Consider the following 57,671-nt stretch of genomic DNA (forward strand, 5'->3'; position numbering starts at 1 on the left):
TAGGCCGGATTTGCTTAGTTCGCTATTTTCATCCATGGTCAGCTTTCTCGCGATGCTGCTTCGCAGCTTCTCTTAATGCGGGTATGATCGGCGTTTACGTTGTCCCAGCCAAGATAGTGGAAGTCGCCCAACGATGCAAAACAAAAAGCTCATGCTAACCAGTTTCACCTTTGTGGGACTGCTCGCACTCGCCGGTTGTTCATTCCCCGGGGTTTACAAAATCGACATCCAGCAGGGCAATGTCGTCACGCAGGATATGATAGACCAGTTACGCCCGGGAATGACCCGGCCGCAAGTACGGTTTATCATGGGTAACCCCCTGCTGACCGACACGTTCCATGCCGATCGCTGGGATTATCTGTACAGCCTGCAACCGGGTGGCGGTGAACGCCAACAGGAACGCGTCAGCGTTATTTTCAACTCAAACGACCAGCTTGTCAGCCTGTCCGGTGACTTTATGCCCGGCGTCAGCCGTGACGAAGCCATTCTCGGCAAGGACAGCGGCACTTCTGTGACCGCTCCTGCTGAAAACGCCGAGAAGCCAGAACCGGAAAAACCGGTCAAGCCAGGTTCCTTGCTGGATCAGATCCAGAAGGACGTCGATGGTGTGGAAACCGTTCCGGTTCCAACGCCAGAGCCCCTGGACACCTCGCCGCAATAATTTGCGACGCAATAAAAAACCCGGAAACTCCGGGTTTTTTATTGTCTGCGATTTGGCTTTTTACGCGTTTCGAGCCTTGGCTTCGGCAGCCTTGGCCGCTCGCAAGCGTCGAACCTCTTTAGGATCGGCGAGCAATGGGCGATAAATCTCGATGCGATCTCCCGCCTGAATCACCCGCGAATCCGGGTCAGCAACTACTTTTCCAAAGATGCCCAGCGGGCACTCCGCCAGATTCAGCTCAGGAAATTCGCTATCAATACCCGATGCAAACACCGCAGCCCGCACCGTCGCGCCTTCTTTTACGCTGACAGCGCGTAAAACCTGACGATCCACAGCCGCGTATACCACCTCTATATCGATCACTGACTCAACCATGCATCTGCTTGGCGCGCTGACAGAACGCGTCCACCAGCGTATTCGCGGCCTGATTGAACAGCGGCCCCAACGTCGCGCGCACCAGCGGCCCGGCATAGTCGAACGACAGATCCAGGCTGATCTTGCAGGCCTTCTCGTTCAACACCTTGAACACCCAGACGCCGTGCAGTTGATTGAACGGCCCTTCTTCCAGGTTCATTTCGATCGACTGCCCCGGCACCAGCGTATTGCGCGTCACAAAATGTTGACTGAGACCGCCCTTGGCCACGCCAACACTGGCGCGCATATGCTCCGGCGAGCTTTCCAGCACCTCAGCCGAAGAGCACCACGGCAGAAATTCCGGGTAACGCGCCACGTCGTTGACCAGGTCATAGAGGAATTGCGCCGGGTACGGCAGCAGCGCTGATCGTTGAATATGTGTCGTCATGTAAGCGTTACTTCCAGAGCTGAGCGGCAAACACTACAAGAATGCCGATGGGCGCCACGTAGCGCATCAAGAACAAAGACAGGGCAAACAGCGCCGGGTTACGGATCGACAGTTCGTCGCGTACCGCTTCACGCCCCATCACCCATCCGGCAAACAGCACAAAACACAGGCCACCGAGCGGCAACATGATCCGCGAGGTGAAGAAATCGATCACGCCAAAGAAGTCCAGACCACCCTGCGCACCCCATTGGTAGAGGTGGAACATCCCGCCTTCGTTCACGAAAAATTTGGCTTCCTTCCAGATATTGAAGGAGAACACCGTGCCCAGACCGACGAACCAGCAGATGAACGCCAGCCAGAAAGTCACCCATGCGCGACTGATTTTCGTGCGCTCAACCAGATAGGCAACCATCGGCTCGAGCAACGAAATCGCCGAACTCCATGCCGCAATCGCCACCAGCACAAAGAACACCACGCCCATCAACTGACCGAAAGCCACATTACCAAAGGCAAATGGCAGACTGACGAACATCAGGCCAGGCCCTTCGCTAGGATTCAGGCCTCCGGCAAACACAATCGGGAATAAGGCCAGACCGGCGACCAGCGACACAAAGGTGTCCAGCAGTGCTACACCGACAACCGTGCCCGACAACGACGAACTCTTCGGCATGTAAGCGCCGTAGATCATGATCGAGCCGACACCAACGCTCAGCGAGAAGAACGCGTGCCCCATCGCTGGCAACAGGCCGTCGAGAACTTTTTCCGGGTGGAAGTCGAACATGAAATGCACGCCCTCCATGAAATGCCCGGTGGTCATGCTGTAACCCAGCAGCACCAGGATCATCACGAACAGCAGCGGCATCATGATGCGCAGGCTGCGCTCAAGCCCGGCGACCACGCCTTTGGCGATGACGAAGGCCGACAACAGCATGAAAATCGTATGCCAAAGTGTCAGGCGCCATGGGTTGGAGATGACATTGCCGAAATAAGCGCCGACCTGATCGGCCGTCGCGCCCTGGAAATCTCCGCGGCCCATGTCGACGATGTAGTCCAGCGACCAACCGCCAACCACGCTATAGAAAGACAGGATCAGCAACGCCGTGATCATCCCGGCAAACGCTCCCCACGACCATTTGCCCGAGTGCCCGGCTTCCAGCGCCAGCACCTTCAAGGCGTTCGCCGGACTTTGCCGGGCGCGCCGGCCGATCAGGGTTTCAGCGAGCATGACCGGGATGCCGATCAGTGCGATGCACGCCAGAAACATCAGTACAAACGCACCGCCGCCGTAGACCCCGACCATGTAGGGGAACTTCCAGATACTACCCAGTCCCACGGCCGAACCGGTCGCGGCGAGTATGAATACCCAGCGGCTAGCCCAACTGCCGTGGACAGAAACCTTGTCTGTCGACATCGTTTATCACGCCCAAGCGTTAGAAAAAGAGGCCGCATTGTCCGGGATTCACTCAACCTGCTCAAGCACGCAGCATCACCGTAGCCGACAGCCTTTTATCTCCATATATTGCCGCCCCTATGGCTAAACAGAAGAAACACCCAACAGGGACCATCGCGCAGAACAAAAAGGCGCGACACGATTACTTCATCGAGCACAAGTTCGAGGCTGGTCTGGTCCTGGCCGGCTGGGAAGTAAAAAGTCTGCGGGCAAGCAAGCTACAGCTGGTTGACAGCTATGTCCTGCTCAAGGATGGCGAAGCGTGGCTGCTGGGTAGCCACATCACGCCTCTGATGACCGCAAGCACCCACGTCATCGCCGACCCGGTGCGCACACGCAAACTGCTGCTCAACCGCCGCGAGCTGGAAAAGCTTGCAGCGATGGTGCAGCAGAAGGGTTACGCCTGCGTCTGCCTGTCCTGGTACTGGAGCAAGCACATGGTCAAGTGCGAGATTGCTCTGGGCAAGGGCAAAAAGGAATACGACAAGCGTGATACCGAACGCGAGCGCGATGCCGGTCGTGAACTGCAGCGTGCCGTGCGCAACAAGGGCAAGGAAGATTAATTTCTTCTGCCTTTAGAGCGTATTCGCGAGCAGGCTCGCTCCCACCTTGGAATGCATTCCAATTGTGGGAGCGAGCCTGCTCGCGAAAGCTATTGCATCATCAACACAGAAATAACTGATCACATCCCCTTGCGCCGCTCCGCTCGAGCCATGCGCTGAACTTCCTGCCGCACCTCTTCCAGCACTTCCTGCACATACAAAATATGTCGGCTGGAGACTTCTCTAGCCTGCTCCGCACGACCTTCAATAATCGCCAGATACAATTCCCGATGCTGGGTAATCAGCATGTCGCGGGTTTCCGTGCGCTGCTTGTACATGCCGCCGATGTTGGTCACCACGTTGCGCTTGAGCAGATCGAACAAGCCACGAATGGTGTGCAGCAGCACTGCGTTATGGCTGGCTTCAGCAATCGCCAGGTGAAACTTCGCATCTGCCGCCCCCTCTTCTGCCCGACTGACTTCGTCGTGACGCGAGTAGCAATCCTGCAATTCTTCAAACGCCGCCGTCAGCCGCTCGCGATCAACATCAGTCGCACGCAATGCTGCGTAATAGGCGCACGATGCCTCCAGGGTGTGGCGAAACTCGAGCAAATCACGCTGCGCCTCGGGGTTGCTTTCGAGCAATTGCAGCAGCGGATCGCTGAACGTTGAGCCCAGACTCTCGACCACGTAATTGCCGCCGCCCTGCCGGCTGACCAGCAGGCCTTTCGCCGCCAGTTTCTGGATCGCTTCACGCAGCGACGGCCGTGATACGCCAAATTGTTCGGCCAGCGTGCGCTCCGCCGGAAGCCGTTCACCGGACTTCAGCGTGCCCTCAAGGATCATCCCCTCAAGCCGCTCAACAATATCGTCAGACAAACGGCGCTGCCGAATCTGATCAAACCCCATAACTCATTTCTCCACGATCCCGACCGCTCGCCGGGCTCTCTATTCTGGCCTATCGGCGCCTTGCCGACACCTACCAGACGCCACTTGCCGAAACCGGATCAGATGCGCTCTGCACCGCTTGTTCGACAAAAGTTTCAGCGCGGCAAATTGACACACCGACATCAAGGCTTTTACCCTAGCCAACAGCGATTGTAAATTGGTCTTACCAATTATCCAAGAACGCTGACAGTGCCTGACCAACAACAATTAGGGGCCACCCCATATGCAAACCTGGCAACAGCTCTACAGCCCGCTCGGCAGTCTCGGCGTGTCCGCACTCGCGGCCGTCATTCCCATCGTGTTCTTTTTCCTCGCGCTGGCGGTGTTCCGCCTCAAAGGCCATGTGGCCGGCAGCATTACCCTCGCCCTGTCGATTGCCGTGGCGATCTTCGCGTTTCAGATGCCGGTCGACATGGCTTTCGCCGCCGCCGGTTATGGCTTCGCCTACGGTCTGTGGCCGATTGCCTGGATCATTGTCGCGGCGGTATTCCTCTACAAACTGACGGTGAAAAGTGGTCAGTTCGAGGTCATTCGCAGTTCGGTGTTATCGATTACTGACGACCAGCGCCTGCAAGTGCTGCTGATCGGTTTCTGCTTCGGTGCGTTCCTGGAAGGTGCCGCCGGTTTCGGCGCTCCGGTGGCGATTACTGCCGCACTTCTTGTCGGGCTGGGCTTCAATCCGTTGTACGCCGCCGGCCTGTGCCTGATCGCCAACACCGCACCGGTTGCGTTCGGCGCACTGGGAATTCCGATCATTGTTGCCGGCCAAGTCACCGGTATCGACGCGTTCAAGATCGGCGCCATGACCGGTCGCCAACTGCCGCTGCTGTCGCTGTTCGTGCCGTTCTGGCTGGTGTTCATGATGGATGGTCTGCGTGGCGTGCGCGAAACCTGGCCCGCGGCACTGGTGGCCGGCCTGAGCTTCGCCATCACTCAATACTTCACCTCGAACTTCATCGGCCCAGAGCTGCCGGACATCACTTCGGCGCTAGCGAGCCTGATCTCCCTGACCCTGTTCCTGAAAGTCTGGCAGCCGAAACGCACAGCAGGTGCGCAGATCGCTGGCGCCACATCCAGTGCTGCAATCACCGCCAGCGTCGGTGGCTTCGGCCAGAAGCGTACGACCGTGGCGTCGCCTTACTGCCTCGGGGAAATTTTCAAGGCCTGGTCGCCGTTCCTGATCCTCACCGTGCTGGTAACGATCTGGACGCTGAAACCTTTCAAAGCGATGTTCGCCGCTGGCGGTTCGATGTACAGCTGGGTGTTCAACTTCGCGATTCCGCACCTTGATCAACTGGTGATCAAAACCGCACCGATCGTGGCCGCTCCAACAGCAATTCCGGCGGTGTTCAAACTTGATCCGATTTCCGCGACCGGCACCGCTATTTTCTTCTCTGCGCTGATCTCGATGTTGGTGCTGAAGATCAATTTCAAAACTGGTCTTACCACTTTCAAAGAGACCTTCTACGAACTGCGCTGGCCAATCCTGTCGATCGGCATGGTGCTGGCGTTTGCCTTCGTCACCAACTACTCCGGCATGTCTTCGACCATGGCCCTGGTATTGGCCGGCACGGGCGCGGCGTTCCCGTTCTTCTCGCCATTCCTTGGTTGGTTGGGCGTGTTCCTCACCGGTTCGGATACCTCTTCGAACGCCCTGTTCAGTTCGTTGCAGGCGACCACTGCGCATCAAATCGGCGTCAACGACACCTTGCTGGTAGCGGCGAACACCAGCGGCGGCGTGACCGGCAAGATGATCTCACCACAATCGATCGCCGTGGCCTGCGCAGCGACCGGCCTGGTGGGCAAGGAATCGGATCTGTTCCGCTTCACCCTCAAGCACAGCCTATTCTTTGCAACGATTGTCGGCCTGATCACCCTGGCTCAGGCCTACTGGTTCACCGGCATGCTGGTGCACTAAACCTGCAAGACGCCTACAAGAAGCATGGAAATAACCGACGCCGGTTGGTGATGCCGGCGTCAGCAACTCACAACCCGGTCTGTAAGGCTGCTGAAAGCATTGCTCTCTATATTCAGCAGCCGCAACAGACGGATAACCGGGCCCACCCGGAGACACGCCTGATGAGCGAGCTTTTTTACAACGCCGTGCCAAACGCGACCCGCGTGGCACCGCCACTGCCCGAACCTCGGCAATACCCCAGCGAGAAACCGCCACGGGTCTACCTGTTCGGCACATGCGTAGTCGACCTGTTCTACCCCGAAGCCGGGATGGACGCGATCCACTTGCTGGAGCGCGAAGGCATTCGGGTCGAGTATCCGCAAGGGCAGAGTTGCTGCGGCCAACCGGCCTACACCTCGGGTTATACCGAGCAGGCGCGGACGGTAGCGCGCTCGCAACTGGCGCTGTTTGCCGGGGATTATCCGGTGGTGGTGCCGTCGGGTTCCTGCGCCGGCATGCTGCGCGAGCATTACGCCGACTTGTTCAAGGACGAGCCGGAAACGCTGAAACAGGTTCAGGCCCTCGCAGCCCGTACCTATGAACTGGCCGAGTTTCTGCTGTTCGTCTGCAAGGTGCAGCTCAAGGACAGCGGCGAACCGGTCAAAGTCGCGCTGCACACTTCGTGTTCGGCACGCCGCGAAATGAACACCCACCTGCACGGCCGCGAGTTGTTGGCGCAGTTGAGCAACGTGGAACGGGTCAATCATGACCATGAAAGCGAATGCTGTGGCTTCGGCGGAACATTCAGCGTCCGTATGCCAGACATTTCCGGCGCGATGGTGGCTGACAAGACCAAAGCGCTGAAGGATTCCGGCGCGCACAAGGTATTGAGCGCCGACTGTGGCTGTTTGATGAACATCAACGGCGCATTGGAGAAACAAAAAGAAACGCTACGCGGGCAACATCTCGCCAGCTTCTTGTGGCAACGAAGCGGAGGTGCGCAATGAGCACTTCCGCGATTATTCCTACGGTCGCCGTAGAAGAAGATTTCCGCACCCGGGCACACAATGCCTTGGGCGATCAGCAGTTGCGGAACAACTTCCGCACTGCCATGGATTCACTGATGGTCAAGCGGGCAGCCGCTTTCAGTGATCCCCATGAAAGAGAACATTTGCGCGCACTGGGCAATTCGATCAAAGCCCGCGCGCTGTCCAAGTTGCCCGAACTGCTCGAGCAACTGGAACAGAACCTGACCCGCAACGGTGTGACAGTGCACTGGGCGGAAACGGTGGACGAGGCCAATGGCATCGTCTTATCGATCATCCGCGCTCACGAGGCGCGGCAAGTGATCAAGGGAAAATCGATGGTCAGCGAAGAGATGGAGATGAACCATTTCCTCGAGGCTCGGGACATTGAATGTCTGGAGTCCGATATGGGGGAATACATCGTCCAGCTCGACCACGAGAAGCCTTCACACATCATTATGCCGGCGATCCACAAGAATGCCGGTCAGGTCGCGTCCTTGTTCCACGACAAACTTGGCGTGGAATACACCAAGGACGTTGACCACCTCATTCAGATCGGTCGCAGAGTCCTGCGGCAGAAATTCTTCGAAGCGGACATCGGCGTCTCCGGTGTCAACTTCGCCGTCGCCGAAACCGGCACCCTGCTGCTGGTGGAAAACGAAGGCAACGGCCGCATGACCACCACCGTGCAGCCGGTGCACATCGCCGTCACCGGCATCGAAAAAGTCGTGGAAAACCTGCGTGACGTGGTGCCGCTGCTGTCACTGCTGACCCGCTCGGCGCTGGGCATTCCGATCACCACTTACGTCAACATGATCTCCGGCCCGCGCAAGGCGCACGAACTCGACGGCCCGCAGGAAGTGCATCTGGTCCTGCTCGACAACGGTCGCAGCCAGGCTTTCGCCGACAGCGAATTGCGCCAGACCCTGAACTGCATCCGCTGCGGCGCCTGCATGAACCATTGCCCGGTCTACACCCGCGTCGGTGGCCACACCTATGGCGAGGTTTACCCTGGGCCGATCGGCAAAATCATCACCCCACACATGGTCGGTCTGGCCAAGGTTCCGGATCACCCGAGTGCTTCGTCGCTGTGCGGCGCCTGCGGTGAAGTGTGCCCGGTAAAAATTCCGATTCCGGCGATCCTGCGGCGCCTGCGCGAAGAGAACGTCAAAGCCCCTGACAGCCCGAATCAAGTGATGCGCGGTCAGGGCAGCAAGTATTCGCGCAAGGAACGCTTTATCTGGAACGCCTGGGCGAGACTCAACAGCTCGCCAACCTTGTATCGACTGTTCGGTTTCTTCGCCACGCGCCTGCGTGCGCTGACTCCGAATAACGTCGGCCCGTGGACGCAAAATCACAGCGCACCGAAACCCGCCGCGCGCTCACTGCACGACATGGCCCGTGAGCATCTGGCCAAACAGGGAGACCGTTGATGAGCGCCAAGCAAAATATCCTCGGCAAACTGCGGAAAAGTCTGACGGGTACCACGCCGATTGCCGACGACTTCGATGTCGATCTGGTGACGCAGCCTTACACCTACAGCGCCGAACAGCGCATCCCGCAACTGCGCAAACTGATGGAAGCGGTGCACACCGAAATCCACCTGACCTCGGGCGAAAAGTGGCCAGCGCTGCTTGCGCAATTGCTCCGCGACCGTCAGTTGCCGAGCCTGTTGATTGCACCGACTACCGCCCACGGGCAGAAAATCACACAGCACTGGGCGAACAATCCCGAGCTGCCGACGCTGAAATCCTACGACCGACCAATGGAAGAGTGGAAAGCCGAACTGTTCAACGATACGCCGGCAAGTATCACCGGAACCCTCGGCGCCATCGCCGCAACCGGCAGCCTGATTCTGTGGCCAACCCGCGAAGAACCGCGTTTGATGAGCCTGGTGCCACCGGTGCATTTCGCTTTGCTCAAGGCCAGTGAAATCCGCGACAACTTCTATCAGGTGCAACAGCAATTCGAATGGGCGCAAGGCATGCCGACCAACGCGTTGCTGGTGTCCGGCCCGTCGAAAACTGCAGACATCGAGCAAGTACTGGCTTACGGCGCCCACGGTCCGAAAGATCTGGTGGTACTGATTCTGGAGGACCAATGACGCTCCCAGTGAGTTTCCTGCGTGATGCGCAGCAATTGATTCCGGCCCAGCGCCGCTTTGATGATCCGTTATCGACACTGGCTTTCGGCACCGACGCGAGTTTTTATCGGCTGATTCCGCAACTGGTGATTCGCGTCGAATCTGAAGATGAAGTGGTGGCACTGCTGAAACTGGCTCAGCGCGATCATGTTCCGGTGACGTTCCGCGCCGCCGGCACCAGCCTGTCCGGTCAGGCGATCAGCGATTCCGTGCTGATTGTGCTTGGGGATAACTGGAACGCTCGCGAAATTCGCGGCCAAGGCACGCAGATTCGCCTGCAACCGGGGGTGATCGGCGCACAGGCCAACGCGTGGCTCGCACCGTTCGGGCGCAAGATCGGCCCCGACCCGGCATCGATCAACGCCTGCAAAATCGGCGGCATCGTCGCCAACAACGCCAGCGGCATGTGCTGTGGCACCGCGCAAAATACCTATCACACGCTGGCTGGCATTCGCCTGGTGCTGGCCGATGGCTCGCGCCTGGATACCGAAGATGCCGCCAGTGTTGCGGCGTTTCGCAGCAGTCACGGCGATCTGCTCGAACGCCTGACGACGTTGGGCCGCGAAACCCGCGCCAACGCCGAACTGGCTGCACGAATCCGCCACAAATACCGCCTGAAAAATACCACCGGCTTGTCACTCAACGCCTTGGTGGACTTCGATGAGCCTGTGGATATCTTGAGCCACTTGCTGGTCGGCTCCGAAGGCACGCTCGGCTTCATCAGCGCGGTAACTTACGACACCGTGATCGATCACCCGAACAAGGCGTCGGCGCTGATTGTGTTTCCCGATGTGGAAACCTGCTGCAACGCAGTCACCGTGCTGAAAAGCCAAGCGGTTTCCGCCGTAGAGTTACTGGACCGGCGCAGTCTTCGCTCGGTGCAGGACAAACCCGGCATGCCCGCTTTCGTACAACAGCTGTCGAATAAAGCCTGCGCGCTGCTGATTGAATCCCGCGCTGCATCTTCTTCTTTGCTACAGGAACAACTGGCGCAGATCATGGCGTCGCTCGGTGGTTTCCCGGTGGAGAAACAGGTCGACTTCACCGAAGACCCTGCCGAGAACGCCAAGCTATGGGCGATCCGCAAGGACACCTTCCCCGCCGTCGGCGCCGTGCGAAAAACCGGCACCACGGTGATCATCGAAGACGTGACCTTCCCGGTCGAACAACTGGCCATCGGCGTAAATCGCTTGATCGAGCTGTTCGACAAACATTCCTACGATGAAGCGATCCTTTTCGGACACGCACTGGAAGGCAATCTGCACTTCGTCTTCACTCAAGGCTTCAACAACCCGGAAGAAGTCGCCCGCTATCAAGCGTTCATGGACGACGTCGCGCAATTGGTGGCAGTGGAATTCGGTGGTTCGCTGAAAGCCGAACACGGCACCGGACGCAACATGGCGCCGTTCGTGGAACTGGAATGGGGCAGCGACGCCTATCAACTGATGTGGCAGCTCAAACGTCTGCTCGATCCGAACGGCATTCTCAACCCGGACGTGGTGCTCAGCGAAGATCCGCAGATCCACCTCAAACATCTGAAACCGCTGCCGGCGGCCGACGAGATTGTGGATAAGTGCATCGAGTGTGGCTTTTGCGAACCGGTCTGCCCGTCGAAAGGCCTGACCCTGAGTCCACGCCAGCGCATCGTGATCTGGCGCGATATACAAGCGAAGAAACGTGCCGGCGTCGACACCACCGAACTGGAAAAAGCCTACGAGTACCAAGGCATCGACACCTGCGCCGCGACGGGTCTGTGTGCACAGCGTTGCCCTGTAGGCATCAATACCGGCGAGCTGGTGAAAAAGCTCCGTGGCCGACACGCGAAGCATCAGAAAACCGCTGACTGGATCGAAGGAAACTTCGCCAAGACTTTGCAAGGCGCACGCTTCACCCTGCATGTGGCCAACGGTGCACGGATGATGCTCGGCGCACCGCGCCTGGCGAAACTTTCGGCGACGATTACGCGCCTGTCCAAGGGCCAGGTGCCACTGTGGACGAATGCGATGCCACAACCGGAGAAAGCCATTCGCTTTAGTCCGAGCATGTCGGACGAACGCCCGCGCGTGGTGTATCTGGCCGCGTGTGTGTCGCGGGTCATGGGCCCGGCGGCGGGTGATAAAGAGCAGATGTCGCTCTACGACAAAACCCGTGGCCTGTTGGAAAAGGCCGGTTACCAAGTGGTCTTCCCGGACAACCAGGACAACCTCTGCTGCGGTCAGCCTTTCGCCTCCAAAGGCTATGCCGAGCAAGCCGAACACAAACGCCAGGAGCTGATCAGCGCACTGCTGCATGCCAGTCGCGGCGGGCTCGACCCGATCTACTGCGACACCAGCCCATGCACGTTGCGGCTGGTGCAGGACGTAGGAGAAACCCGTCTGGATCTGTACGACCCGGTGCGTTTCATCCGTACGCATCTTCTCGAACGACTGGATTTCACCCCGCAAGACGCACCGATTGCCGTGCACGTGACCTGCAGCACGCAACATCTGGGCGAAAGCCAGACGTTGATCGATCTGGCGCGCAAGTGCAGCAAGACCGTGGTGATCCCAGAGGGCATTCATTGTTGCGGATTTGCCGGTGACAAGGGCTTTACCACGCCAGAGTTGAACAGCCACTCACTGCGCACGCTCAAGGAGGCCGTGCAGCATTGCAGCGAGGGAATTTCCACCAGCCGAACCTGTGAGATCGGCCTGACACAACATGGCGGAATCGACTATCACGGGCTGGTCTATCTGGTGGATCGAGTGACCCGGGCAAAGGCCTGCTGAAGAAAAATAGAACCCTTGAGTTCGACTGTAGTCCACAGATTAACCCCGACTGATCGGGGTTTTTCATCCATTCGGTTGCCCGTCCTGACGGCCAGCGAAGTCTGGACCCACTCGGTTCAAGGAGATACACATGAAACGTTCTGTACTGTTAGGTCTGTTCGTTACTGCATCGATGATGGCGTCCACTTCGTTTGCCGCGGACAAACCTGCGGACCTGTGCGATGCCAATATCCAGACCATTCAAAGTGGCAAGGCGCAGTTGTCTGCGAATCCAGAGCTGAGCCAGCGCGCTGAAGCCAGTGTGACCAGAGCTCAGTCGCTCAAGGCCGAGGGCAAGATCGATGACTGTGTAGCGGAAACCTCGCAAACCATTGTCGAACTGCGTAAAGCCACCGGCACCAACAACTGATCAGCGTCCCGGCCAACCTTCGGGTTGGCCTTGTGGGGCTGATTGGCGTACACTGCGCAGGCTTGTTGCTCAAACAGATGTACTGAGCAATGAGTTCGGGGCCGTTTAGGATTCGACGCCGGTTGCGAAACTCTAGGTGCATGCCGACTTGGTAACAGAAGTCGTAAATCCACTGTTGCAACTACTTATAGTTGCCAATGACGACCAATACGGTGTTGCTCTCGCTGCTTAATTGCAGCTGACAATGCTCCTGGTACCTTCGGGTCCAGCAATCATCAGGGGATGTCTGTAAACCCAAAATGATTGTCATATAGAACAGAATCGCCGTGCAGTACGTTGTGGACGAAGCGGCTAAAACTTACACAACTCGCCCAAAGCACCCTGCCCTTCGGGTCGCTGAGGGTTAACTTAATAGAAACGGCTACGCATGTAGTACCGACAGCGGAGTACTGGCGGACGGGGGTTCAAATCCCCCCGGCTCCACCAACTCTCAACGACAAAGCCCGCCAAGTGCGGGCTTTGTCGCATCTGAAGTTCGGGATTTTCCGGATCAGCGCGATTGGACTGGCGTGCTGCGCCGGAACTATGCTTTGAGCCATCGGCAATGACCCAAGGACTTTCATGAACGTTTGGCTGCGCGTCCTATTGGCTACCCTCGTTTCACTGTCTGCGCACGCCGCGACCACCGACATCCCACCAAGAGTCCAGCAGGTCGTCTACAAGAGTGGCCACGGCAGCGTGCAATTCAAGCAGTCGATCAAGGGCTATAAAACTGCGGAGTACACGCTCAGCGGCAAAGCCGGGCAGATGCTGACGGTGGGCTTTAAATGTGCCAACCTTTCCGCCGCCTTCAACCTCGCCACCAAAGGTGCTGATTACGCGCTGTTCAACGGTTCGGTCATGGGCAATCATTTCCTCGGCTCGTTGCCGGCCGATGGCGATTACACGGTGCAGGTCTATCTCATGCGCAGTGCTGCCCGACGCGATGAAGTGGCCAACTACGAGATTTCCCTCACTCTCGCCAACGGCGACGCAGTGGATAACCAGCGACCTTTCGATCAACACGTGGCGTTGCAGGGCATCGATTTTCATGTGAAAGCGGATCTGCTCGATGGCAAACCCACATTGCGTATCGACCCCCAAGGCCTGGAGATCGACAACTCAGTGATCACCCGCCCACTCAACGGCGATATCATCCGCGCCGAGGTCGGCGACCTGAATAATGACGGCTCGCCTGAGCTCTACGTCTTCACTCGTTCGCCCGGTCGCGGGATGCCCGGTGAACTGATCGCCTACTCGGCGAATAACAAAAAATCCCTGAGCGAAATCTATCTGCCGCCCATCAGCGACAACCCGAAAACCGCCGAGGGTTATCAGGGTGAGGACTCATTTGCTGTCGTGGAGAACACGCTCATTCAGCGCTTCCCTGTGTATGGCAGCGCGGACGCCGGAACCGGTCGCACGGGGAAGATGCGCCAGGTTCAGTACAAGTTGGTGCCCGGAGAGGCGGGATGGGTTTTACGTGCAGGCAAAGTGGCGGAGTATTGACATGATCATGGCCGCCAGTCACCGGGATGCCGCAAGGAGTGGGTGCGGGCACGTGCGCAAGCAGATGCCGCTACCGATCACATGCCCTGAACCCTGCTCTTCTCTACCACGATAACGCTTTCGCAACGTGCTCCGCTTCAGTCCTGGATCGACCACTGTCTGTAATCGGTGCCCGCAACATCGACCGTTGCTCTTTGCGATCGACGATCCAGAACGCCATCTTCGTCGGCGTCTTGCGCGAGGCGCCCGTCTCAGGATCTGCGCTGGAGGAACCTTGTCCATCCGGCGACTGCGTCACCTCGAACTCCCATTTATGGCCGATTGCCGGGATGTCTTCATGGGCTACCGATTTGGCTGAAAACCCTGTTTTGCTCAGACCCGCAGCTTGCAAGCCGAGATTATTCGCCATGAAGGAGCGCAGCATGGACTCCAGCTCCTGATCAGAAGAGGCTGGCATGCCCACGGTCAGGCCGAGCTGGGCCCCGCTCTGCAGGTTTTCGTAGTAAAAGCGCCCATGGGTGTTCGGTCGCAGACGGTAATCGCCCACGCGCAGCGGCAAATGCACGCCTTGGCGTTCATTGACCAAGGCGTTTTCATCCTTCGGTATATGCCAGCCCAGTGTCGCATCGCTCATCTGCCATTCGATGAATCTGCGGTTCAGCGCCACGGCGTCCTCGTTTCGGCCTTGCCGATAATCGATGTCCGCGGCGAAGTCCAACGCGCTGCGAAAAAGCAGTTCATCGACGACCCGTTCGTCCCAGGCTGACACCGCCAAACCCAGTGCACGACGTGCGGCCTCGAGATCTGCGCGCCGATATTGATCGATGCCGATGTAAGTCTGCATCCGCGCAATCTCGTCCGGGAAGTGCGCGTCGGGCAGCGCCTTTTCCGCCAGTGCCGCAGCCTTGGCTACGCCGTCCGGCAGTGAAGCGGCCACCTCGATATCCCGCACCTGCTGAGCCAGTGGCCGTTCACGAAACAGCGGCGGTGCGCTGCGCCATTTCAGCGCGGCGAACAATTGGCGCACTTGCTGCGCGACTTGGGCCTCGTCTTGCAATCCGAAATTGACATCGATATCCATCCGCCAGTCGCCGCGGAAGATAAGCCAATGAGCATTGATGCACTGCTTGTCCTCACATTCACTCTGATCTGCGCGCTTGAAAGCGGTCAGGCCGTCGTAGGCGAGATCGGGCATGGTCATTTCCAGCGCACTTGGCTTGTGCCGCGCCTGATAGGACTGCAGCGATGCCTGCCGTTCGGCAGCGCTGATCTTGCGTTGATGCTCGTCATAGGACACGGCAATCTCGGCAGTCAGGCGACCGCCCGGGAGCGCCTGCGTGTAAAGAACAAGAGTGTTGAAGTCGCGTTGTTCGGCCGGCTGGAACCTGGTCAATGTCCACGCCCCCACCGTGAGGGGCATCGAAAAGTCAGCGAGGTCGTATCGCAAGCGGGGCTCGTCCGGCGACAAACGCCATGAAGCGGGATCGGGGCTGGTCACCGCGAACAGCTTTTCTTGCAGGCGGGCGACCTCTGTCCTTTCACCCGCCATCATGCTCGCTTCGATTGCCCGCTCCAGCATGCCCGTGCTCCGAGCGTCGCGCTTGCCCGATGCACCGTTGTCGGCGGCTTGCTTTTCCCAATACGCAATCTGCTCTTCAGCGGCACGGCGGGCCTCGTCATATCGGGCCTGTTTGTGCAGCAGATCAACGAGCAAGGCGCCCGCGTCGAGTTCGATAAAATCGAGGGCGCTGCCTTTTCGGCCAGCAACCATGGCCGCCCGGGCAGCGACCGTGGCATCCGCCAGCAAGCCATCGCGGCTCAGACGTTGAGCTTCGTGCATCAACCCTCTAGCGTCGGGTGCCCGAGTCTGTGCCTGAACCGCCGCCGCGCTGCAGACCGCCATGGCGGTTGACAGCAGCAGCGCGGCAAAAAGGCGCCAGCGCCGGCTTTGCCTTGAACGCCGGGGCTGAACCACCGTCCCGGTGCTACACGCTGTTGCCAGGACCTGGGGATACGCGCCATGCATCATTTTTACTACTCCTTGTAGAGCCATCCTCCGGGTTTGCGACGGCTGATCCTGTTTGGCAGAGACACCTGTCATGACGTTCGCGGGTTTTGATGACCACCCACAAAGCGTCGCGACATTAGTGCCCTCGACAAACATTATCAAATGAGATTTCAGCTGATTTTTGCACCCTGTCAGGGGTCGATCGCAGGACTGATCAGGGAACTCGCTTTTCAAGGTCGTTATTGCTGGGTGAAACGTGCGCAGGTCGACTGGCTGCCGGTCTGCCTTTTTATGCCGGTGCATCAGCGTCGAGACCGCACATCGATATGAATTTTTCTTCACTGCAGCTACGCGGCCCAACCTTGTAAAGTCCACCCGCTCATTCAAGAAACTACGGTTCGCCCGCGGCTCTCCCGCGGGCTTTTTTTTGCCTGAAATTCAACACGACTTGCCGTCACCAGGACAATTGCGCGACGCTGCCGGTAGATCCTTCGCCCAGGAGCACCCGATGCCGCTGCTGTCCCTGCCCTGCCAACGCCTGACGCTGGCGATTCTCGCTCCGGATCAGGCCGGCCTCGAAAGTGCGTTCTACCAACGCAACCTGCGCCACCTCGCCCCTTGGTCGCCGATCCGCACCACTGAATATTTTTCCACCGAGCAGATTCGCCGCCGCCTGGAGATTCAGGCCAGCGCCTTTGAGGCCGGGCTGGCGATGCATTTCGCGCTGTTGACTCCGGATGGCGAGCAGATGATCGGCGCGTGCAATTTCAGTGGCATCATTCGCGGCGCGTTTCAGGCCTGTTACCTCGGTTACCACATCGACGAAGCCCATCAGGGCCAGGGTTTGATGCGTGAAGCGCTGGAGGCCGGGATTGGCTACATGTTCGACACGCAGAACCTGCACCGGATCATGGCCAACTACATTCCCGGCAACGAACGCAGCGCGCGGCTGCTGGAGAAGCTGGGGTTTGAGCGGGAGGGTTATGCCAAGGCCTACCTGAACATTGCCGGGCGCTGGCAGGATCATGTGCTGACGTCATTGGTCAATCCCGCATTCGAAACGCCGGAAAAGCGCTGGTCACGCCCCATGGTGTGAGCTTCACGATTTGTTCAGCAATGGCGACGTATGCTCGAGCTCCCGCCCCCTTCGGTAGCCTGAAACCATGTCGCGTGCCGCCCCTTCGCTGTTTCTGCTTGCCGCCTTGTTGTTTTTCTTCGCGCTGGGCGGTCATCAGTTGCAAGGCTCCACCGAGGCCCGCGTCGCCGGGATCGCCATGGAAATGCACCTGGACAATGACTGGGTAACGCCGCGCCTGTTCGGCGAACCATTTCTGGAAAAACCACCGCTGAGTCTGTGGCTCGACGCTGGCGCCATGCGCGTGTTCGGCGTATCGCCGTGGTCGGTGCGGCTGGCGTCGGCGGTGGCCGGAATGCTCAGCGTGATGGTGCTCTACGGCATGTTGCGCGGTTTCGAGCGGCCGAAGCGAATCGCGTGGACGGCGGGGATTTTGCTGGCGACCATGGCCAGTTATTGGAGCAACGTGCGCGGCGTCGGCGAAGACGCGCTGCTGGCCCTCGGCGTGACGATGGCATTGCTGGCGTTTTTTCAGGCGCAACGTGCATCGACCGCCGGCAACTCGCTGCTGTTTGTCATCGGGATCGCCATTGCCACATTGAGCAAGGGTGTCCTGGGGCTGGCGATGCCGGGGGTGGTGATTTTTGCTTATCTGTTGGCCGATACCTTGATCGATAAACGCCTGAAGATCGCTGATTGGTTGCGACCGGGATTGTTGACCTTGATCGGGCTGATTCCGCTATTGATCTGGCTGGTTGTGCTTTATCAGCATGACGGTGCGCAAGCGGTCAGAGAAGTGTTGCTGACCAACAGCGTCGGACGCTTCAGCGGGTCGTTCGTCGAGGCCGGGCATTACGAGCCGTTCCATTACTACCTCGCCAAGTTGCCGCAAGCGTTTTTGCCGTGGAACATTCTGGTGTATCTGGGGCTGTGGCATTTCCGCAAACAGCTCAAGGCCAATCGTTATCTGCTGTTTTTCAGCCTGTGGGTCGTTGCGCAATTCGTCATGCTGACGTTGGCTTCGAGCAAACGCATGGTGTACCTGATGTCGATGACACCGGCCGCCGCAGTGATCGCAGCGGAGTATGCCTGCGTGCTGTTCGAGCGATTGAAGCAGTACGAATCCGGTAATCGATTGGTAGGCCGAATCGCCCGGCACCGTCAGACACTGGCAGTCGGCGTACTCACGCTGGTGATCGGCAGTTATCTCGCGGCTGCGCAATGGGCGCTGCCCCACGCCGACAAAAAGTTATCGTTCCTGCCGTTGAACGAACACATTCAAATGCTGCAAGCCGAAGGTCGACAAGTTGCGTTGTTTCAAGCCAATGAACGCGTCGGCGGCGCCAGCGTTTTTTACACCCGACAGGTGCTGAAAGGTCTGGATACCGACGCGCAACTGAAAGACTTCCTCGCAGCCTCGCCATCCCACGTCGCCGTCATGGCGGCAGACCGCGAACCTGTCGCACCGTTGAAAGTGCTCAAGACCCTGAGGGTCGGGCGGCAGGCTTATTACTTCGTCGGTTATTGAGGTAGACGCTACACGATCATCTCGTGCAGGCACGCCCCTGAACCCTCAATGAAAAAGAGCCTCAGCGGGGCTGTTACAAATTCTGTCGGACAAAAACCTTTCAGCTCTCGGATTTGCGGCCGATACAGACCTGCTAACACCCTTGCTGGCTCAAAAAAACAACAATCTTCCAGCCTAACCGACGACAAGAAACCCAACGTTTCTGGAGGATTTTTGATGAATAGCTGGTTCGGCAACATCAGCGTGAACATGAAACTGGGCCTGGGCTTCGGCCTGGTGCTGGCCCTGACCTGCGTGCTGGCCCTGACAGGCTGGACCAGCCTCGGTGGCCTGATCGACCGCAGCAACTGGATGAGCGATATCACCCAGCTCAATGCCGGTCTGACCAAACTGCGCGTGGTGCGCCTGCAGTACATGCTGACCAATGGCGATGAAACCGCCGCACAGAATGTGCAGACCACCCTCGAAAGCTTTGCCGCGCAGCAGCAGAAGCTCATCAACAGTTTCAAGAGCCCGGAAAACGTCAAACTGCTCAAGGAGCAGGCAGCGACCATCGCTGAATACCAGACGTCGCTGAACAAAATGCGCAACGCCTATCGCACCGGCAACAGCGCCCGCGACAGCATGAGCGTGAGTGCCGAGACCGCGTACAACCAGATCGAGTCGATCAGCAAACGCGTGCAGCAGATGGACATGAGCGAACAGCGTTTCGAACAGTTCCAGGCGATCACCGCCGCCAAGGAAGCGTTCATCCTCGCGCGCTACGAAGTGCGTGGCTACACCGCCACCACCAATGCCGAAACCGAACAGAAAGCCATCGGCCAGATTGACGCCGCCATTGCCAGCCTCAAGCAACTGAACGTGCATTTTGCTGACTCGCAGCAAGAAGCGCTGCGTCAGCTGGAAACCGCACTCGTCAACTATCGCAGCGCATTGATGGCCTATAAAAACGCCAACACCGATGCGGTGCAAGCCCGTAAGGAAATGACCGATCAAGGCGCCGCCATCGTCACCACGAGCGAGCAGCTGTACCAGATCCAGCTCGACCGTCGTGACATCGAAAGTGCCCAGGCGCGCACCTTCCAGTTGATCAGCACCCTGCTCGCCCTGCTGGTTGGCGTGATTGCTGCGGTGATCATCACCCGTCAGATCACCCGTCCACTGCAGGAAACCCTGGCTGTGGTCGAGCGCATCGCCAGCGGCGACCTGACCCAGAACGTCACCGTTACCCGCCGCGACGAACTCGGTGTGCTGCAACAAGGCATCGCGCGCATGGGCGTGACCCTGCGCGACCTGATCAGCGGCATCCGCGACGGCGTCACCCAGATCGCCAGCGCCGCCGAAGAACTCTCGGCCGTGACCGAGCAGACCAGCGCCGGTGTGAACAGCCAGAAAGTCGAGACCGATCAGGTCGCCACCGCGATGCACGAGATGACTGCCACCGTGCAGGAAGTCGCGCGCAACGCCGAAGAAGCCTCGCAAGCCGCTGCCGCCGCTGACGGCGAAGCCCGTGAAGGCGACAAAGTGGTCAACGAAGCCATCGCCCAGATCGAGCGTCTGGCCAGCGAAGTGGTGCGCTCGACCGAAGCCATGAGCGTGCTGCAACAGGAAAGCGACAAGATCGGCAGCGTCATGGACGTGATCAAGGCCGTTGCCGAACAGACCAACCTGCTCGCTCTCAACGCCGCGATCGAAGCAGCGCGCGCCGGTGAAGCCGGTCGTGGTTTCGCCGTGGTCGCCGACGAGGTTCGTGGCTTGGCCCAGCGTACGCAGAAGTCCACCGAAGAAATCGAAGGCCTGGTTGCCGGTCTGCAGAATGGCACCCAGCAGGTTTCGGCGGTAATGAGCAACAGCCGCGCGCTGACCGACAGCAGTGTCGCCCTGACGCGCAAGGCCGGCGCGTCACTGGAAAACATCACCCGTACGGTGTCGAACATCCAGTCGATGAACCAGCAGATCGCCGCCGCTGCTGAACAACAGAGCGCCGTGGCTGAAGAGATCAGCCGCAGCATCATCAACGTACGCGACGTGTCAGAACAGACAGCTGCGGCGAGTGATGAAACAGCGGCGTCGAGTGTTGAACTGGCGCGTCTGGGTGGTCAGTTGCAGCAGATGGTCAGCCACTTCCGCGTTTGATCTTCTTACAGCGCTGAAGCAAAAAACCAATCGCGGGCAAGCCCGCTCCCACAGGGTTTTGAGTCGTTCACAGATGTTGTGTTCGACTCATGAACTGTGGGAGCGGGCTTGCCCGCGATTGCGTCAGGCCTGTCACCCCGATGCCCCGGAAAAAACTCCGCCTAATGTAGGAGCTGCCGCAGGCTGCGATCTTTTGATCTTCGCTTTTGAACAATCTGAAGCAGGATCAAAAGATCGCAGCCTTCGGCAGCTCCTACAGTGCCATGTGGGTAGCGAGCTTTTTCAGGGGCTATCTACCTCGCTTTTGTGATGCTCAAGCTGCCCACGGGTTAATCATCTCTACACCGCTAAACTCGAAATCCTTCACGTTACGGGTAGCTATGGGGAGGCCATGGGTTCGGCAGATCGCAGCAATTTGCGCATCGGCCATCGAAACCGCGCGGCCTTTTGATTCGCAATCTGCAACAAGCGTTGCGTACTCGACAGCGGCATGAGCGTCGAAAGACAAAATACGTCCGGCAAAGTCTTCTTCGAACATCGCCATCGCATGGGCCTCAAGTTTTTGTTTGCGCTTTCCGGAAGGCAGCCGAGCGATACCGTGAAATATTTCTGCCACGGTCACGGCACTCACTGCCAGCTCCATCGCGGGTTGCGCATCAACCCAGGCGAGCACCCGGGTCTCAGGCTCGGTTCGCATGAACTCTGATAGAACGTTGGTATCAAGCACTATCATTCAGAGAAATCCACCGCAGTGGCTTTTTCTGAACGCTCCGGCAAATCGAGGTCTATTCCGCCGACAGCACTGAATCTGTCGCGGATTCGGCTGCCAAGACCACCGGCACGGTCTATCGTCGTCAGAGCTCGGCCTAAAATAAGTCGAGCCTCTTCCTCCATGGAATGCCCATTGTGAGCCGCGGTGATGCGCAGTTGTTCCTTGAGCTTTTCATCAAGGTTTCGAATTGTAATGCTGGCCATGATGCCCCCTGCAATCAATGAAATCATTGATTGCAGGCTAGCACATCCTTTCTGGCTAAAAATCGGTGATCGTATAAGCGGCCACTCTCATTTCGACTGGCGCGCTTGGGTGGTCAACTGCAGCAGATGGTAGCCACATAAATAGTGGCTGTACCAACATCTTCCCGAGCAGGCTCCCACACTTGGCCAATGCGATACACAAAAGCAGCCGCTGATCAGTGCCCGTGCTGGCGCGGCCTTTTACCCTTAGTCAAACCCTCAACAGCAAATATCACCTCGACTTTGAAATACTTGTTGCCGATATATTCGGTCGTGAACGTCAATTTGCCATTGACGCTCAACCCGGTCGGCACATCCGGTCCATCCTTGTTCTGAAATACAACTTCACCGGCACGCGCCCCGTATGTTGGGTAAAACTCGCCGTCGATAAACACCAGATGCTTGATCTCTGCATTTGGAAAAGAAAATTTGCCACTGGGCTGACGGTCATTTTTAAAAGCCACGTAAATCTGCGCGTTGCGTGGCTTATCTATATCTCCCGAAACGATCAATCCAATGCCCTGGTCGTCAAATCGGTGAACCAGTGTCGATTCAAATCTGAACTCGTCAACTAACTGGTCATCACCTCCCCGGTAACTCTGAACCATTCCTTTCATCGTGCCACGCGATGCTTTACTTGCCTGATCAGCATCCATATCGTCCACCTCTCGCTCTGCCCAACGCCCACACCGGTATCGGCGCAAGAGCAGCATGCTGCAAGTAAAGAGTCTTTTGACCTGTTAGAACTGACAGTTCGAAAGACTCAATCGCGATTAAAATCCACTGTTGATACGCGCATTTCGGGCGCAACGTCTGACCATTACCGCGTGCCGCGCTGGCGCAACGCCGACGGCATGAAGTAAGCGTCCTCCGGCACCGGTTGCGCAAAATCCACGGTCTCCGCTTCTTCGTTATCAAGGTTCTGCACGTAGTAACGCCGCGCCTGCAAATCGTGGAACACATCCAGCGCACTCCACGTCGTCGGCAGGTCGTAGAAGTTTTTCAGGTAGGCCATCGACACCCGCCACAACTCCCCTCGTCCATCGTATTGATCGACCAGTGCCGCGCCCCAGCTGTCTTCATCGAGAAACAGCACACGCTTGGAATAGATATGCCGCGAACCCGGTTTCAGGTTGCCTTCTACGACCCAGACCCGGTGTAGTTCGTAGCGGGTGTATTGCGGGTTGAGGTGGCCGGGGGTGAGCAGTTGCGCGTATTTCACCTCGGGGCTGGCGACTTTGTAGTTGTTGTAGGGAATGTAGATTTCCTGTTTGCCCTTGAGCTTCCACTCGTAGCGATCCGGCGAGCCGTTGAACAGGTCGGTGTCGTCGGCGGTGCGCAGGCCATCGGAGGAGGCGATTGGCGTGTCGTAGGCGAGGTTCGGCGCACGGCGCACGCGGCGTTGGCCGGCGTCGTAGATCCAGGCTTGGCGCGCATCTTTGAGTTGATCGAGGGTTTCGTGCACCAGTGCGGCACCGCCGGCCAGTCGCGCCGGGCTTTTCACGAAGGCGAGGTAGTAGAACAGGATGTTTTTCAGGTCGGCGAACTGGCCGTTCGGGCGGTAGTAGTTGAACAGGGCTTCCTGCTGCGAGGTCACCAGCGCGAAGCTGCCGTTGCGCTGTACCGGTGCTTCGGAAGCGCGGCGCACGACGTAGATGCCGCGATAGCGGGTGATGTGGTTCCACAGCACTTCAACGCCGTCCTTGGGCACCGGGAATGGTACGCCGCCGTAGGCATCGGAGAAGCCGCTGCCGCCTTCGAGCAGCTTGGCCGAGGTCGCATTCTTGAGGGTGTTGTCGTACAGCCACTGCGGCGCTGAACCCGAACGGCGTGACGGGTAGACCGGCATCTGGAAGGTGTCAGGGTAGCTGTTGAACAGGGCGATCTGGCCGGGGCTGAGGTGGGCTTTGTATTGGTCGAGATTGGCTTTGGTGATGGTGAACAGCGGTTTGTCCGTTGCGTACGGATCGGGGTGATGCTGGCCGGGTTTGTAGCCGGCCGGGGCTTGAGTGATGCCGCCGGTCCACGCTGGGATGGTGCCGGCGGCGTTACCGGCCCGCTCGGCGCCCATGGGGGTCAGGGTGGTTTTCAGTTGCTCGGCTTGTTGTGGGGTGATGGCGGCGAAAACGCTGCCGGTTGCCAGACCTAGAACAAGCCCGAGCGAAGCCTTAGTCAATCGTGAGTTGTGAAACATGATCAATCTCCGAAATGGGAGTGAGGTCTGCAAATCACCGCAGATCCCCCGTAGGAGTGAGCCTGCTCGCGATAGCGGTGTATCAGGCAAAAACTACTGCGACTGAAAGTCCGCCATCGCGAGCAGGCTCACTCCTACAGGGGGTGCACCTGTGTTCTGGGTATCAAAGGAAATACTTGAGGTTGAGCCCGACGTTGTCGCGGTCGCGGATGCCGTTGTTCTGCCCGCCACCGTAAAACTCGGTGTATTGCAGTTCGGCTTCGAGCTTGTTCTGGTAGTTGGCCTTGATCCCCAGCGTGTAGGCCTTGCGACCTTCGATGGTGTTGCCGGCCTGATAGCTGTTGCCCTCGAAATCGTCCTTGTAAACGATGTAAGGCGAGACGTTGACCCCGGCGTACACGTCGTTCCAGGTGCCGTTGAGCATCGCCGTGTAGCTGTAGGAATCACGGTTGACCTGATCGTCGCGATCACCGCCCGACACATAGGAATAGTTACCGGTGCCGGCGTAATAACGGTTCGTGCCGTCATAAGCGGTGTATTGCAGACTGCTGCCGCGCAGATGTTCCGAGGCCAGTTCGAAGATGCCGAACAGCGAGTCGAACGAAGCCGTGGGGCCGAAGTTGTAGATAGTGCCCAGCGAGGTGTTGAACGCTTCGACACGTTCGGCGTTGTTGATCTCGCTGTTGAGGTTGACCATCTGCCCGCCGACGTTGATCGACCGCCCCGTTACCGCCACGGCAGCTCCGTTGGCCAGGTCACCGATCAAATCGTTGGTCGCCGCGACACCGATTGGCAGGTTCGGCCGATAAGCGATTTCACCGAACACCGAGGCCTCGCCCAGCGTGGTGTTGAAGCTGAAGCCGTACATGCGGATGTCTTCGGCGTAACGCCGATGCGCCTGGATATTGCCCATCACATCAGCGGTGGCCAGACCATTGGCCAGCGCGCCGGCCTGATCACCTGCGACGCCGGACAGCAGGTTGGTCAGGGCATTCATGTCGATGCCTTGGTAGCCGCCCAGATCTGCTGCAATGGTCGGTTCCTTGGCATGGTAATTGACCATGTACAAACCGAACTCGGTGCTGTTGAGCTGCTCGGCTATGTAGCGAAACGCGAAGCCGAATTGGCCGTCGTTGCGCGCGTTGTAGTCCTTGCCGATGCTCGCCACTTTCAGCGTATTGCCGTAGGTCGGGGTCACGCCGTTGGCGTACAACCCCGTGCTTTGCAGCGCAGAACTCAACAAGGGATTGTTGCCCAGCGCGCTGTACAAACCGATGACATTGCCAAACCCCGGCACCGGCGTATCGAGCGCCGTGCCGCTGAAGTTGTTGTAACCGGTGTTACCGCCATCGGCGAACAGGTCGGTTTGCGAGTAGAAGGTGCCGACCGGATCGATGCGGGTTTCCTTCCAGTTGGTCTGGTAGAAACTCTCCATCGTCAGCGAATCGGTCAGGCCGATGTTGAAGCTCAGCGCCTCGACCGGCACCAGCACTTCCTTCACTTCGGCGCCGGGCAAGCGGTACTTGGCGGCGTCCACCGGGTTGGTGGTGTTGATCCCGCCGCGATAGAAAATCCCCTCGCCCCAGTTGAACACCTGCCGACCGACGCGCGCGGTCACCGGCATCTGCGCAACGTCCCAACTGCCATGCACGTAGGCGTCGAGCATCTCGATGCGGCTGCCGGCGATGTCGCGGGTCTGGCTGGTGAAATGATCGTCCTGCGGGTAGCTTTGGCTCGGTTGCGAGGGGCTGTTGTTGTCGTAGTAGTTGTTGCGTTTGTCCATCAGCTGCGTGTCGTAAAACGCGGTGCCGCGCACGAACACGCCGTAGTTCTGATAGTTGGCTTCAAGCTCGGAGGTGATCTTGTACACCTCGGAAACCAGCCCGGTATCGAAGTTGCGATTGCCGTCGTTGGTGTTGACGTCGTCGTTGCTTTTGTCGCGGCCCTGCACCCGCCACAAACGGCCATAGGACAAGGTCGTGTCGAACGAGCCGGTGACCTGTTTGTCCAGCACGCTGAACTCCACTGCGTGCGCGCCATCGACTGCGCACAGTTGCAGCAACCCGGCCAGGCCGACACCGGGGAGCGCCGCGCCCGTCAGGCGCAATCGAGAGTTGATCATGTGTTCCTCCTTCCCTGTTTTTTATTGTTGTGGTGTGCGTTGCTGCGTTACGGCGCCAATCCGGCGCTGACGTAAATCCGGCTGTGCGCGGCGAAATGGCCGAGCAATTTGAACAGCTGCTGATTGAGCGCCGGATGGTCGAAATTTTCCCGTTGCAGCTGATTGCCGCTGCTGAAATCACTGGTCGCTGGCGCCGTTGCAAGCCACTGGCCGATGGCCTCGTCGAAAGCTGCGGAATCGTCGACCGACTCGGCGCTGACCACTTCACGCAGGTAGTCCACCGAGTACGGCGGATAGCGTTTGTCCTGGGCGACATCGACGTAAGCGTCGAGCATCGGATGCGGCTGACCGACGCGCAGCAAGCGGCGCAGCCAGGTTGACTGGTACTTCTCCACCTCCGTGTGCCGGGTGGCGACGCGCTCGATCGAGGCCTGTTTGTCCTCAGCGAAACCGGCGATGGCCTTACCTTCCAGCAGCAGGAGATTGGCGAGGTCGACGCCGGGCAACGGCTTGGCGTGATAGGGCTGGGTCAGGTCCTGAATGTGGTGCAGGCCCCAGCCGAGAAAGCGATAGCCCCAGTACCGATGACCGTTGGCAAACGCCAGGCGCGCCAGCCCCATGTATTGATACGCGCGCCAGTCCGGCCAACTGCGTTCGAGGAAACCGGCAGCGGCGCACACCACAGGGCTTTCATGGAAAAAGCCCATGTGGAACGGCGCTTGAGAACTGTATTGAAACCGCTCATCGCCGAACGGTTGCGGACCGAAGCCATACAGCGCGCCGACTGCACCGGGGTTGTCGCTGAACAGGTTGATGTCGTGGCCGTAATCCGGCTCGTCTGCAGCACTGGCGAGCACGGCCAGCGGGGCGACTTTTTCGTGCTCGGCGACAACGATGAAGCGCTGGCGATTCCACGGCGAAAGGGTTTGCTCGACCATGACTTGATTGGCCTGCAAATGCTCACGTTCGGGCAGGTCTTTGCCGGGCAATGGCTGAATGACCATCGCCAGATGAATCTGCGGATTGATGCGCAACGCGGTAAGGAAGTCGTGGCGCAGATTGTCACTCGGCGAGGCGGGTAATTTCAGCGCGTCGGGGCGTGGTGGATATTGGGCGAAGTGCTCGCGGGCGAAGGTTTCCTGTTCCTCCAGCAGTGCACTCACGGCCTCGTATTGCTGCGCAAGAAAGGTTTCCAGCGGCTCGACTTCCACCGGTGGCGCATCGCGCAACGCCGGCAGTTCCTGCAATGCCAGATAGCTGCCCACCGTATGGTTCGACCAGCCCCAGGCGCTCGGGGCCGTTGCATAAAGCAGCAACAGGAGGAAGGTCAGCTTCATTGCTTTTCGTTCTTATTGGCGGTGCCGTGGGGGATGAGCCTAACAACCGACCCCGCCGCTGACACTGTCCGATCTCACCAGAAAAGTTCTCCGATGGCGCCATATACCCGATATCAAAAACACCACCGCCCCCTGTAGGAGTGAGCCTGCTCGCGATAGCGGTGTGTCAGTCAGATAGATGTTGGCTGACCCTCCGCTATCGCGAGCAGGCTCACTCCTACAGGGGATTTGTGGTGGTCAGCTAAACGGGATAGCCGGTGATTTTGCGGATGCTTTGATACAGCGGTTTGAGTTGGCGGTACATGCGCAGGTAGACCTCTTTGTACAGTTGCTGGTAGATCTTCTGCGCTTCGGGCTGCGGGGTGAACACCGCGCCGACGCGGGTCATCGCCGCGATGGCCGTAGGAAAATCCGCATGCAGCCCCAACCCCACCGCACAACAAATCGCCGCGCCCAAACCCGACGCCTCATACACATGCGGACGCTCCGCCGGCAGGCCGAAAATATTCGCCGTCAGCTGCATCGCCGCATCACTTTGCGAGCCGCCACCGGCCACGCGCAAACGCTTGACCGACACCTTCGAACGCCGCTCGATATTCTCCATGCCCTGGCGCAACGCATACGCCAACCCTTCAAGAATCGCCCGATAAATATGCGCACGGGTGTGCACATCGCCGAAGCCGATCATCGCGCCTTTCGCCTCGACGCCCGGTTCACGAATCCCCGGCGACCAGTACGGCTGCAGCATCAAACCCATCGATCCCGGTGGAACGGCATCGACCAGTGCATCGAACAGTTGCTCCGGCTCGATGCCCTGCTCTTTGGCCTGCTGCATCTCGCGCAGACCGAACTCGTTCTTGAACCAGCTGACCATCCAGTAACCGCGATAGATCATCACCTCGCAGTTGTATTGATCGGGCACTGCCGAGGGGTACGGCGGAATCAACGGGACGATTTCCAGATAGCGCGAACGGGTGCTGGTGATCGTCGCCGTGGTGCCGTAGGACAGGCACACCGTACCCGCATCAACCACGCCAGCACCGACCACTTCACAAGCTTTGTCAGCGCCAGCCGCAATCAGCGGCAAGCCTTCGGGAATGCCGGTGTGGCGAGCCGCTTCAGCGGTGATGTGGCCGAGGGTTTCACCGGGTTTGTATAGGGTCGGCAATTGCTCGGGGCGCACCGCCAGCGCCTGCCATTTCCAGTCACTCGGCGCGGCCCATTTCAGCCGTTTGAAGTCGAACGGCAGATAGCCAACGCAGCAACCCACCGAGTCGACAAAACGTCCGCACAGTCGATGGGTGAGAAACCCCGACAGCAGCAAAAACTTGTCGGTCGCCGCCCACACGTCTGGCTGATGCTGCGCAATCCAGTTGGCCTCAGCCTGGGCGCGAAAATAATCCACCGTGCCCTGCGCGCCGACCAGTTTGAACAACCAGCCCCACGGCCCTTTGATCCCGCCCGCGACTTCACTCTGCCGTTGATCAAGCCACAGAATCGCCGGGCGCAGCGGCGTGCCCTCGGCATCGACATTGATCACCGTGCCGCGCTGCGTGGTCAGGGAAACGCCAGCAATCTGCGAACGATCAATGCCGGTTTGCGCCCAGACTTGCTGACACGCCTCGCCGAGCTTCGCCCAGTAATATTGCGGATCCTGCTCGGCCCAGCCCGGTTGCGTCGAGTAATACGCCTGCAGTTCAACCTTGCCTTTGCCAAGCAGATTGCCCTGCAGATCGAAGAGCAGCGCGCGCACGCTCTGGGTGCCGTTGTCGATGGCCAGCAGGTAACGCTTGTTCGGGTGGTTATCCATGGAGCTCTCTTCAAGGGGCATCAAGGCGTGGCATCCGGCAAACCGTGATGGCGTTGCCACAACGCCCGATAACGCTGAATTTCCTGCTGCCAGTGTTCGTCGCTCCAGCCGAGTCTTGGCTGGCAGAGCTGGCGGATGGCGGTGAAATAATCTTCGCCGCCACGAGGCAGCAACAGGCCCAGACGTGTGCGGCGCAGCAGCAGATCGTCGAGGTGCAAGACCATTTCCGCTTCGCAGGCGAAGGCCAGTTCTGCCCATAAGGTGTCCGTGGCGCCAACCTTTTCGTGGCCGATATCGTTGATCAGTTGCGCCAGCCTCGGCAGGTTTCGGCCATGCCTTCCGGCCAGTCGTCGCCATTGCTGGTTGCTCAATTCTGCAATCGCCAGCGCAGGTACGGCGGCAAACACCGGCGCTGCGTCATCTACGAAGGAACGATCCAGCATGTCCGCGCACGCCTTGAGCACTTCGATGGCTTGCGGGCGGAACGTAGTCAGTTTGCCGCCGGCCAGCGTCACGCAACCGGGCTCCTGCCACAGCACATGCTCGCGGGTTTCGTTCGACGGTTTGTCTTGATGCGCACCTGCGTTGCCCACGACCGGACGCACGCCCGACCAGGTCGACAGCACGTCATTGGCCGTCACTTCTGCACCGGGGAATTGTTGTGTGCAGGCCGCCAGTAGATAGTCGAGTTCCTCGCCGCTGATACTCGCGCTCTGATCTAGACCCTCGCGATGATCAAGATCCGTGGTGCCCACCACCGTCGCGCCTACCCAAGGGAAAACAAACACCGGTCGCCGATCGCGCTCATGCATAAAAGTGAAGGCCTGCGCCACCGGCAAACGCCAACCCGGCAACAACAAATGGCTGCCGCGCAACGGCCGCAATTGCCGTGGTGCCTCAGTCGGCCGCAAGCGTTCAGCCCATGCGCCAGTGGCCACAGCAAGCACGCCGCAGCGCAATTGCAGGGTTGTGCCGGCTTCGCAATCTTCGATCTGAACGCCGCACACTCGTCCGTTTTCTCGCAGCAAATGCTCGACGCGAACGCCATTGACCACGACCGCGCCATCCGCCCGCGCCTCGCTCAACACGCGCATCACCAGTCGCGCATCATCGGTCAGCGCATCGACAAAACTGGTGCCGCCGAGCAAGTCACTTTCCTTCACGCCCGGCGCCAGATATCGGAGCTGTTGTGCATCATGAAAACGATGGCTGCGCCGTCCGGCCAAAGCATCGTAGACGCTCAACAAACCACCCAGCACCCGAGGCCCGGGAAAGCCGCCGCGATAGTGCGGCATCAGGAAACTCATCGGTTCGACCAGCCCCGGCGCTTCGTCGAGCAAGCGCTGACGCTCGCGCACCGAATCGCGGGTCAGACGCCACTGGCCCTTGGCGATATAACGCAAACCGCCATGGACCATTTTCGATGATCGGCTGGAGGTGCCCCAAGCAAAGTCGCGCTGTTCCAGCAACAGGCAGCGCCAGCCGCGACGCGCCGCTTCACGCAAAATCCCGGCGCCGCTGATACCGCCGCCGATGACGATCAGATCCCAGGTTTCATCCGCCAGTGTTGGCAGAATCTGCTGGCGCCATGCGGCGTTCCAATCCTGACTCATGGCGTCATTCCGGCAGCAGCGTGCCGGGGTTGAGGCGCCCGGCCGGATCGAAGTGTTTGCTCAGCGCCTGCAAGGTGTCCATCGCCAGCGCGCCCTTCTCGCGCAACAGGTACAGCGCGTGATCCTTGCCGACGCCGTGCTGATGGCTGATGGTGCCGTGGTTGTCGACAATGGTCTGGCTGGCCGCGTGTTTGAGCGCTTTCCAGCGCGCCAGCGTCGCCGGATAGTCAGCCGCCGGGCGAAACACGTACGTGGTGTAGATGCTCGAACCTTCGCCGTAGACGTGGGACAGATGGGTGAACACATGCACGCGCTCGCCCTCGGCGGCCAAGGCGTCGCGCAGGCTGGCTTCGATGAGGTTGAGCAGGTTGTCGACGTTGCTCCAGTCGGTGGCGGTTTCGAGGGTGTCGACCACGTAACCGGCGTTCCACAGGTTCTCGCGCAAGTAAGGGAAACGGAAGCGGTTCTGCGCCCATTTCTTGCCGAGCAAGGTGCCGGTGAACACGCCGCCGAAGGCTTTGATGTGTTGTCTCGCCTGTTTTAGCGACAGTGCGTTTTGTCGGCGATTGCCGGTGACGCCGAAGGTCAGCAGGCATTTGCCCTCTGCCGCCCCCCTTAGCTTCAGATACTTTTCCAGCCAGGCGATTTGTTGCGGATGACCGGCCAGTGCCAGTTGCGTTTCGGTTTCCACGGCGTTGGACAGGCGCAGCATCGACAGCGGCACGCGTGCCTGGGCCAATTGGCGAATGGCTCTGAGAGCCTGCGGCCAATCGGGCAAAAATACGCCGTAGAAACGTTCATCGGCGGGCAGTGCACTGACGCGTACTTTCACCTCGGAAATGATTCCGAAACGGCCCTCGCAACCGAGCACCACTTCGCGCAGATCAGGACCCGCCGCTGAGGCCGGGAACGTTGGAATTTCCAAAGGCCCGGCAAAGGTTTCCAAGGTTCCGCCCGCAAATAATTGCTCGATGCGGCCATAGCGCAACGACTGCTGACCGCTGGAACGACTGGCCACCCAGCCGCCCAATGTCGACAACTCCCACGACTGCGGAAAATGCCCCAGCGTGTAGCCCCGCGCACGCAGCTGACTTTCCACCTGCGGGCCACTCGCACCGGGGCCAAACGTCGCCAGCAGGCTCTGTTCGTCGAGGTCGATCAGGCGATTCATCCGCGCCAGCGACACCGTCACCACTGGCCGCGCTGAATCCGGCGGATTAATGTGCCCGGCCACCGACGTGCCGCCGCCATACGGGATCAGGCACAAGTCCTGTTCGTGGGCGAGCGCCAGCAATTGGCGAATATGTTCAGCGGTCTCGGGAAACGCCACGGCATCGGGATAATTGCCCAGCGCACCTTCGCGCAACGCCAGCCAGTCCGGCAGACTCTGGCCTCGGGCATGCAGCAAACGGTCGTGGGCATCGATGCTGTACAACGTGTGCGCCGACAACCGCGAGGCCGGCACAAGCGCCAATGCGGCTTCAAGCGTGGCATCGGGCAGCGCGCGCCCCTCGCCCAGTCGCTCATGAAGAAACTCCGCGCCCTGGGCCGGCAGTTCGACCACCGTGGTTGCATCTCCCCAGCCGTTCCAGCGTCGCATGCGTGTGTCCTTCTAACCGTCAGATCAGTGATATTTCAGGCCCCCATACTAGCCAGCGGCCGCAAAGTGTCACGGTCGCATCCGGCCAGTTCGTGTAGCCAATTGAGTCAAACGTCGCGCAAGCGTCAGCCATTTACTTTAGTCGGGGTTTCAAATTACCTTTCAGGCATTCATCCGCCCACGCGGCCGTCGATCAAAGGAAGGGATCATGCAATCGCTCGGCTTCACCTCAGTTCCGCCGCTGCTCAAATACCTGCGCCATGCCGAACAACTGGGCATGGTCATCGAGCCTGCATTGGCGGCGGCGGGTTTGCAGGCGCAGCAGTTGAGCGACAACACCTTGCGTTTGCCCGGTGAGGCGCATGAACGGTTGCTGGATTATTTCTGCGAACACTCGGGCGATCCGTTGTTCGGGCTCAACGCGGCGAATTTCGTCCTGCCCAATTCGTGGAGCGTGCTCGGTTACATCACCATGAACTGCGCGACCCTCGGTGATGCCATGAGCCGGATCATGCCGTTCGAGAAACTGGTCGGCGACATGGGCGTCAGCCGCGCCGAGGTGCTGGATGGCCACGTGCATCTGATCTGGACCTGCCGTTATCAGCGTCCACGGATTCGTCGGCACCTGGTGGAAAACGTACTCGGTTCATGGCTGCAATATGCACGCTGGATCGCCGATACACAGATGTCGCCGGCCGGGGTCTGGCTCGAACATTCGTGCCCGGCCGAGGCTACGCCGGCGCAGTACGAAGCGTTTTTCGATTGCCCGGTGGTGTTTGATCAGGCGTATTCGGCGTTGATCGTGCCGCTGGCTTATTTGCAGTTGCCGTTGCGTCAGGCGGATGCGCAGTTGCTGCGCACGCTGGAGGAACATGCGCTGGGGTTGATGGCAACGCTGGAGGATGCGTCGCTGGAGCAGCAGGTGAAGAACATCCTGCGGCAGTTGCTCAAGGAAGGCTTGCCACGCAAGGAGCAGGTTGCCGAACAGTTGAGCGTTTCGGTGCGAACGTTGCAGCGGCAGTTGCATCAGGCGGGGACGTCGTATCAGCAGATTCTCGATGATTTGCGCCAGGAGCTGGCGGAGCATTATTTGCTCAACAGTACGTTGCCGATTCAGGACATTGCGCAGTATCTGGGGTTTACCGAGCCGAGGTCGTTTCACCGCACATTCAAGAGCCGTCGAGGGATGCCGCCGGGGGAGTTTCGGCAGATGCATCGGGGGTGAATGCACCGGCCTCATCGCGAGCAGGCTCACTCCTACAGGGGGCCGTGTCGGACACAGAATCTGCGTTCACTGAAGATCAACTGTAGGAGTGAGCCTGCTCGCGATGAGGCCTCTCGCCACAACGCAATAAACACTTTCGAAAAGGATGTTTAAGGACACCCGGCGTTACGCGAAACACCCCACAAATCCTTGCGCCGTAACCTACGCCTGCGCCAGAATCCGCCGGCTTGTGCGCCCTGAGCATGCCGACGAACGCCGACCTCATGGCCACGCCCTACACCCCCAACACGCTGTACATGGCCAACCCCAATACCGACACCGAATTCCTGCTGGCCGACGCCAGCGAAACCCTTGGCTCGGAGACGGTCATGCTCAACAACCATGCCGCGCAGGTTGAAGGCACCGCACCGCAAGACCCTGCAAGGCATCGCGCAAGTGGTGATGGTGGCGGAAATGGCGGTCAATCGCGTGCTGGACCAGTTAGTGCCGACCGAGTAACGCAAGAGCCCGCGGCCCAACAGGAAGGGTTGGATGGCGGGCTTCTTTTTGCGGTGTGTCATGTTCCCCTCACCCCAGCCCTCTCCCGAGGGAGAGGGGGCCGACCGAGGTGTCTGGCGCTATACATCGACCTGAATGACCGAGTCGATTATGGATTCGACCGAGCTGGTTCAGGTTGGTGTATCTCTCAAGCATCCCCGGATCGGTCCCCTCTCCCTCCGGGCGGTCCGACGTTTCGGGAGGGCTAGGGTGAGGGGCTTTTCGTTCTAGAGGCTAATCGCGTTGGTAAACACCAACCGATTGCCAAACGGATCGGCAATCGTCATGTCCTGACTCCCCCACGGCATGGCCTGAATCTGCGGATGCGAGAACTTGTAGTCCTTGGCGATCAATTGCTGCTGAAACACCTCCAGCTCATCCGTCTCGATGCGCAACGCCGAACCCGGGCTCGCATCGCCATGATGTTCGGACAGATGCAACACGCACTCACCGCGAGACACCTGCAAATACAGCGGGAAGTTCGCCTCGAAGCGATGCTGCCAGTCGATCTTGAAGCCAAGGAAGTCGACGTAGAATTCTACGGCCTTGGCTTCATCGAAGATCCGCAGGATCGGGGTGGTTTTACCGAAGCTCATGGGGTGCTCCCTGACTGGTTGGCCCGACAGTGTAGTTGGGCTGGATGTCAGCACTTCGGCTTGTTGCTGGCTTTCTTTAATCTCAGAGTGCCACTATGAGACATGGATCAAAAGATCGCAGCCTGCGGCAGCTCCTACAGGGACATTGCGCTCAATGAAAACCTTCGCGCAAATCACCTTCGCGCGCCAGAAACCGCCCTTCCCTGCGCCCATTTGCCTGCCCATCGCGGTAACTCAACACGCCATTAACCCAAACCCCGTCAATGCCCTGCGCCGCTATTTGCGGATCATTGAAATCCGCGACATCGCGCACCGTCACCGGATCGAACAACACCAGATCCGCCCAAAAACCTTCACGAATCTCGCCGCGCGCCTTCAAACCAAACCGCGCCGCCGACAACCCAGTCATCTTGTGTACGGCGGTGTGCAGCGGAAACAGCCCGACATCACGACTGAAATGGCCCAACACCCGTGGGAAAGCGCCCCACAAGCGTGGATGCGGGAACGGGTCTTCCGGCAGTCCGTCAGAACCGACCATCGACAACGGATGCGCGAGGATTCTTCGTACATCCGCCTCGTCCATGCCGTAGTACACCGCGCCCGCGGGTTGCAGGCGTTTGGCGGCATCGAGCAACGGCACGTTCCATTCGGCGGCGATGTCGATCAGGTCGCGACCGCTGACTTGCGGGTGCGGTGTCGACCAGGTGATGGTGATGCGGTGGGCGTCGGTGACTTGCTTCAGATCCAGCGTCGAAGAACTCGCCGCGTACGGATAGCAATCGCAGCCGACCGGGTGGGTTTTCGCGGCCTCTTCCAATGAAGCGAGGAGCTCAGGGCTGCGCCCCCAGTTACCCACACCTGCACACTTGAGGTGGGAAATGATCACCGGTGATTTGGCGTGGCGACCGATTTGAAAAGCTTCGTCCATTGCTTCCAGCACCGGGGCAAATTCGCTGCGCAAATGGGTGGTATACACCGCGCCAAATGCTGTCAGTTCTTCAGTCAGTTGCATGACTTCATCGGTGGAAGCGTTGTAGGCGCTGGCGTACGCCAGACCTGTGGATAAACCCAACGCACCGTCCTCAAGGCTTTCACGCAATTGCTCGCGCATCGCGGCAATTTCATCCGGGGTCGCGGTGCGGAACAGGTCATCCAGATGATTACTGCGCAGCGCCGTGTGGCCGATCAGTGCGGCGACGTTCAGCGTGGTGTTCGCCGCTTCGACTGCCGCGCGGTAATCGCTGAAACGTGGATAAACAAACGCCGCCGCAGTGCCAAGCAGGTTCATCGGGTCCGGTGGATTGCCCTTCAGTGTCACCGGCGAAGCGCTGATCCCGCAGTTGCCGACAATCACCGTGGTCACGCCTTGGCTGAGTTTTGGCAGCATCTCTGGCTGACGAATCACTACGGTGTCGTCGTGGGTGTGCACGTCGATAAAACCGGGTGCCAGCACGCGGCCGGCGGCGTCGATTTCTTCGGTTGCCGTGGCGTCGTGCAAGTCACCGATACGCTCGATGCGGCCCTCGCGAATCGCCACGTCGGCGCAGTAACCGGGGGTGTTGCTGCCGTCGATGATCAGGGCATTGCGAATCAGGGTGTCGTACAGCATGTCAGTCTCCCAGCGGCAGGTGATCGTCGCCGCCACGGTATTCGTCGAGGGCCAGTTTGATCCGCCGCAGACGTTCTTGATTGTCTTCAGGATTGGCCAGCGCCAGCTCGGTCGCGAGCACGTCGATGGCGAGCAGCATGCCGTAGCGCGCCGCCGTCGGTTTGTAGATGAACGAGGTCTCGGCACCTTGCAGCGGCAGGACGATGTCGGCCAGTTCGGCCAGCGGCGAATCGCCGCGGGTGATGGCGAGAATACGTGCGCCGTAGTTGCGCGCCAGTTCGACAGTTTCCAAAAGCTCCGGGGTGATGCCGGTCAGCGAGCAGACGATGACCACTTGTTCGGCGTTGAGGCTGGCGGCGGTGACGCGCATCATCACCGCGTCATGACACACCGCAACCGGATAGCCGAGGCGCACCAGCCGCACCTGTAATTCATCACTGCACAGCGTCGAGCAGCCGCCCATGCCGAAGGCGTGAATCATCCGTGCCTGGCCGAGCAGTTTCACTGCGTCGGCGAAGCGTGATTCGTCGAATCCGGCAAGATGCTGGCGCAGCGTGGTTTCGATGTCGCCGACGATCTGCCCGTAGAACGCCGACTGCTCTGGCGTGCCCGTCGGGTCGAGAAAACGGCTGCCAACGCCGCTGGCCTGAGCCAGTTGCAGGCGCAGATCACGCAAGTCGCGACAGCCGACCGTACGGGCAAAACGCGACAGCGTGGCGGTGCTGACTTCGGCACGTTGTGCGAGGTCTTCGAGGCTGGCGCTCGCGGCAAAACCGACGTCATCGAGCATCAAACGGGCGATGCGGCCTTCGCCGGCGCTGAAGGAATCCTGGCGGGCGCGGATCTGGTAGAGGATGTCCATGGGCGGCAGGCTCCGGTTACAGCAAGTAAGAAAGGCCGACGGTCAGGCCGAACGCAACTACCGAGATAAGCGTCTCGAGCACGGTCCAGGTCTTGAACGTCTGCGCGACCGTCATGTTGAAGTATTCTTTGATCAACCAGAAGCCGCCGTCGTTGACGTGGGAAAAGATAACCGAGCCCGCGCCGGTCGCCAGCACCAACAGTTCTGGGTGTGGATATCCCAGACCAATGGCCACCGGCGCGACCACGCCGGACGCGGTGGTCATGGCCACGGTCGCCGAGCCTGTGGCGATGCGCATCAGCGCGGCGAACAGCCAGCCCATGATCAGCGGCGACAGGTGGAATTCATGAGCGAGGCCGACGATCTGATCGGTGACGCCAGCGTCGACCAGAATGCGGTTCAAACCACCACCAGCACCGACCAGCAAGGTGATGCTGGCGGTGGGTGCCAGGCATTCGTTGGTGAACTTGAGGATCGATTCACGGTTGAAACCCTGGGCGATACCCAGCGTCCAGAAACTCAGCAAGGTCGCCAGCAACAGTGCGATCACCGAGTTGCCGATGAACAGCAGGAACTGGTTGAAACCGCTACCCGGCGTGGAAATCAGGTTGGCCCAACCACCGATCAGCATCAATACCACCGGCAACAGAATGGTCGCCATGGTGATGCCGAAACCCGGCAGCTTGTCGCGCGGTTCGCGGTCGAGGAATTGTTTTTCCAGCGGGTTATCCGCCGGCAAGTGAATGCGCGGCACGATGAATTTGGCGTACAGCGGCCCGGCAATGATCGCGGTGGGAATGCCGATGGCAATCGCATACAGCAAGGTCTGCCCGACTGAAGCCTGATAAGCCTGCACCGCCAGCATCGCCGCCGGGTGCGGCGGCACCAGCGCATGCACCACCGACAGGCCCGCGACCATCGGCAACCCGACCATCAGAATCGACACACCCACGCGTCGCGCCACGGTGAACGCAATCGGCACCAGCAACACAAAACCGACTTCGAAGAACAACGGCAGCCCAACCAGAAACGCGATGCAGACCATCGCCCAGTGCGCGTTCTTCTCGCCGAATTTATCGATCAGCGTGCGCGCCATCTGCTCGGCACCGCCGGACTCGGCCATCATCTTGCCGAGCATCGTCCCCAGCGCCACCACCAGCGCGATATGTCCCAGCGTTTTGCCCACCCCGGCCTCATACGCCCCCACCACACCTGACGGCGGCATCCCCGCGACCAGCGCAAGACCAATGGAAATCAGGGTGATGACGATGAACGGGTTGAGCCGGTAACGGGCGATCAACACGATCAGCGCAATGATGGCGACGGCGGCATAGACCAGCAGCCAATAGCCGAAGGAAGGCGTCATGCGGTACTCCTCGAAAGGGTCACGTTCGAATGGGTTGTGAAACTCATAAATCATTTCGAGATCGAGATTTCAAACCGCATGAAAGTAATTTTCGTGGAGAGGTAAGGTGTGTCGCTAATAGGTATGTCTTGTCGTGATTAATGAAAATCAGGGGGAGGGATTTACATGGCTTTTCGGTGAACGAGAAACCAATGTGGGAGCGAGCCTGCTCGCGAAGGCGGCTTCACATTCAACATCTCTATCGACTGAAAAACCGCTTTCGCGAGCAGGCTCGCTCCCACAGTTTTGATCGCATTCCTCCAGACAGAATGCGCAAAACCTGTGGGAGCTGGTGGACGACTCACACCATTTCGTTACGAATCCATTCAACCACCGACGTACGCTTCGGCACCCAGCCATGGACATGTTTTTCAAATCCAGCCAAGCGCTATACTCGCCTGACAACCTCCCGGAGTACCTGCCATGAGCCCCACGCCTCGTACCAAAAAAAAACTGACAACCGAAACGTTGATCCGCGCAGTTGCCAGTTCGACAGCCATCGAGACAGGTCAAAGCGTGGAAGCCATTGAGCGCAAACTCAAACTCAGGTCCAGTAAGTTCCTGCACTTGTCCCTGGCAAAGTAGTTCCGCCTCAAGTCCATAATGCCTGCCGGACCCAATACTCCATGGGTTCGTAGTTGCAGTTCAGCCCTTGGTTGATGGCTGCAAAATAAGCCTCTTTGTTTCGTTCCCAACTGCTGTAGTCCAGCGGCACGTAGCCCGCCTGAACGGCCATGACATCCGCCAATAATCGCGACAAGCGCCCATTACCTTCGCGAAAGGGATGAATCAGGATGAACTCGACGTACGTTACAGCGATGGCGCGAATCAGGTTCTCATCCAGATCGGGACCACATGGCGTGTATTTGGACAGGCAGTCCTTTTCAAATCCATCGAGCAATCGAGGAATTTGCGGCGCAGCAGCAAAGAAAAATCCATCCTTGCCCAAATTTACCGCGCGGACATCGCCCGCCCATGGATAGATATTCCCGAGCCAGTGTCGATGCCAATCCTTCAGATCCTGAACAGTGATTGACCGATCAGGCAAATGCTCGATGAGCACAGACTGGTAGAGCTTTTCCAACAAAACCAGCTCTGCATCATCCATGTCTTCGGGTTCGATAATTCCCAGTTTATTGCTCAGCACTTGCTCATTCGAGCCGGGCTGAAAGCTGCTTTGCGCCCCTTCTGCTTCATATCGGTCAATCATCCTTGTACCTGCTGAACTGGCAATGTTCAGAGCACCATAGGTCTGGCGTGACACAAGCGCAAAGCCCGAAACGAAAACGGCTGCCCGATGGCAGCCGCTCTAAAGGGTGATAACAAAGCCCGGCGGGGCTCAAACAGTAATCACACCATTTCGTTACGAATCCATTCAACCACTGACGTGCGCTTCGGCGCCCAGCCCAGCAGTTCGCGCGCATGTTTGCCGCGCACTCGGCTGTTGGAGCCGAGGCCGTAGTTGGCCATTTCGTAGCCCCATTCGGCTTCGGCGTCTTTCAGCGGCCAGTCTTGTGGTTGGCCCAGGTTCAGCGCTCCGGCCATGGCGGTGGTTATGTCGATGAACGAGGCTTCGCCGCTTTCGACGAAGTAGAAAGTACCCGGGACGTTTTTGGTCAGTGCCAGCAGATACAGGGCGACGACGTCTTCGATGTGTACGTTGGACCAGATGTTCTGGCCGCTGCCGACGTGGCGCACCACGCCGCTTTTGCGAGCCTGTTTGAGCAGTCGCGGCAGTTGCACGCTGTCACGATTGACGCCCAGGCTGTGGCCGTAGATCAGCGTGTTGCAGATCACTGCCGAATTCACGCCGTCCTTCGCCGCGGCGAGGATCAGGTTGTCGATGGCCACGCGTGCGGCCTTGTCGACGGTCGGTTCTGGCAGGTTGTCTTCAAAGTAGATGACGTCACTGGACTTGCCGCCCGACGCATCGCCAACGATGCTCGAACCGCTGGTGTGCAAGAACACTTTGTTCGACCCACGTAACGCGTCGAGCAAGGCTTCGACGGCGCCGCGATGGTCGCTGCTGGCGGCGTTGATTACCGCATCGGCGGCGCGGGCCTGTTCGGTGAGCAGTGCTTTGTCATCCAGAGTGCCGATAACCGGGGTTATGCCCAGCGCTTGCAGCTCGGCAGCCTGTTCGGCGCTGCGCACCAGCCCGGTGACGTTATGCCCGGCCTGAACCAGACCGGTAGCGATCGAGCCGCCGATAAAACCGGCAGCGCCGGTGACGAATACGTTCATGGAGAAACTCCCTGCGTGAGTAAGTGATGGGACGAGTATCGGCCCGTGAGCCCGAGGGAAAAACCCGCCCTCGGCCAATTCACTGTTGCGCAGAGGTCACGAATCAGCCCTTGAAATCGGCGCTGGCGTAGGCGGCGAGTTTGCTCTGGATGAAGTCGAGGAAGCACTGAATGCGCAGCGCCAATTGCGAGTTACGGTAGTACACCGCGTTGATCGGCTGGCGATAACCGCTGTTGAATTCACCGAGCAGGACTTTCAAGCGTCCGGCACGAATATCATCGATGGTCATGAAGTGCGACAGGCAGGCGATGCCCTGCCCTTCCAGCGCCAGATGACGTACGGTCTCGCCGCTGGAGGCGCTGATTGCCGGGGTGATTGGCCAGCGGTCGCCGTGCACGTAGCGCAGCGGCCATTGGTTGAGGCCTTCGTTTTGAGTGAAACCGAGCAAGGTGTGTTCGCCCAGGTCAGCGACTTGCTGCGGCGCGCCGTGTTTTTCCAGATACGCAGGGCTGGCGACGATCAGCAGCGGACTGCAACCGAGCGAGCGCGCGTGCAGCGTCGAATCGGCGAGGGTGCCGATGCGGATGGCGATGTCGGTGCTTTGTTCCAGCAGGTCAATGATCAGGTCATTGCTGTTGAGTTCGAGCTGGATGTCCGGATAGAGACGACGGAATTCGTCGATGTACGGAACCACCGCGTGGAGCATAAATGGCGAGGCCGCGTTGATGCGCAGGCGCCCGGACGGGGTTTGCTGGCGTGACGACAGGCGTTCTTCGAGTTGGTCCATCTGGTCGAGAATCAGCTTGGCGTGTTCGAAGAAGTACTTGCCCTCTTCGGTCAGGTCCATGCGCCGCGTGGTGCGGTTGATCAGCGTGGTGTCGAGCTTGGCTTCCAGCTTCGACAACGTGCGACTGACCGCCGACGGCGTCTGGCCGACCTGTTCGGCGGCGGCGGAGATGGAACCGCACTCGATCACGCAGACAAAAATCTGCAACTCATCGGATCTGGCTTTCACGGGTGTCCTCTTTGAGATCGCCAAGATCGCAGCCTGCGGCAGCTCCTACAGGTGAACGCTGCAGGAGCTGCCGCAGGCTGCGATCTTTCGCTGTTACCGCCGATAGTAGCCCTAAATCACTTAAGCCTTAAGGCCAAACACCTCGGTCAGATGCTGCTCGTAACGCGCCACATCCCCTTCGATGTTTGGGCGTTTCATCACGTCCACACACAAAAAGGTCGGCAACCCGGTCATGCCCAAAAATTCATTGGCCTTGTGGAACGGGAAGTACACCGCGTCCACACCTTTGGCTTCGAAGAAATCCGTCGGGTCATCGAAGGCTTGTTGCGGTGCGTTCCAGGTCAGCGACAGCATGTATTGCTTGCCCTGAATCAGACCGCCGCTGCCGTATTTCTGCGAGGCATCGGAGCGGGTGCGGCCATCGCTGGCGTAGAGGCTGCCGTGGCCTTCGGTGAAGACTTCATCAAGGTACTTTTTCACTGTCCACGGCGCGCCCATCCACCAGCCCGGCATCTGATAAATGATCACGTCGGCCCAAAGGAATTTGGCCACTTCTTCCGCGACGTCGTAACCCTCGTCGATAAAGGTGGTTTTGACGTCGAGCCCGCCACGGTCGAGCACACTGAGCGCCGCTTCATGCAGGGTGGCGTTGTAGCGACCGTCGGAGTGAGCGAATTTTTTACCGCCATTGAGCAACAATACTTTTTTCATGAGAAAGCCTCGGCGCAGCCATTCGACTGGGTGGAGAAGGGAAACTGGAATGGCGGCAGATTAACGATCCTTCTCGCGCGGAATAAGCCGTGATTGCGCAAAATACATTTGACTGAAAAGCACGAATCGAATGCCGATTATTGCCCTAGCATGCGCGACCATCTGCATTTGAGGAGCTATTCGAGATGAGTGAACGCCAGGGATTTATCCTGCACGCCAAGACCCGCCCGGAAAAATCCGCGGCTTTTGAAGCACTGTTCCGCGCCTATGTTGAGGCGAGCCGCGCCGAGCCCGGCTGCATCGAATACCACATGCTGCGCGACAAGGAAGACCCGACGCTGTTCATCTTCTACGAGATCTGGGCGAGCCAGGCGCATCTGGATGTGCATTCGAATTTGCCGCACATGAAGGAGTTTTTTGCCGAGCGCATGGACTATCTGGAGCACGATTTCGACATCCGCCCGATCGACATGCTCAGCGATTCATCGGCTAACCGCTGATCAACAAATGGGCGCCGAGCGCGCCCAGTCCAATGAAGAACACCCGCTTGAACAACACAGCGCTGATGCGTTGCCGCAGCCATTGGCCGAGCAACATGCCCAGCACCGCCGGAATCAGCGCCAGCAGCGAGGCGCTCAATTCACCGCCGCCGAGTGCGCCACGCCAGAGCAGGCCGCCGGCCAGCGCCAGGGTCGAGACGGTGAACGACAGGCCAAGCGCCTGCACCAGTTCGTCACGGCTCAAACCCAGCGCCTGGAGATAGGGCACCGCCGGAATCACGAACACGCCCGTGGCGGCGGTGATGATGCCGGTGATCAAACCGCAGACCGGGCCAAGCCAGCCTTCATGGCGGGGGTTTACGCTGAGCGTCGGCAGCAACAAGCCGCTCAGCGCATACAGCAACAACGCCGCGCCGAGTCCGCGCACCACCCAATGTCCGCCGGCCATGCCGATCCACAAGGTGCCGATGCCGGTGCCGAGGAAGATCGTCAGGAGCATTGGCCAGAGGCGTTTGATCAGGCCTTTTAAATGTCCGCCGAATGCCAGTTGCCAGAGGTTGGTCAGCGTCGCCGGGATGATCAACAAGGCGGCTGCCTGCGAGGGCGCCATAGCCAGACCGAGCAGGCCCATGGCGACGGTGGGCAGGCCGAGGCCGATGATGCCTTTGATCAGGCCGGCCAGCATGAAGGTAGCGATGACCAGCAAGGACAGGGTCAGGCCGAGATTTTGGTAGATGTCTGCAAGTGTGTTCATGGCGTTACTGTGCGCCAGTCGTGCCGGGGTGAAAATCTGCCATATACTGAGGTTGCCTCTCTATTTGCAAGAGGCTGTAATTTTTATTGCGGCTTCTGGCCCCATCGCGAGCAGGCTCACTCCTACATTAGATCTGTGGCGAACACAAAACCTGTTGGAGTGAGCCTGCTCGCGATGGGGCCGGCTTAATCACCACAAAACCGGCTGCCGACATGCACTTCGACCTCACCGACCTGCGCCTCTACCTGCACATCCTCGACACCGGCAACATTACCGCCGGCGCTGCTCGCAGCCATTTATCGCTCGCCGCTGCCAGTGCCAGAATCCGCGCCATGGAAGCCTCGCTCGGCATCGACTTCCTCGAGCGTGGTCGTCGGGGCGTCACCCCGACACCTGTCGGCAAGGCGCTGGCGCAACACGCCCGCGTGCTCCTGCAACAGGCCGAGCGCATGCAGCAGGATCTGGCGGATTACGCGCAAGGCGTCAAAGGCCAGGTGCGCCTGTTGTGCAATACCACGGCAATCACCGAGTACCTGCCGGAAGTGCTCGCCGAATTCCTGCAGCGCCATGCCAATCTCGACATTGATCTGCAGGAGCTGCCCAGCGCACGTATCACTCATGCGTTGCGCCAGGGTGCCGCCGACATCGGCATCGTGTCCGACGCGGTCGACACCAGCGATTTGCAAACCCGGGCGTTCCGCGACGATCCACTGGTGCTGATCCTGCCACTCGAACATCCTCTGTCCGGCTTGAGCGAGGTCAGTTTCAGCGACACCTTGCGCCACGACTTTGTCGGGTTGCGCGCCGACAGCGCGTTGGCGGTGTACCTGGAGGAACAGGCATTGCACGCGGGCGCACGGATGCAGATTCGGATTCGCGCCGACGGTTTCGATGGCGTGATGCGTATGGTCGCGTCGGGCGCGGGCATCGCCATCGTGCCGTTGGCGGCGCTCGAGCGCGCGCCCTTGCCAACCTGCAAAAGCCTGGCGCTGAACGAGCCTTGGGCGCGGCGTAAATTGCTCTTGTGCGCCCGCGAATTCAGCGCATTGCCAAGTTATGCCAGAGCCCTGCTGGACACCTTGTCTGATGCTTGAAGGGCGCGCATTGCCGGTTGATCACACGAGCCAGTATTTCTGCAAAATAAGCACAAGGAATAGCTTGCAAGGTACGTATACATACGTACTATATCGCCAGAGCGAACGTGTTGCCCGATACCGTTTTCGCACAACGACAACGGACAAGGAAGAACGGATCGGCTCCCAATGACCTACATGGAATGAGGTGACGCTGTGGTTGATTCAACGGAGTTTCGTAATGCAATGGCGATGCTGGGGAGTGCCGTCACCATCGTCACAACCGATGGCCCCGCCGGGCGTTTCGGGTTTACCGCGTCGGCGGTGTGCAGCGTGACGGATTCGCCGCCAACGCTGCTGGTGTGTGTCAATCGCTCGTCGTCCAATCACGAGCATTTCAAAACCAACGGCGTACTGTGCGTGAACGTGCTGACCGGTGGCCATCAATCGACTTCCGGGGCGTTCGCCAACCGGCAGTTGACCATGCAGGAGCGCTTTTCCAGCGTCAACTGCCAGACGCTGGTGACCGGTTCGCCGGTGATTGCCGAGGCGTTGGTCAGCCTTGATTGTCGCGTCGCCAAGATCGACGAGGTTGGCACTCACAGCATCTTTTACTGTGAAATTCTCGAACTGCAGCACAGCGAAGCCACGGAAGGCCTCGTCTACTTCAATCGCAATTATTACCGTCTGAACGACGAATTGCGCCTGGCCCCGGATCAGTGATTACGCCTGCGGGCCGACGTGCGCCAGCGCTGCACGTCGGCCTGACGGGCAAAACAGGGAAGTGCCCATGCTATTCAATGAAGACAACTTCGCGGATATCGACCTGAACCTGATCATCACCTTTCTGGTGTTGTTTCGTGAGCGCAGCGTTTCGCGCACTGCCGAGCGCCTGAACGTCAAACAACCCGCCATCAGTGGATCGCTCGCGCGTCTGCGCAAGCGCTTCGATGATCCGTTGTTTCTGCGTTCGTCGCGAACCATGCACCCGACCTTCAAAGCGCAACAACTGGCGCAGGCGTTGAGCCCGGCGATCAGTCAGATTGAAGCGGTGATTCGGCTGTGATCTTGCGGGAGCGTGCTCCCGCAAGGCTTCAACTCATGACGCGGATTTCAGACCCGAGGCATACTCGATACGGGCCCAGAACGCGGGCAAAAAGCACTCACTGACCAGCAGCGGCGAGCCATTGCGGGTAAATCGCGAGCGCCGCGCCAACAGGCGTTTGGCCTGTGGCGCAAAGCGATGGGACAGTGCCGCCAACGGCGCACCGGGGGATAACAAGGCACACTGAAACGGCTCGCGCAGGGTCTGCTCCGAAGCGTAGAGAATCTCGGCCAGTGGGCGTCCGCCGTAGTTATTCAACTCTGCCCAGTCGCTGTTCAACGCAGGCATGCTGGTCAGGCTGCGCGCCGTGACGCACGCCTCGCCATCCAGCTTCATCACCACTTCACGCACCCAGCCCGTGCTCTGCGCGGGCACGTCCAAGGCGTGCGCCTCATCCGGGTTGAGCACGCCCTGGAACTGCTCGACGACTTCGATGGAGTAGGCGCCCATGGCTTTCAAGCGCGGTGTCAGTGCGCCCGGCAGAAACAGCCAGTGATGCTCCGCGCCGGTCAATTGCGCCAGTGGTCGCGACGACCAGTAATGACTCGTATCCATAACTGCACTCAACCTCCCTGTTGATCGTCAATCCGTTGCTGACGCTGAAGAACGGGTCCTTCAGCGTCGCGTTGTCGTTGTCACTCTGTACTGCTGTCTTCGGTCACTTCGTGCTTGCTGATCACATCAACGGTCTGCTCATCGAACTTGACCGCTGTGAGCAGCGAATCGAGCAGGCCGGGAAACCGCACGTCCATGTCTTCGCGACGCAGCGACAGCAGGTTTTCCCGACCGTAAGGCCGTTGCCAAATCAGACCGCTGTCACGCAGCACTCGCCAGTGGTGAGTCATGGTCGACTTCGATGCGCCCCTGAGAATCCGGCCGCAAGGATGTTCCTGGCCATCGGCCAACACTTTCAACACGGTCAGACGCAATGGGCTGCCCAATGCAGACAGAACATTTTCAAGAAGAATCTGATCCTGATTGGGGTGATTCGGGACGTTCATAGGTAGGTACCTTTGATGATATAGGCGGGAGAAAACTTGCTTGAATTCGTCTATACGAGAACAGTAAGACTATACACAACAAGCCCTTCTCCCGCGACAGCCGTCCCGGTGGCTACGGCACGTCTGAAACTACAGTCCAGCGCTCTTCTCGCCCTGCAGCGGCGGCTCCTGGAACCCGCCGCCCAGCGCTGCCATCAAGGAAATCGAGCTGTCGATGTGCTTGCTGTTGAGGAACGCCAGGCGCATCTCGTCCTGAATCAATTGTTGCTCGATGTTTAGCGCATCGAGGAACGTATCCTCCCCGGCCTTGTAGCGCGACTGCGACAGATCGTAAGACGACTGGGCAATCGTGCAGGCATCACGCTGCACGACAATCTGCTGCTCGAATGAGCGCAATTGCGTCACCGAAATCGCCACTTCGTGCAGGGCCGAACTCAGCACGCGGTTGTACTGTGCAATTGAACTGTCCAGCTGTGCATTGCCAGCCTTGAGGTCGGAGCGCAGGCGCCCGGCATCGAAGATCGGCAGCGTCACCGTTGGCGCAACGTTCCAGAACTTGCTGACGCCGGCGAACAGCGCGTCCCCGGTCAGCGCGTGCGAGCCTGCAGCCGCGACCAGATTGATGTTGGGATAGAACGTGGTCTTCACCGCGTCGATGTTTTTGTTTTCGGCTTCGACGCGCCAGCGCGCCGCAACGATGTCCGGACGGCGCCCGAGCAGTTGCGCCGGCAATTGCGCGGGCAACGCCACGACGCTGGCTTGCAGACTCGCCGGGCGTTCAATGGTGTGCGCCCGATCAACGCCTTTGCCGATCAGCGCCGACAACTGCAACCGGGCGATTTCGATGTCCTCGTTGGCGCCAATCAGTGTCGACTCCGAACGCGCCTTGAGACTCTGCACCTGCTTGAGTTGCGACAGGTTATCGAGCCCCGAGCCATAGCGTGAATCGGTCAGCTCGACCAGTTTGCTCAGTCGCTCCAGATCGCGGCGATTGAGTTCCGACACCTGCCAGGCATACGCCAACTGGTTGTAGGCCTTCACCACATTGACCGTCAGAATCAGGCGCGACGATTGCAGATCGACTTCTGCGGCCATCGCGCTGTTGAGCGCCGACTCCCAGGCGGCACGCTGGCCGCCCCAGAGGTCGAAGGTGTAGTTGAAATTGACCGCCAGGTTGCGCGCGGTGAAGTACTGGTGCCCCTCGCCGCTGTAGTCCTCGAACTTCGACAGGCGACCCCGCGTGACTCCGGCCGCCGCGTCCATCTGCGGGTAGCGTTCGGCGTCGCGCAAGTCGAGAAACGCATTGGCCTTGGCCACCCGCGCCGTGACTTCCTGCAAATCCGGGTTGCTCGCATAAGCCTCCTCGATCAGCGCGCCGAGGCGTGGATCACCCAACGATGCCCACCAGTCGCTGCTCGGCCATGCGGCCGGCGGCAAGGTGTCTTTGAGGCTGTCGGAAGGCGCGTCACCAAGCGACAACAGTTTGCCTTGGTGATTGATCCCGGCGTAGTTCACACAACCCGCCGACAACAGGATCGATACCGCCAGAGGCGCCAGCATGAAGCGTGTAATCCGATACATGAAAACGTCCTCAGAAGGTGGTTTGCGGCGCACTGGCCAAAGCGGTTTCAGGGACGCTGGCCGGCTGCTTGATCGAGCTCAGCAAGGTGTAGACCGATGGCAGAATGAACAGGGTGAACAACGTACCGATGAGCATCCCCACCACGATCACCAGGCCCAGGCCGAAACGGCTGTTGGCGCCGGCACCACTGGCAAACAGCAACGGCGCCAGACCGACCACCATCGCCGCAGTGGTCATCAGGATCGGTCGCAGTCGTACTTGCGCGGCGTGCTGAATGGCTTGCACACGGTCCATTCCCTCCTTGCGTTGCAGTTCGTTGGCAAACGCGACCATCAGAATCCCGTGCTTGCTGATCAACCCGATCAGCGTGATCAAACCGATCTGCGTGTAGATGTTCATCGAGGTCATGCCCAGCGACAGCGGCACCAGTGCGCCACAGATCGACAGCGGCACGCTGATGAGGATGATGAACGGGTCGCGGAAGCTCTCGTACTGCACGCTCAGCACCAGGTAGATGATCACCAGGGCCAGACCGAAGGTGAACGCCAGGCTGTTGCCTTCCTGCACGTATTGGCGCGCGTCGGACTGCCAGTCGAAGCTGAAACCGGCGGGGAAACTTTCCGATTGTTTTTGCAGGAACTCCACCGCAGCACCCAACGTCACGCCCGGTGCCGGAATGGCCTGGAACGTCGCGGAGTTCTGTTGATTGAACTGGGTCAGGCGATTCGGCTCGACCTTGACGCTGAGGGTTGCCAGCGTCGACAACGGCACCGGATTGCCCTTCTGGTCTTTGACGTAATAGAGCTTGAGGGTTTCCGGGGTCAGGCGGTCCGAAGAGATCGATTGTGGAATCACATCGTACGAACGACCGTGGAACGAGAACCGGTTGACGTACTTCTCGCCGATCAGACTGTTCAGCGTCTCGCCGATGTCCTGCATGCGGATGCCCAGGGCGTTCGCCTTGGCGCGATCGACCTGAATCTCCACCACTGGGTTGTTGAAGTCCAGATCACTGTCGACCACCGCGAACAGACCGCTGGCCTGCGCCGCTTTCTTGAGCTGATCCATCACGTTGAACAGCGCCAGGTAATCCTGATCGCTGCGGATCACCATCTGCACCGGCAAGCCACCGGTGGAGCCCGGCAGAGGTGGCATCTGGAAGACGAAAATGCTCGTGCCTTCGATCTGGTTCACCCGAGCCTGCAAATCCGGCTGAATGGTATTGGCATCGCGGCCGCGTTTTTCCCAATCGACCAGGTTGATCCCGCCGACGCTGTTGGACAGGCCGTCCGTACCGTTGGCCACCCAGTTGCTGTAACCCTCGGGAATTTCGTTGAAAGTCTCGTAGAGCTTGTGCGCGTAGGCCTCCAGGTAGTTGAGGTTGGCGTGCTGTGGCGCCTTGATCGCGGTCAGCAGAATGTTCTGGTCTTCCAGCGGCGCCAGTTCGGTCTGCGCCGAGCGATAGAGGAACGGCAGGCTGAAGAAGATCACCAACGCCACGGTCAGACTGATCCAGCGCTTCGCCAGCGAACCGCCGAGCAATACGCCATAACGACGCGACAGGTTCTGGAAGAAGCGATCGGCCTTGACCGCCATGAACCCTTCACTGGTTTTCGCATCCAGCAAACGCGTGCTCATGATCGGCGACAAGGTCAGCGCGACGATGCCGGAAATCACCACGGCGCCAGCCAGGGTCAGTGCGAATTCCTTGAACAGTGTGCCGGTCAGGCCGCCCATCAAACCGATCGGGGCGTACACCGCCGCCAGGGTGAAGGTCATCGCCACCACCGGCCCGGCCACTTCCCGCGCACCGATCAACGCCGCATCAAACGGAGTCTTGCCCTCCTCGATATGCCGGTGGACGTTTTCGACCACAACGATGGCGTCGTCCACCACCAGCCCGATGGCCAGAACCATGGCGAGCAGGGTCAGCAGATTGAGGCTGAAACCGAACATCTGCATGAGCATCGCCGCGCCAAGCATCGACAATGGAATCGTCACCAGCGGAATCAATACCGTGCGGAACGTGCCCAGGCAGAGGTAGATCACCAGCACCACGATCACCAGCGCTTCGAGCAGTGTGTAAGACACCTCATCGATCGACGACTGAATGAAGTGCGCCACTTCGAAAGGAATCTGCACGGTCACGCCCGGTGGCAGGGTTTCCTGGATCTGTGGCAGCAATTCGCGCACACGCTTGACGATCACCAGCGGGTTGCCGGTGGGCGCTGCATCGAGACCGAGGAACAGCGCCGGTACATCGCTCATCGCGCCGCTGGTATCGGTAGACGCCGCATTCAGCTCGACCGTGCCGACATCGCGCACACGAATGATGTGGCCGTTATCGTTGCGCAGCACCATGTCGCGGAAGTCTTCCACGCTGTTCAGGTCCGTGTTGACCCGCAGGTTGCTGACCACATACAAGCCTTTGACCTGGCCGGGTGCAGCCTGGAAGTTGTTGCCCTCGATAGCGGTCGAAACGTCCTGTCCGGTCATGCCATATGCGGCCAGGCGTTGCGGGTCCAGCCACAGGCGCATGGAGAGTTTCTGCTCGCCCATGATGTTGATCTTGGCCACACCTTCGATGCCGGCGAACATCGGTTCGACGACGCGGGAAATGTAGTCCGACATTTCTGGAATGGTCAGGTTGGAACTGGCAAACGCCACGTAAGCAACACTGGTGAAACCACCCGAAGTGCGCTCGACCACCGGATCGTAGGCGTCCTTGGGCAAGCGATATTTGATCTGGTTGACCTTGGCCATGACCTCGGTCAGCGCCGCGATGGAATCACTGTTGAGCGCCATGCGGATCGTTACCTGGCTGCGGCCCTGAGTCGAAGCCGAAGACAGATAATCGATGCCCTCGACCGAGGCCACCGCCTGGCTGATCGGCTGCGTGACGAAGCCCTGCATCAGCTCCGAGGAAGCACCCGGGTATTGCGTCGTGACCGTGATGGTCGACGTTTCCAGCATCGGATACTGGCGGACCGGCAGGTTCATCAGCGCACGCACACCGAACAACAGGATCAGTGTGCTGACCACCACGGCCAGCACCGGCCGGCGAAGAAAGAGGTCGGTGAAATTCATTTTTCCAGCCCGCTGAGTTTGAGAGCGATCGTGTCCGGGATACCTTCCACAGCGACGCCGTCATGCAGTTTCAATTGCCCTGAAGTCACCACCTGCGCGCCGTCGCTCAAGCCTTTGTCGACCACCGCCCAACCATCGCGACGCTCGCCGACCTTGATGCTTTCACGCTTGACCTTTTGCACACCGGCTTCGTCGGTGTAGACCGAGAACACACTCTCGCCATAGGCGTTGTAAGTGATGGCGGTTTCCGGAATGAGCAATTCGGCGGTTTGCGGCAACGTCACCGAAACCCGTGCATACATGCCCGGACGCAGCAGTTTTTTCGTATCGGTGATGACCGCTTGCACATTGATGGTGTGTGATTGGTTGATCTGTGGGTCGACCGCAACAATCTTCCCGGCAAACGTCTGGTCCGCCCAGGCATCGACCTTGGCCTGCACCGTCTGCCCCAGTTGCACTTGCGAGCCATCGCGCTCGGCGAGGGTGAAGTTGACTCGCAACACGCCGGGATCCGTCAGCGTTGCTACCGCACTGCCAGCCTGCAGATATTGACCCAGGTGCGCCTGGCGAATACCGAGGGTGCCGGCAAATGGCGCACGGATATGACGCTGGGCAATCTGTGCCTGCATCCGTTCCATGTCGCCTTTGGCTGCGTCGAATTGCGCCCGGGCACTGTCGAAAGCACGACGGCTTTCTGCGCCGCTTTTGGCCAGCTCCTGGACTCGGACGAATTGCGCCTTGGCCGATTCGAACTCGCCTTTGAGGCGTACCAGTTCGCCCTGCTCCGGCGCGTCATTGAGTTTGAGCAACACCTGCCCTGCCGCCACTTGATCGCCGGACTCGAAATCGATGTCCACCACTTTGCCGCTGACTTCGGCCGAGACCAGCACCTGACGCTGCGCTTCCAGTTTGCCGATCGCTTCGAGGTAGTAGGTGTACGGTTGTTTTTTGGCCACGGCCAGACCGACCCGAGTACTCGGAATGCGCTGGTCGGCAGCGGCTTGCGGTGGCGCCCAGAAGCGCCAGCCGAGCACAGCGGAAAAGATCAGTACGAGGAGAAGAAAAACCAGCGATTTAATGATATTTCGGGCAAGCATATGGCACTCCCTTGACTCTTTATTGCGAGCACAAAAGTTCAGTTATTAAGAAAATAAAGGTTGTTGCACAAAACAGGCGCGCTATATATCCCTGTGGCAATTCACGTGTAACGCGCCTGTTTTGTTAGTTATCTGTCAAGCCGCTGCCAGCGCATTGGTTTTATCCAGATAATATTTACCGATACCGTGCAAGTTCAAAGGCGACAACGTGAAGTGCTTCGAACCGGTATGAATGTCGCGGAAGCAGCGTTCCAGGAAGTGCGACTTGTAAACCGCCTTCGAACCGGCCATCGAAAAGATCTGATTGACCGCGCTCACCGAATTTTCGGTAAGTACCGAAGCCGCCAGCCCGACCCGTGCGCTGACCGGTTCACCGAAGGTTTCACCGCGATTGATCACTTGGTGAATCGCGTCTTCGAGCAGCAACTGGGCGGTGTGCACCGAAGAGATCGCCCGGCCGGTTTTTTCGAAAATCACCCCTTCAAGGCCTGGGTCGGCATTGACTGCGCGGTCGTTGCGGAAGTGATCGACTGCGGCCCGAGCCACGCCCAACACGGTGGACATCGCCGCCAGCGTGCCGAACTCGTAATAACCGGTGGCGTAGGCACGCGAGCTGCGTGCCTCAGGGGATTGCTTGAGGCTTTCGGTGTTCAGGGAGAAGGCCTTGTTGACCAGCACCTGCGAGCATTCGAAGTGATGGCTGCCGGTGCCGCGCATGCCGAGGGTGTCCCAGGTCGGGAGGATTTTGCATTGGCTGGCCGGCACGAAAAACATGCGCACTTCTGGCGTAGTGTTGTTTTCGGTGCCTTTGACGGTGGCGGTGCAGACCAGCCAGTCGGCATGCGCCGAACCGCTGGCGAACGCCCAACGGCCACTGAGCAAGTAATCGTCACCCATCGGCAGCGCTTCGCCACCGGAGTGAATAGCACCGATGACAAAGCCGTCGCAGTGATTGTAGATAGCCTCAGAAGTGCTTTCCGGCAAGTAGTCGGAGAGTCGGCCCATGGCCACCTGCACCGCCAGCTGCCAGGACAGCGAAGCGTCGTGACGGGCAAATTCGAGCAACAGGGCGGACGTGGTCTGGATATCGACCTGTGACCCGCCAAATGCCCTGGACACCGAAGTACGGCCAAAACCTTCCTTGAAAAATTGAGACATCACATCCTTGTGCGTCGCGTTCGTCTGCTCGCTGTAATCTCGGTGCTGAACGATCAGCGGATTCAGTGCACGCACCTTCTCAAGCCATTCACTGGATTCGGAGGGAAGGCTGTTCCATTGCATTAGATTCTTCATAACGGCTCCTAGCTATTATTTATTAAGGGTCAGCAGATGAAAAAACAGACAGAATTTTATTGTTGTTAAACCCCGATAAAAATGTACGTCTACAGTCGTACATTGACAAGCGTTATTATCAGACTTCTTGCATATTTCAGTAAAAGACCAATAACTGTCCGACAATAATTCCAGGCGCAAAGTGTCAGCCGAACTTGCACGCAAGTTACGGTCTGTACAGTTAATTTGTTACCTGGAGCCGGCGCGTCGGGCACTGACCTCTGAAAGTGATGCCCAGTCCTGATCGGACTGACCATGGGCCATGCCATCGAGCAGGTTATCCTTCAACACACTGGCAAACGGCAGTGGCACCTGCGCAGCCTCGCCGGCCTCCAGCGCCAGGCGTACATCCTTGAGCCCCAGCGACAGTTTGAATCCGGCAGGCTCGAACTGTTTGTCGACCATCAGTTTGCCGTAGCCCTGATAGACCGGAACCGCGAACAGCGTCGAGGTGATCATCTCGATGAAATCCGCGCGGCTGATCCCATAACCATTGGCCAGGGTCGAAGCCTCAGCGGTCGCTTCGATCGCGGCGGCAATCATCAGGTTGGCCGAGAGTTTGGCCACGCAAGCGCTTTCAGCGTCTGCGCCGAACGGCCAGGTCTTGCGTCCCAGCACGTCAAACAATGGCTGTACCCGCGCCAGTGCATCAGCGGCCCCGGAAGCGAGGATATTCAGATTGCCAGCCGCCGCGACGTCCACCCGACCCAACACCGGTGCCGACACATAACCGACACCGCACGCCGTGTGCAAAGCTGCCATTTCCCGGGCCAGGGCGACAGACACCGTGGACATGTTGACGTGAACGCTGCCGGGCGCCAGACCGTCGATGGCGCGGGCATCCAGAAACACCGCACGAATCGCCGCATCGTCACCGAGCATCGAGATCAGCACCTCGGCGCGAGCCGCGAGCACCGGGCTGTCGACGGCTTCGGCACCGGCAGCGACCAACGCCTGTAACGGCGCCGCCGAACGGTTCCAGACGCGCACCCGATGTCCGGCTTTCAGCAGGTTCAGCACCATCGGTGCGCCCATCGTACCCAACCCGATAAATCCCAGTTCCATGTTGCGCTCCCGTCTAGATGAGGTCTTCGAAATCCGTTCGAACGATGATCCACGATTGCGATTGTACGTGTACAGGCGTACATTTCAAGTGCCTCGAAGATTTAACCTTCGCGGCAGGGTTTCAAACAAACCTTTACCCAAGGCAAGGAGGCTTTATGCAATTCGGGATCTACACCGTTGGCGACGTCACGCAAGACCCTACCAACGCCCGTACCCCCAGCGAATCGGAACGCATCCAGGCGACCCTGCAAATTGCGCAGAAAGCCGAAGACATCGGTCTGGATGTTTTCGCCACCGGCGAGCATCACAACCCACCGTTCATCACCTCCTCTCCCACCACGCTGCTGGCCTACATTGCCGCGAAAACCCAACGCATCATTCTGTCTACGTCCACCACCCTCATCAGCACCAACGACCCGGTACGCCTGGCCGAAGAATATTCGCTGCTGCAAAACCTCTGCGGCGGGCGCATGGACTTGATGCTCGGGCGCGGCAACACCGCACCGGTCTATCCATGGTTCGGCAAAAGCATCAGCGACGGACTGCCGCTGGCGATGGAAAACTATCGCTTGCTGCATCGGCTCTGGCGCGAAGAAGACATCAACTGGAGCGGACGTTTTCGCACCCCGTTGAAAAACTTCACGTCCATTCCCCGTCCGCTGGACGACCTGCCGCCCTTCGTCTGGCATGGCTCGATCCGCACCCCGGAAATCGCCGAACAAGCGGCGTATTACGGTGACGGTTTTTTCGCCAGCCACATCCTCTGGCCGCGTGAACATTTCATGGCTCTGGTCGAGTTCTATCGGGCGCGTTTCGCCCACTACGGGCATGGCACGCCGGAACAAGCCATCGTCGGTCTCGGCGGGCACATTTTCATGCGCCGCAATTCTCAGGATGCCCGCCGCGAGTTCCGTCCGTACTTCGACAACGCGCCGGTGTATGGCCACGGTCCATCCCTGGAAGAGTTCATGGAGATGACCCCGCTGGCCGTTGGCAGCCCGCAGGAAATCATCGACAAGACGCTGACTTTCCGCGAGTACTTCGGCGACTATCAGCGCCAGCTCTTTCTGTTCGACCATGGCGGTATTCCGTTGAAAACCGTGTTGGAACAACTCGACATGTTCGGCAAGGAAGTGCTGCCGGTGCTGCGTGAAGAAACCCGCAAACGCCGCTCGCCGCTCGCCGCCGAAGCACCGACCCACGCCAATCGCCTGGCACATCTGCAATCGCTGCAGATGCCGTCTGTCGATCAACGCCCGAACGCCAATACCGCGCAAGCGGACAGCGTCACCGGCCACTAAAACCGCAGACAGCGAGCGTGCTCGCGAAAGCGCTCGTGCGGGGTGTTCGCCCCTCCGAGCGCTTCGTCGGCAAACTCGCTCCACCTGACGCTGCTGAACAATCAGGCCGCGCCCTTCAACGAGCGCTGGGCATCCAGCACCGTCAGCACGTCATCGTTGATCAGTCGTGCCAGATACTGACCGTAACCGGTCTTGCTCATGCTGCCCGCCAGCACCAGCAACTGCGCGTCATCGATCCAGCCCTTGTTGTAGGCAATCTCTTCCAGGCAAGCGATTTTCAGGCCCTGACGTTTCTCGATGGCCTGGACAAAATTGCCCGCTTCCATCAACGCGTCGTGAGTCCCCGTATCCAGCCAGGCCATGCCGCGGCCCATCACCGACACGTTCAATTGCCCACGTTGCAGATAGACATTGTTGACGTCGGTAATTTCCAGTTCGCCGCGCGGCGACGGCTGGATCTCGGCGGCAATGCGCAGCACTTCGTTGTCGTAGAAATACAGACCGGTGACGGCGAAGTTGGACTTCGGCTCGCTCGGTTTTTCGCAGATGCTCAGGGCCTTGCCGCTGGCGTCGAATTCCACCACGCCAAAGCGTTCCGGGTCCGCCACGTAGTAGCCGAACACGGTCGCGCCCTCTTCGCGGGTCGCAGCCTGCAACAGCGTTTCACCGAAGCCGGCGCCATAGAAAATGTTGTCGCCGAGCACCAGGCAGACGTTGTCATCGCCGACAAACTCGCGACCGATGATGAACGCCTGCGCCAGGCCGTCCGGGCTCGGCTGCACGGCATAACTCAGGCTCAGGCCCAATTGGCTGCCGTCACCGAGCATGCGCTGGAAGCCCGGCAGATCTTCGGGCGTGGAGATGATCAGGATCTCGCGAATTTCCGCCAGCATCAGCACCGACAGCGGGTAGTAGATCATCGGTTTGTCATACACCGGCAG

49 protein-coding genes, 1 other RNA gene and 2 pseudogenes (1 of these 52 running past the window's edge) are annotated in these 57,671 nt (G+C 59.2%); 21 read left to right on the forward strand and 31 right to left on the reverse strand.

Annotated features, from left to right (window positions below; translation table 11 throughout):
- The first annotated feature begins 133 nt into the window (after positions 1–133).
- Positions 134–661: an outer membrane protein assembly factor BamE gene (locus ACIPIZ_RS20030; RefSeq protein WP_401166937.1), complete on the forward strand. Its 528-nt coding sequence runs from the start codon at positions 134–136 to the stop codon at positions 659–661.
- Positions 662–721: 60 nt separating this feature from the next.
- On the opposite strand, the gene ACIPIZ_RS20035 is transcribed toward ACIPIZ_RS20030, so the two are convergent.
- Genes ACIPIZ_RS20035 through ACIPIZ_RS20045 form a run of 3 tightly spaced genes read right to left on the reverse strand, consistent with a single transcriptional unit; the run spans position 722 to position 2,874 of the window.
- Positions 722–1,036 carry an RnfH family protein gene (locus ACIPIZ_RS20035; protein ID WP_401166940.1) on the reverse strand — a complete coding sequence of 105 codons (315 nt, stop codon included), beginning with the start codon at positions 1,034–1,036 and terminating at the stop codon, positions 722–724.
- Positions 1,029–1,463 (reverse strand): type II toxin-antitoxin system RatA family toxin, encoded by a 435-nt coding sequence (locus tag ACIPIZ_RS20040; protein ID WP_016986510.1) that lies wholly within the window; start codon positions 1,461–1,463, stop codon positions 1,029–1,031. The genes ACIPIZ_RS20035 and ACIPIZ_RS20040 overlap by 8 nt, the downstream gene beginning before the upstream one ends.
- A 7-nt stretch (positions 1,464–1,470) precedes the next feature.
- Positions 1,471–2,874 (reverse strand): sodium-dependent transporter, encoded by a 1,404-nt coding sequence (locus ACIPIZ_RS20045; RefSeq protein ID WP_122662412.1) that lies wholly within the window; start codon positions 2,872–2,874, stop codon positions 1,471–1,473.
- A gap of 119 nt (positions 2,875–2,993) precedes the next feature.
- Between ACIPIZ_RS20045 and smpB the strand changes: the two genes are divergently transcribed.
- Positions 2,994–3,476 carry an SsrA-binding protein SmpB gene (gene smpB, locus ACIPIZ_RS20050; protein ID WP_008088297.1) on the forward strand — a complete coding sequence of 161 codons (483 nt, stop codon included), beginning with the start codon at positions 2,994–2,996 and terminating at the stop codon, positions 3,474–3,476.
- 119 nt (positions 3,477–3,595) lie between these two features.
- Here smpB and ACIPIZ_RS20055 read toward each other — a convergent pair whose 3' ends face one another.
- Positions 3,596–4,363: an FCD domain-containing protein gene (locus ACIPIZ_RS20055; protein WP_007915207.1), complete on the reverse strand. Its 768-nt coding sequence runs from the start codon at positions 4,361–4,363 to the stop codon at positions 3,596–3,598.
- Between the two features lie 262 nt (positions 4,364–4,625).
- On the opposite strand from ACIPIZ_RS20055, the gene ACIPIZ_RS20060 reads away from it, so the two are divergent.
- From ACIPIZ_RS20060 to ACIPIZ_RS20095, 8 genes are all read left to right on the forward strand, one after another.
- Positions 4,626–6,320, forward strand: coding sequence for a lactate permease LctP family transporter (locus ACIPIZ_RS20060; protein WP_253480211.1), 1,695 nt, complete (start codon positions 4,626–4,628; stop codon positions 6,318–6,320).
- A gap of 161 nt (positions 6,321–6,481) precedes the next feature.
- A complete protein-coding gene (locus ACIPIZ_RS20065) occupies positions 6,482–7,306 on the forward strand; it encodes a (Fe-S)-binding protein (RefSeq protein WP_401166944.1) in 825 nt (274 codons plus the stop codon).
- Positions 7,303–8,757 (forward strand): LutB/LldF family L-lactate oxidation iron-sulfur protein, encoded by a 1,455-nt coding sequence (locus tag ACIPIZ_RS20070; protein ID WP_401166945.1) that lies wholly within the window; start codon positions 7,303–7,305, stop codon positions 8,755–8,757. Before ACIPIZ_RS20065 ends, ACIPIZ_RS20070 begins: the two co-directional genes overlap by 4 nt.
- Positions 8,757–9,428 (forward strand): lactate utilization protein C, encoded by a 672-nt coding sequence (locus ACIPIZ_RS20075; protein ID WP_401166947.1) that lies wholly within the window; start codon positions 8,757–8,759, stop codon positions 9,426–9,428. Before ACIPIZ_RS20070 ends, ACIPIZ_RS20075 begins: the two co-directional genes overlap by 1 nt.
- Positions 9,425–12,235 carry an FAD-binding and (Fe-S)-binding domain-containing protein gene (locus tag ACIPIZ_RS20080; RefSeq protein WP_401166950.1) on the forward strand — a complete coding sequence of 937 codons (2,811 nt, stop codon included), beginning with the start codon at positions 9,425–9,427 and terminating at the stop codon, positions 12,233–12,235. The genes ACIPIZ_RS20075 and ACIPIZ_RS20080 overlap by 4 nt, the downstream gene beginning before the upstream one ends.
- 130 nt (positions 12,236–12,365) lie before the next feature.
- Positions 12,366–12,644 carry a hypothetical protein gene (locus ACIPIZ_RS20085; RefSeq protein ID WP_064387864.1) on the forward strand — a complete coding sequence of 93 codons (279 nt, stop codon included), beginning with the start codon at positions 12,366–12,368 and terminating at the stop codon, positions 12,642–12,644.
- A gap of 97 nt (positions 12,645–12,741) precedes the next feature.
- Positions 12,742–13,130, forward strand: a transfer-messenger RNA (tmRNA) gene (gene ssrA, locus ACIPIZ_RS20090).
- A gap of 135 nt (positions 13,131–13,265) precedes the next feature.
- On the forward strand, positions 13,266–14,192 hold the full coding sequence (locus tag ACIPIZ_RS20095) for a PliI family lysozyme inhibitor of I-type lysozyme (RefSeq protein ID WP_401166953.1): 927 nt from the start codon (positions 13,266–13,268) through the stop codon (positions 14,190–14,192).
- A 103-nt stretch (positions 14,193–14,295) separates the two neighbouring features.
- Here ACIPIZ_RS20095 and ACIPIZ_RS20100 read toward each other — a convergent pair whose 3' ends face one another.
- Complete coding sequence (locus ACIPIZ_RS20100) at positions 14,296–16,032, reverse strand: hypothetical protein (protein WP_122662446.1); 1,737 nt, start codon at positions 16,030–16,032, stop codon at positions 14,296–14,298.
- Between the two features lie 676 nt (positions 16,033–16,708).
- Between ACIPIZ_RS20100 and rimJ the strand changes: the two genes are divergently transcribed.
- From rimJ to ACIPIZ_RS20120, 4 genes and pseudogenes are all read left to right on the forward strand, one after another.
- A complete protein-coding gene (gene rimJ, locus ACIPIZ_RS20105; protein ID WP_253480221.1) occupies positions 16,709–17,296 on the forward strand; it encodes a ribosomal protein S5-alanine N-acetyltransferase in 588 nt (195 codons plus the stop codon).
- 67 nt (positions 17,297–17,363) lie between these two features.
- Positions 17,364–18,803, forward strand: coding sequence for an ArnT family glycosyltransferase (locus tag ACIPIZ_RS20110; RefSeq protein WP_401166957.1), 1,440 nt, complete (start codon positions 17,364–17,366; stop codon positions 18,801–18,803).
- 351 nt (positions 18,804–19,154) lie between these two features.
- A pseudogene (locus ACIPIZ_RS20115) lies at positions 19,155–20,081 on the forward strand (methyl-accepting chemotaxis protein); the annotation flags it as partial.
- Between the two features lie 144 nt (positions 20,082–20,225).
- A complete protein-coding gene (locus ACIPIZ_RS20120) occupies positions 20,226–20,939 on the forward strand; it encodes a methyl-accepting chemotaxis protein (protein WP_371042694.1) in 714 nt (237 codons plus the stop codon).
- Between the two features lie 313 nt (positions 20,940–21,252).
- Here the strand turns inward: ACIPIZ_RS20120 and ACIPIZ_RS20125 are convergent, their stop codons facing one another.
- From ACIPIZ_RS20125 to ACIPIZ_RS20165, 9 genes are all read right to left on the reverse strand, one after another.
- Positions 21,253–21,672, reverse strand: a complete 420-nt coding sequence (locus tag ACIPIZ_RS20125) for a type II toxin-antitoxin system VapC family toxin (RefSeq protein ID WP_064387854.1) — start codon at positions 21,670–21,672, stop codon at positions 21,253–21,255.
- A complete protein-coding gene (locus tag ACIPIZ_RS20130) occupies positions 21,669–21,914 on the reverse strand; it encodes a FitA-like ribbon-helix-helix domain-containing protein (RefSeq protein WP_122853669.1) in 246 nt (81 codons plus the stop codon). Before ACIPIZ_RS20130 ends, ACIPIZ_RS20125 begins: the two co-directional genes overlap by 4 nt.
- Before the next feature lie 215 nt (positions 21,915–22,129).
- Positions 22,130–22,609: a hypothetical protein gene (locus ACIPIZ_RS20135; protein ID WP_401166960.1), complete on the reverse strand. Its 480-nt coding sequence runs from the start codon at positions 22,607–22,609 to the stop codon at positions 22,130–22,132.
- 164 nt (positions 22,610–22,773) lie between these two features.
- The gene (locus ACIPIZ_RS20140; RefSeq protein ID WP_401166963.1) at positions 22,774–24,147 is read right to left on the reverse strand and encodes a DUF1329 domain-containing protein; all 1,374 of its coding nucleotides are present in this window, start codon (positions 24,145–24,147) and stop codon (positions 22,774–22,776) included.
- A gap of 163 nt (positions 24,148–24,310) precedes the next feature.
- A complete protein-coding gene (locus ACIPIZ_RS20145) occupies positions 24,311–26,269 on the reverse strand; it encodes a DUF1302 domain-containing protein (RefSeq protein WP_401166965.1) in 1,959 nt (652 codons plus the stop codon).
- Positions 26,270–26,316: 47 nt separating this feature from the next.
- Positions 26,317–27,606 (reverse strand): phospholipase, encoded by a 1,290-nt coding sequence (locus ACIPIZ_RS20150; protein ID WP_401166968.1) that lies wholly within the window; start codon positions 27,604–27,606, stop codon positions 26,317–26,319.
- Between the two features lie 241 nt (positions 27,607–27,847).
- A complete protein-coding gene (locus tag ACIPIZ_RS20155; RefSeq protein WP_401166971.1) occupies positions 27,848–29,416 on the reverse strand; it encodes an FGGY-family carbohydrate kinase in 1,569 nt (522 codons plus the stop codon).
- 20 nt (positions 29,417–29,436) lie between these two features.
- Positions 29,437–31,029, reverse strand: coding sequence for a glycerol-3-phosphate dehydrogenase/oxidase (locus ACIPIZ_RS20160; RefSeq protein WP_401166974.1), 1,593 nt, complete (start codon positions 31,027–31,029; stop codon positions 29,437–29,439).
- A gap of 4 nt (positions 31,030–31,033) precedes the next feature.
- Positions 31,034–32,629: an FAD-binding oxidoreductase gene (locus ACIPIZ_RS20165; RefSeq protein ID WP_401166977.1), complete on the reverse strand. Its 1,596-nt coding sequence runs from the start codon at positions 32,627–32,629 to the stop codon at positions 31,034–31,036.
- Positions 32,630–32,837: 208 nt separating this feature from the next.
- Here ACIPIZ_RS20165 and ACIPIZ_RS20170 point away from each other — a divergent pair, with 208 nt between their 5' ends.
- Positions 32,838–33,854 carry an AraC family transcriptional regulator gene (locus ACIPIZ_RS20170; RefSeq protein WP_064387846.1) on the forward strand — a complete coding sequence of 339 codons (1,017 nt, stop codon included), beginning with the start codon at positions 32,838–32,840 and terminating at the stop codon, positions 33,852–33,854.
- A gap of 245 nt (positions 33,855–34,099) precedes the next feature.
- Positions 34,100–34,352, forward strand: a pseudogene (locus tag ACIPIZ_RS20175) (DUF6124 family protein); the annotation flags it as partial.
- Between the two features lie 266 nt (positions 34,353–34,618).
- Here ACIPIZ_RS20175 and ACIPIZ_RS20180 read toward each other — a convergent pair.
- The 8 genes from ACIPIZ_RS20180 to ACIPIZ_RS20215 form a co-directional block, all read right to left on the reverse strand.
- On the reverse strand, positions 34,619–34,987 hold the full coding sequence (locus tag ACIPIZ_RS20180; RefSeq protein WP_064387845.1) for a glyoxalase superfamily protein: 369 nt from the start codon (positions 34,985–34,987) through the stop codon (positions 34,619–34,621).
- Between the two features lie 151 nt (positions 34,988–35,138).
- Complete coding sequence (locus ACIPIZ_RS20185) at positions 35,139–36,596, reverse strand: amidohydrolase family protein (protein WP_401166981.1); 1,458 nt, start codon at positions 36,594–36,596, stop codon at positions 35,139–35,141.
- 1 nt (position 36,597) lies between these two features.
- Positions 36,598–37,458, reverse strand: coding sequence for a MurR/RpiR family transcriptional regulator (locus ACIPIZ_RS20190; RefSeq protein ID WP_401166983.1), 861 nt, complete (start codon positions 37,456–37,458; stop codon positions 36,598–36,600).
- A 16-nt stretch (positions 37,459–37,474) separates the two neighbouring features.
- A complete protein-coding gene (locus ACIPIZ_RS20195; RefSeq protein WP_122662510.1) occupies positions 37,475–38,824 on the reverse strand; it encodes a GntP family permease in 1,350 nt (449 codons plus the stop codon).
- A 631-nt stretch (positions 38,825–39,455) separates the two neighbouring features.
- Entirely contained in the window at positions 39,456–40,127 is a 672-nt protein-coding gene (locus ACIPIZ_RS20200; RefSeq protein ID WP_401166987.1) for a Fic/DOC family protein, read from the reverse strand.
- Between the two features lie 86 nt (positions 40,128–40,213).
- A complete protein-coding gene (locus tag ACIPIZ_RS20205) occupies positions 40,214–41,107 on the reverse strand; it encodes an NAD-dependent epimerase/dehydratase family protein (RefSeq protein WP_401166990.1) in 894 nt (297 codons plus the stop codon).
- A gap of 103 nt (positions 41,108–41,210) precedes the next feature.
- Positions 41,211–42,122, reverse strand: coding sequence for a LysR family transcriptional regulator (locus ACIPIZ_RS20210; protein ID WP_064387840.1), 912 nt, complete (start codon positions 42,120–42,122; stop codon positions 41,211–41,213).
- Between the two features lie 120 nt (positions 42,123–42,242).
- On the reverse strand, positions 42,243–42,833 hold the full coding sequence (locus ACIPIZ_RS20215; protein WP_105709250.1) for an NAD(P)H-dependent oxidoreductase: 591 nt from the start codon (positions 42,831–42,833) through the stop codon (positions 42,243–42,245).
- A gap of 185 nt (positions 42,834–43,018) precedes the next feature.
- Here ACIPIZ_RS20215 and ACIPIZ_RS20220 point away from each other — a divergent pair, with 185 nt between their 5' ends.
- Positions 43,019–43,333 (forward strand): putative quinol monooxygenase, encoded by a 315-nt coding sequence (locus ACIPIZ_RS20220; RefSeq protein WP_401166994.1) that lies wholly within the window; start codon positions 43,019–43,021, stop codon positions 43,331–43,333.
- On the opposite strand, the gene ACIPIZ_RS20225 is transcribed toward ACIPIZ_RS20220, so the two are convergent.
- Positions 43,323–44,087: a sulfite exporter TauE/SafE family protein gene (locus tag ACIPIZ_RS20225; protein WP_064387837.1), complete on the reverse strand. Its 765-nt coding sequence runs from the start codon at positions 44,085–44,087 to the stop codon at positions 43,323–43,325. The two genes, ACIPIZ_RS20220 and ACIPIZ_RS20225, sit on opposite strands and share 11 nt — an antisense overlap.
- A 212-nt stretch (positions 44,088–44,299) precedes the next feature.
- On the opposite strand from ACIPIZ_RS20225, the gene ACIPIZ_RS20230 reads away from it, so the two are divergent.
- From ACIPIZ_RS20230 to ACIPIZ_RS20240, 3 genes are all read left to right on the forward strand, one after another.
- Positions 44,300–45,181: a LysR family transcriptional regulator gene (locus tag ACIPIZ_RS20230; RefSeq protein WP_122662478.1), complete on the forward strand. Its 882-nt coding sequence runs from the start codon at positions 44,300–44,302 to the stop codon at positions 45,179–45,181.
- 195 nt (positions 45,182–45,376) lie between these two features.
- The gene (locus ACIPIZ_RS20235) at positions 45,377–45,883 is read left to right on the forward strand and encodes a flavin reductase (RefSeq protein ID WP_045123182.1); all 507 of its coding nucleotides are present in this window, start codon (positions 45,377–45,379) and stop codon (positions 45,881–45,883) included.
- Positions 45,884–45,950: 67 nt separating this feature from the next.
- Positions 45,951–46,226, forward strand: a complete 276-nt coding sequence (locus ACIPIZ_RS20240; protein WP_064387835.1) for a LysR family transcriptional regulator — start codon at positions 45,951–45,953, stop codon at positions 46,224–46,226.
- Between the two features lie 33 nt (positions 46,227–46,259).
- Here ACIPIZ_RS20240 and ACIPIZ_RS20245 read toward each other — a convergent pair whose 3' ends face one another.
- The 7 genes from ACIPIZ_RS20245 to ACIPIZ_RS20275 form a co-directional block, all read right to left on the reverse strand.
- Positions 46,260–46,820, reverse strand: coding sequence for a chorismate lyase (locus tag ACIPIZ_RS20245; RefSeq protein ID WP_064387834.1), 561 nt, complete (start codon positions 46,818–46,820; stop codon positions 46,260–46,262).
- Positions 46,821–46,900: 80 nt separating this feature from the next.
- Positions 46,901–47,266, reverse strand: coding sequence for a helix-turn-helix transcriptional regulator (locus ACIPIZ_RS20250; protein ID WP_122662480.1), 366 nt, complete (start codon positions 47,264–47,266; stop codon positions 46,901–46,903).
- 129 nt (positions 47,267–47,395) lie between these two features.
- Positions 47,396–48,847 (reverse strand): efflux transporter outer membrane subunit, encoded by a 1,452-nt coding sequence (locus ACIPIZ_RS20255; RefSeq protein WP_064387832.1) that lies wholly within the window; start codon positions 48,845–48,847, stop codon positions 47,396–47,398.
- Between the two features lie 10 nt (positions 48,848–48,857).
- Entirely contained in the window at positions 48,858–51,935 is a 3,078-nt protein-coding gene (locus ACIPIZ_RS20260) for a MexW/MexI family multidrug efflux RND transporter permease subunit (protein ID WP_401167000.1), read from the reverse strand.
- Entirely contained in the window at positions 51,932–53,032 is a 1,101-nt protein-coding gene (locus tag ACIPIZ_RS20265; protein WP_401167003.1) for an efflux RND transporter periplasmic adaptor subunit, read from the reverse strand. The genes ACIPIZ_RS20260 and ACIPIZ_RS20265 overlap by 4 nt, the downstream gene beginning before the upstream one ends.
- Positions 53,033–53,167: 135 nt before the next feature.
- Positions 53,168–54,325, reverse strand: a complete 1,158-nt coding sequence (locus tag ACIPIZ_RS20270; RefSeq protein WP_105709244.1) for an oxidoreductase — start codon at positions 54,323–54,325, stop codon at positions 53,168–53,170.
- A 228-nt stretch (positions 54,326–54,553) separates the two neighbouring features.
- Entirely contained in the window at positions 54,554–55,429 is an 876-nt protein-coding gene (locus tag ACIPIZ_RS20275) for an NAD(P)-dependent oxidoreductase (protein WP_401167006.1), read from the reverse strand.
- A gap of 155 nt (positions 55,430–55,584) precedes the next feature.
- Here ACIPIZ_RS20275 and ACIPIZ_RS20280 point away from each other — a divergent pair, with 155 nt between their 5' ends.
- The gene (locus tag ACIPIZ_RS20280; protein WP_105709242.1) at positions 55,585–56,730 is read left to right on the forward strand and encodes an LLM class flavin-dependent oxidoreductase; all 1,146 of its coding nucleotides are present in this window, start codon (positions 55,585–55,587) and stop codon (positions 56,728–56,730) included.
- A 101-nt stretch (positions 56,731–56,831) separates the two neighbouring features.
- On the opposite strand, the gene rfbA is transcribed toward ACIPIZ_RS20280, so the two are convergent.
- On the reverse strand, positions 56,832–57,671 hold the 3' portion of the coding sequence (gene rfbA / locus ACIPIZ_RS20285) for a glucose-1-phosphate thymidylyltransferase RfbA (protein ID WP_008083352.1). 84 nt of this gene lie beyond the right edge of the window; the window shows 840 of its 924 coding nt (coding positions 85–924); the start codon falls outside the window, past its right edge; its stop codon occupies positions 56,832–56,834.

Source organism: Pseudomonas sp. NPDC087690 (assembly GCF_044743175.1).
Lineage (GTDB): Bacteria > Pseudomonadota > Gammaproteobacteria > Pseudomonadales > Pseudomonadaceae > Aquipseudomonas.

Excerpts from the sequence above, each read along its gene's own strand:
- ACIPIZ_RS20030 (WP_401166937.1), top strand. The coding sequence starts at position 134 with ATGCAAAACAAAAAGCTCATGCTAACCAGTTTCACCTTTGTGGGACTG.
- ACIPIZ_RS20035 (WP_401166940.1), bottom strand. The coding sequence starts at position 1,036 with ATGGTTGAGTCAGTGATCGATATAGAGGTGGTATACGCGGCTGTGGAT.
- ACIPIZ_RS20040 (WP_016986510.1), bottom strand. The coding sequence starts at position 1,463 with ATGACGACACATATTCAACGATCAGCGCTGCTGCCGTACCCGGCGCAA.
- ACIPIZ_RS20045 (WP_122662412.1), bottom strand. The coding sequence starts at position 2,874 with ATGTCGACAGACAAGGTTTCTGTCCACGGCAGTTGGGCTAGCCGCTGG.
- smpB (WP_008088297.1), top strand. The coding sequence starts at position 2,994 with ATGGCTAAACAGAAGAAACACCCAACAGGGACCATCGCGCAGAACAAA.
- ACIPIZ_RS20055 (WP_007915207.1), bottom strand. The coding sequence starts at position 4,363 with ATGGGGTTTGATCAGATTCGGCAGCGCCGTTTGTCTGACGATATTGTT.
- ACIPIZ_RS20060 (WP_253480211.1), top strand. The coding sequence starts at position 4,626 with ATGCAAACCTGGCAACAGCTCTACAGCCCGCTCGGCAGTCTCGGCGTG.
- ACIPIZ_RS20065 (WP_401166944.1), top strand. The coding sequence starts at position 6,482 with ATGAGCGAGCTTTTTTACAACGCCGTGCCAAACGCGACCCGCGTGGCA.
- ACIPIZ_RS20070 (WP_401166945.1), top strand. The coding sequence starts at position 7,303 with ATGAGCACTTCCGCGATTATTCCTACGGTCGCCGTAGAAGAAGATTTC.
- ACIPIZ_RS20075 (WP_401166947.1), top strand. The coding sequence starts at position 8,757 with ATGAGCGCCAAGCAAAATATCCTCGGCAAACTGCGGAAAAGTCTGACG.
- ACIPIZ_RS20080 (WP_401166950.1), top strand. The coding sequence starts at position 9,425 with ATGACGCTCCCAGTGAGTTTCCTGCGTGATGCGCAGCAATTGATTCCG.
- ACIPIZ_RS20085 (WP_064387864.1), top strand. The coding sequence starts at position 12,366 with ATGAAACGTTCTGTACTGTTAGGTCTGTTCGTTACTGCATCGATGATG.
- ACIPIZ_RS20095 (WP_401166953.1), top strand. The coding sequence starts at position 13,266 with ATGAACGTTTGGCTGCGCGTCCTATTGGCTACCCTCGTTTCACTGTCT.
- ACIPIZ_RS20100 (WP_122662446.1), bottom strand. The coding sequence starts at position 16,032 with ATGCACGAAGCTCAACGTCTGAGCCGCGATGGCTTGCTGGCGGATGCC.
- rimJ (WP_253480221.1), top strand. The coding sequence starts at position 16,709 with ATGCCGCTGCTGTCCCTGCCCTGCCAACGCCTGACGCTGGCGATTCTC.
- ACIPIZ_RS20110 (WP_401166957.1), top strand. The coding sequence starts at position 17,364 with ATGTCGCGTGCCGCCCCTTCGCTGTTTCTGCTTGCCGCCTTGTTGTTT.
- ACIPIZ_RS20120 (WP_371042694.1), top strand. The coding sequence starts at position 20,226 with ATGCACGAGATGACTGCCACCGTGCAGGAAGTCGCGCGCAACGCCGAA.
- ACIPIZ_RS20125 (WP_064387854.1), bottom strand. The coding sequence starts at position 21,672 with ATGATAGTGCTTGATACCAACGTTCTATCAGAGTTCATGCGAACCGAG.
- ACIPIZ_RS20130 (WP_122853669.1), bottom strand. The coding sequence starts at position 21,914 with ATGGCCAGCATTACAATTCGAAACCTTGATGAAAAGCTCAAGGAACAA.
- ACIPIZ_RS20135 (WP_401166960.1), bottom strand. The coding sequence starts at position 22,609 with ATGGATGCTGATCAGGCAAGTAAAGCATCGCGTGGCACGATGAAAGGA.
- ACIPIZ_RS20140 (WP_401166963.1), bottom strand. The coding sequence starts at position 24,147 with ATGTTTCACAACTCACGATTGACTAAGGCTTCGCTCGGGCTTGTTCTA.
- ACIPIZ_RS20145 (WP_401166965.1), bottom strand. The coding sequence starts at position 26,269 with ATGATCAACTCTCGATTGCGCCTGACGGGCGCGGCGCTCCCCGGTGTC.
- ACIPIZ_RS20150 (WP_401166968.1), bottom strand. The coding sequence starts at position 27,606 with ATGAAGCTGACCTTCCTCCTGTTGCTGCTTTATGCAACGGCCCCGAGC.
- ACIPIZ_RS20155 (WP_401166971.1), bottom strand. The coding sequence starts at position 29,416 with ATGGATAACCACCCGAACAAGCGTTACCTGCTGGCCATCGACAACGGC.
- ACIPIZ_RS20160 (WP_401166974.1), bottom strand. The coding sequence starts at position 31,029 with ATGAGTCAGGATTGGAACGCCGCATGGCGCCAGCAGATTCTGCCAACA.
- ACIPIZ_RS20165 (WP_401166977.1), bottom strand. The coding sequence starts at position 32,629 with ATGCGACGCTGGAACGGCTGGGGAGATGCAACCACGGTGGTCGAACTG.
- ACIPIZ_RS20170 (WP_064387846.1), top strand. The coding sequence starts at position 32,838 with ATGCAATCGCTCGGCTTCACCTCAGTTCCGCCGCTGCTCAAATACCTG.
- ACIPIZ_RS20180 (WP_064387845.1), bottom strand. The coding sequence starts at position 34,987 with ATGAGCTTCGGTAAAACCACCCCGATCCTGCGGATCTTCGATGAAGCC.
- ACIPIZ_RS20185 (WP_401166981.1), bottom strand. The coding sequence starts at position 36,596 with ATGCTGTACGACACCCTGATTCGCAATGCCCTGATCATCGACGGCAGC.
- ACIPIZ_RS20190 (WP_401166983.1), bottom strand. The coding sequence starts at position 37,458 with ATGGACATCCTCTACCAGATCCGCGCCCGCCAGGATTCCTTCAGCGCC.
- ACIPIZ_RS20195 (WP_122662510.1), bottom strand. The coding sequence starts at position 38,824 with ATGACGCCTTCCTTCGGCTATTGGCTGCTGGTCTATGCCGCCGTCGCC.
- ACIPIZ_RS20205 (WP_401166990.1), bottom strand. The coding sequence starts at position 41,107 with ATGAACGTATTCGTCACCGGCGCTGCCGGTTTTATCGGCGGCTCGATC.
- ACIPIZ_RS20215 (WP_105709250.1), bottom strand. The coding sequence starts at position 42,833 with ATGAAAAAAGTATTGTTGCTCAATGGCGGTAAAAAATTCGCTCACTCC.
- ACIPIZ_RS20220 (WP_401166994.1), top strand. The coding sequence starts at position 43,019 with ATGAGTGAACGCCAGGGATTTATCCTGCACGCCAAGACCCGCCCGGAA.
- ACIPIZ_RS20225 (WP_064387837.1), bottom strand. The coding sequence starts at position 44,087 with ATGAACACACTTGCAGACATCTACCAAAATCTCGGCCTGACCCTGTCC.
- ACIPIZ_RS20230 (WP_122662478.1), top strand. The coding sequence starts at position 44,300 with ATGCACTTCGACCTCACCGACCTGCGCCTCTACCTGCACATCCTCGAC.
- ACIPIZ_RS20240 (WP_064387835.1), top strand. The coding sequence starts at position 45,951 with ATGCTATTCAATGAAGACAACTTCGCGGATATCGACCTGAACCTGATC.
- ACIPIZ_RS20245 (WP_064387834.1), bottom strand. The coding sequence starts at position 46,820 with ATGGATACGAGTCATTACTGGTCGTCGCGACCACTGGCGCAATTGACC.
- ACIPIZ_RS20250 (WP_122662480.1), bottom strand. The coding sequence starts at position 47,266 with ATGAACGTCCCGAATCACCCCAATCAGGATCAGATTCTTCTTGAAAAT.
- ACIPIZ_RS20255 (WP_064387832.1), bottom strand. The coding sequence starts at position 48,847 with ATGTATCGGATTACACGCTTCATGCTGGCGCCTCTGGCGGTATCGATC.
- ACIPIZ_RS20260 (WP_401167000.1), bottom strand. The coding sequence starts at position 51,935 with ATGAATTTCACCGACCTCTTTCTTCGCCGGCCGGTGCTGGCCGTGGTG.
- ACIPIZ_RS20265 (WP_401167003.1), bottom strand. The coding sequence starts at position 53,032 with ATGCTTGCCCGAAATATCATTAAATCGCTGGTTTTTCTTCTCCTCGTA.
- ACIPIZ_RS20270 (WP_105709244.1), bottom strand. The coding sequence starts at position 54,325 with ATGAAGAATCTAATGCAATGGAACAGCCTTCCCTCCGAATCCAGTGAA.
- ACIPIZ_RS20275 (WP_401167006.1), bottom strand. The coding sequence starts at position 55,429 with ATGGAACTGGGATTTATCGGGTTGGGTACGATGGGCGCACCGATGGTG.
- ACIPIZ_RS20280 (WP_105709242.1), top strand. The coding sequence starts at position 55,585 with ATGCAATTCGGGATCTACACCGTTGGCGACGTCACGCAAGACCCTACC.